Annotated in this window: 62 protein-coding genes (1 of these 62 only partly in view); 26 read left to right on the top strand and 36 right to left on the bottom strand. The window is 44.8% G+C overall.

The features are described 5' to 3' along the window. Nucleotides 1–1,195, top strand: partial view of an ATP-binding cassette domain-containing protein gene (locus tag J4760_RS12280; protein ID WP_237605911.1) — the 3' portion only. The gene continues 1,064 nt to the left of window position 1, outside the view; 1,195 of the gene's 2,259 nt are visible here — the last part of the coding sequence; the start codon falls outside the window, past its left edge; it ends in the stop codon at nt 1,193–1,195. A gap of 153 nt (nt 1,196–1,348) precedes the next feature. Here the strand turns inward: J4760_RS12280 and J4760_RS12275 are convergent, their stop codons facing one another. The 9 genes from J4760_RS12275 to J4760_RS12235 form a co-directional block, all read right to left on the bottom strand. Continuing rightward, nucleotides 1,349–2,644, bottom strand: coding sequence for a DUF5050 domain-containing protein (locus J4760_RS12275; protein ID WP_237605910.1), 1,296 nt, complete (start codon nt 2,642–2,644; stop codon nt 1,349–1,351). Between the two features lie 30 nt (nt 2,645–2,674). Beyond that, nucleotides 2,675–3,271, bottom strand: coding sequence for a class I SAM-dependent DNA methyltransferase (locus J4760_RS12270; RefSeq protein ID WP_237605909.1), 597 nt, complete (start codon nt 3,269–3,271; stop codon nt 2,675–2,677). A gap of 131 nt (nt 3,272–3,402) precedes the next feature. After that, nucleotides 3,403–4,851 carry a glycoside hydrolase family 32 protein gene (locus J4760_RS12265; protein WP_237605908.1) on the bottom strand — a complete coding sequence of 483 codons (1,449 nt, stop codon included), beginning with the start codon at nt 4,849–4,851 and terminating at the stop codon, nt 3,403–3,405. A 13-nt stretch (nt 4,852–4,864) separates the two neighbouring features. After that, a complete protein-coding gene (locus J4760_RS12260) occupies nt 4,865–6,271 on the bottom strand; it encodes a sucrose-specific PTS transporter subunit IIBC (protein ID WP_237605907.1) in 1,407 nt (468 codons plus the stop codon). A 101-nt stretch (nt 6,272–6,372) separates the two neighbouring features. Further along, on the bottom strand, nt 6,373–7,362 hold the full coding sequence (locus J4760_RS12255) for a LacI family DNA-binding transcriptional regulator (RefSeq protein WP_237605906.1): 990 nt from the start codon (nt 7,360–7,362) through the stop codon (nt 6,373–6,375). 99 nt (nt 7,363–7,461) lie between these two features. Next, nucleotides 7,462–7,665 (bottom strand): hypothetical protein, encoded by a 204-nt coding sequence (locus tag J4760_RS12250; protein WP_237605905.1) that lies wholly within the window; start codon nt 7,663–7,665, stop codon nt 7,462–7,464. Between the two features lie 14 nt (nt 7,666–7,679). Next, a complete protein-coding gene (locus J4760_RS12245; protein ID WP_237605904.1) occupies nt 7,680–8,657 on the bottom strand; it encodes an alpha/beta hydrolase fold domain-containing protein in 978 nt (325 codons plus the stop codon). Nucleotides 8,658–9,072: 415 nt separating this feature from the next. Beyond that, nucleotides 9,073–9,333 carry a DUF2188 domain-containing protein gene (locus J4760_RS12240; RefSeq protein ID WP_237605903.1) on the bottom strand — a complete coding sequence of 87 codons (261 nt, stop codon included), beginning with the start codon at nt 9,331–9,333 and terminating at the stop codon, nt 9,073–9,075. A gap of 59 nt (nt 9,334–9,392) precedes the next feature. Next, nucleotides 9,393–10,259 (bottom strand): putative RNA methyltransferase, encoded by an 867-nt coding sequence (locus J4760_RS12235; RefSeq protein WP_237605902.1) that lies wholly within the window; start codon nt 10,257–10,259, stop codon nt 9,393–9,395. A gap of 148 nt (nt 10,260–10,407) precedes the next feature. Between J4760_RS12235 and J4760_RS12230 the strand changes: the two genes are divergently transcribed. The 6 genes from J4760_RS12230 (at nt 10,408) to J4760_RS12210 (ending at nt 15,975) form a co-directional block, all read left to right on the top strand. Beyond that, nucleotides 10,408–10,869: a MarR family transcriptional regulator gene (locus tag J4760_RS12230; RefSeq protein WP_145289011.1), complete on the top strand. Its 462-nt coding sequence runs from the start codon at nt 10,408–10,410 to the stop codon at nt 10,867–10,869. A gap of 5 nt (nt 10,870–10,874) precedes the next feature. Beyond that, the gene (locus J4760_RS12225; RefSeq protein WP_237605901.1) at nt 10,875–12,221 is read left to right on the top strand and encodes a dihydrolipoyl dehydrogenase family protein; all 1,347 of its coding nucleotides are present in this window, start codon (nt 10,875–10,877) and stop codon (nt 12,219–12,221) included. Between the two features lie 56 nt (nt 12,222–12,277). Further along, nucleotides 12,278–13,126, top strand: coding sequence for an aldo/keto reductase (locus J4760_RS12220; protein ID WP_145288642.1), 849 nt, complete (start codon nt 12,278–12,280; stop codon nt 13,124–13,126). A gap of 86 nt (nt 13,127–13,212) precedes the next feature. Next, a complete protein-coding gene (locus J4760_RS13280; protein ID WP_255695451.1) occupies nt 13,213–13,341 on the top strand; it encodes a hypothetical protein in 129 nt (42 codons plus the stop codon). Nucleotides 13,342–13,407: 66 nt separating this feature from the next. Next, the gene (locus tag J4760_RS12215; protein WP_237605900.1) at nt 13,408–14,691 is read left to right on the top strand and encodes a CBS domain-containing protein; all 1,284 of its coding nucleotides are present in this window, start codon (nt 13,408–13,410) and stop codon (nt 14,689–14,691) included. 150 nt (nt 14,692–14,841) lie between these two features. Next, nucleotides 14,842–15,975 (top strand): trans-sulfuration enzyme family protein, encoded by a 1,134-nt coding sequence (locus J4760_RS12210; RefSeq protein WP_237605899.1) that lies wholly within the window; start codon nt 14,842–14,844, stop codon nt 15,973–15,975. A gap of 116 nt (nt 15,976–16,091) precedes the next feature. On the opposite strand, the gene J4760_RS12205 is transcribed toward J4760_RS12210, so the two are convergent. Beyond that, nucleotides 16,092–16,640, bottom strand: a complete 549-nt coding sequence (locus J4760_RS12205; RefSeq protein WP_237605898.1) for a GNAT family N-acetyltransferase — start codon at nt 16,638–16,640, stop codon at nt 16,092–16,094. Between the two features lie 188 nt (nt 16,641–16,828). Here J4760_RS12205 and J4760_RS12200 point away from each other — a divergent pair, with 188 nt between their 5' ends. Next, entirely contained in the window at nt 16,829–17,338 is a 510-nt protein-coding gene (locus J4760_RS12200) for a cupin domain-containing protein (RefSeq protein ID WP_237605897.1), read from the top strand. 104 nt (nt 17,339–17,442) lie between these two features. Continuing rightward, nucleotides 17,443–18,792, top strand: a complete 1,350-nt coding sequence (locus tag J4760_RS12195; RefSeq protein ID WP_237605896.1) for a dihydrolipoyl dehydrogenase family protein — start codon at nt 17,443–17,445, stop codon at nt 18,790–18,792. Nucleotides 18,793–18,883: 91 nt separating this feature from the next. Here the strand turns inward: J4760_RS12195 and abc-f are convergent, their stop codons facing one another. Next, nucleotides 18,884–20,365 (bottom strand): ribosomal protection-like ABC-F family protein, encoded by a 1,482-nt coding sequence (gene abc-f, locus J4760_RS12190; protein ID WP_237605895.1) that lies wholly within the window; start codon nt 20,363–20,365, stop codon nt 18,884–18,886. Nucleotides 20,366–20,789: 424 nt separating this feature from the next. On the opposite strand from abc-f, the gene J4760_RS12185 reads away from it, so the two are divergent. The 5 genes from J4760_RS12185 to J4760_RS12165 all read left to right on the top strand — a co-directional run bounded on the left by J4760_RS12185 (nt 20,790) and on the right by J4760_RS12165 (nt 25,608). Then, the gene (locus J4760_RS12185; protein ID WP_237605974.1) at nt 20,790–21,059 is read left to right on the top strand and encodes a metal-sensitive transcriptional regulator; all 270 of its coding nucleotides are present in this window, start codon (nt 20,790–20,792) and stop codon (nt 21,057–21,059) included. Between the two features lie 117 nt (nt 21,060–21,176). Continuing rightward, the gene (locus J4760_RS12180) at nt 21,177–22,277 is read left to right on the top strand and encodes a DsrE/DsrF/DrsH-like family protein (protein ID WP_237605894.1); all 1,101 of its coding nucleotides are present in this window, start codon (nt 21,177–21,179) and stop codon (nt 22,275–22,277) included. Between the two features lie 60 nt (nt 22,278–22,337). Then, on the top strand, nt 22,338–23,699 hold the full coding sequence (locus J4760_RS12175; protein WP_237605893.1) for an MBL fold metallo-hydrolase: 1,362 nt from the start codon (nt 22,338–22,340) through the stop codon (nt 23,697–23,699). After that, nucleotides 23,699–24,478 carry a sulfite exporter TauE/SafE family protein gene (locus J4760_RS12170; protein WP_237605892.1) on the top strand — a complete coding sequence of 260 codons (780 nt, stop codon included), beginning with the start codon at nt 23,699–23,701 and terminating at the stop codon, nt 24,476–24,478. Before J4760_RS12175 ends, J4760_RS12170 begins: the two co-directional genes overlap by 1 nt. Nucleotides 24,479–24,741: 263 nt before the next feature. Next, nucleotides 24,742–25,608, top strand: coding sequence for a DMT family transporter (locus J4760_RS12165; RefSeq protein WP_237605891.1), 867 nt, complete (start codon nt 24,742–24,744; stop codon nt 25,606–25,608). 137 nt (nt 25,609–25,745) lie between these two features. On the opposite strand, the gene J4760_RS12160 is transcribed toward J4760_RS12165, so the two are convergent. After that, nucleotides 25,746–26,156 (bottom strand): GNAT family N-acetyltransferase, encoded by a 411-nt coding sequence (locus J4760_RS12160; RefSeq protein WP_237605890.1) that lies wholly within the window; start codon nt 26,154–26,156, stop codon nt 25,746–25,748. Nucleotides 26,157–26,448: 292 nt separating this feature from the next. Between J4760_RS12160 and purU the strand changes: the two genes are divergently transcribed. Then, nucleotides 26,449–27,300, top strand: a complete 852-nt coding sequence (gene purU / locus J4760_RS12155; protein ID WP_237605889.1) for a formyltetrahydrofolate deformylase — start codon at nt 26,449–26,451, stop codon at nt 27,298–27,300. Between the two features lie 338 nt (nt 27,301–27,638). Here the strand turns inward: purU and J4760_RS12150 are convergent, their stop codons facing one another. Continuing rightward, nucleotides 27,639–29,132: a protein kinase domain-containing protein gene (locus J4760_RS12150; RefSeq protein WP_237605888.1), complete on the bottom strand. Its 1,494-nt coding sequence runs from the start codon at nt 29,130–29,132 to the stop codon at nt 27,639–27,641. A 191-nt stretch (nt 29,133–29,323) separates the two neighbouring features. Continuing rightward, nucleotides 29,324–30,829: an SIR2 family protein gene (locus J4760_RS12145; RefSeq protein ID WP_237605887.1), complete on the bottom strand. Its 1,506-nt coding sequence runs from the start codon at nt 30,827–30,829 to the stop codon at nt 29,324–29,326. 360 nt (nt 30,830–31,189) lie between these two features. Between J4760_RS12145 and J4760_RS12140 the strand changes: the two genes are divergently transcribed. Beyond that, complete coding sequence (locus tag J4760_RS12140) at nt 31,190–33,412, top strand: McrB family protein (protein WP_237605886.1); 2,223 nt, start codon at nt 31,190–31,192, stop codon at nt 33,410–33,412. Further along, nucleotides 33,402–34,715: an McrC family protein gene (locus J4760_RS12135; RefSeq protein ID WP_237605885.1), complete on the top strand. Its 1,314-nt coding sequence runs from the start codon at nt 33,402–33,404 to the stop codon at nt 34,713–34,715. Before J4760_RS12140 ends, J4760_RS12135 begins: the two co-directional genes overlap by 11 nt. A gap of 168 nt (nt 34,716–34,883) precedes the next feature. Here the strand turns inward: J4760_RS12135 and J4760_RS12130 are convergent, their stop codons facing one another. The 9 genes from J4760_RS12130 to J4760_RS12090 form a co-directional block, all read right to left on the bottom strand. Then, a complete protein-coding gene (locus tag J4760_RS12130) occupies nt 34,884–35,627 on the bottom strand; it encodes a glucose 1-dehydrogenase (RefSeq protein WP_237605884.1) in 744 nt (247 codons plus the stop codon). 264 nt (nt 35,628–35,891) lie between these two features. After that, a complete protein-coding gene (locus J4760_RS12125) occupies nt 35,892–36,338 on the bottom strand; it encodes a hypothetical protein (RefSeq protein WP_237605883.1) in 447 nt (148 codons plus the stop codon). Beyond that, on the bottom strand, nt 36,335–36,640 hold the full coding sequence (locus tag J4760_RS12120; RefSeq protein ID WP_237605882.1) for a PadR family transcriptional regulator: 306 nt from the start codon (nt 36,638–36,640) through the stop codon (nt 36,335–36,337). The genes J4760_RS12125 and J4760_RS12120 overlap by 4 nt, the downstream gene beginning before the upstream one ends. Nucleotides 36,641–36,786: 146 nt before the next feature. Continuing rightward, nucleotides 36,787–37,245: a GNAT family N-acetyltransferase gene (locus J4760_RS12115; RefSeq protein WP_237605881.1), complete on the bottom strand. Its 459-nt coding sequence runs from the start codon at nt 37,243–37,245 to the stop codon at nt 36,787–36,789. Between the two features lie 253 nt (nt 37,246–37,498). Next, on the bottom strand, nt 37,499–37,654 hold the full coding sequence (locus J4760_RS12110; RefSeq protein WP_237605880.1) for a hypothetical protein: 156 nt from the start codon (nt 37,652–37,654) through the stop codon (nt 37,499–37,501). Nucleotides 37,655–37,719: 65 nt separating this feature from the next. Next, nucleotides 37,720–38,202, bottom strand: coding sequence for a GNAT family N-acetyltransferase (locus J4760_RS12105; protein WP_237605879.1), 483 nt, complete (start codon nt 38,200–38,202; stop codon nt 37,720–37,722). After that, a complete protein-coding gene (locus J4760_RS12100) occupies nt 38,203–38,571 on the bottom strand; it encodes a GNAT family N-acetyltransferase (RefSeq protein ID WP_237605878.1) in 369 nt (122 codons plus the stop codon). It lies immediately after the preceding gene. A gap of 221 nt (nt 38,572–38,792) precedes the next feature. Then, a complete protein-coding gene (locus tag J4760_RS12095) occupies nt 38,793–39,287 on the bottom strand; it encodes a GNAT family N-acetyltransferase (protein ID WP_237605877.1) in 495 nt (164 codons plus the stop codon). A 68-nt stretch (nt 39,288–39,355) separates the two neighbouring features. Beyond that, nucleotides 39,356–39,754 (bottom strand): NUDIX domain-containing protein, encoded by a 399-nt coding sequence (locus J4760_RS12090; protein ID WP_237605876.1) that lies wholly within the window; start codon nt 39,752–39,754, stop codon nt 39,356–39,358. Between the two features lie 102 nt (nt 39,755–39,856). On the opposite strand from J4760_RS12090, the gene J4760_RS13275 reads away from it, so the two are divergent. The 3 genes from J4760_RS13275 to J4760_RS12075 are packed head-to-tail and all read left to right on the top strand — an operon-like array spanning nt 39,857 to nt 41,430. Further along, nucleotides 39,857–40,477 (top strand): DUF402 domain-containing protein, encoded by a 621-nt coding sequence (locus tag J4760_RS13275; RefSeq protein WP_255695450.1) that lies wholly within the window; start codon nt 39,857–39,859, stop codon nt 40,475–40,477. Beyond that, a complete protein-coding gene (locus tag J4760_RS12080) occupies nt 40,474–40,833 on the top strand; it encodes a cupin domain-containing protein (RefSeq protein ID WP_237605874.1) in 360 nt (119 codons plus the stop codon). Before J4760_RS13275 ends, J4760_RS12080 begins: the two co-directional genes overlap by 4 nt. Nucleotides 40,834–40,845: 12 nt before the next feature. Continuing rightward, entirely contained in the window at nt 40,846–41,430 is a 585-nt protein-coding gene (locus J4760_RS12075) for a nucleotidyltransferase domain-containing protein (RefSeq protein ID WP_237605873.1), read from the top strand. Between the two features lie 216 nt (nt 41,431–41,646). On the opposite strand, the gene J4760_RS12070 is transcribed toward J4760_RS12075, so the two are convergent. Then, the gene (locus J4760_RS12070) at nt 41,647–41,946 is read right to left on the bottom strand and encodes a hypothetical protein (RefSeq protein ID WP_237605872.1); all 300 of its coding nucleotides are present in this window, start codon (nt 41,944–41,946) and stop codon (nt 41,647–41,649) included. A 187-nt stretch (nt 41,947–42,133) separates the two neighbouring features. On the opposite strand from J4760_RS12070, the gene J4760_RS12065 reads away from it, so the two are divergent. Both J4760_RS12065 and J4760_RS12060 read left to right on the top strand, forming a co-directional pair. Then, on the top strand, nt 42,134–42,793 hold the full coding sequence (locus tag J4760_RS12065; protein WP_237605871.1) for an SDR family oxidoreductase: 660 nt from the start codon (nt 42,134–42,136) through the stop codon (nt 42,791–42,793). Nucleotides 42,794–43,013: 220 nt separating this feature from the next. Next, on the top strand, nt 43,014–44,063 hold the full coding sequence (locus J4760_RS12060; RefSeq protein ID WP_145288712.1) for a homocysteine S-methyltransferase family protein: 1,050 nt from the start codon (nt 43,014–43,016) through the stop codon (nt 44,061–44,063). A gap of 117 nt (nt 44,064–44,180) precedes the next feature. On the opposite strand, the gene J4760_RS12055 is transcribed toward J4760_RS12060, so the two are convergent. From J4760_RS12055 to J4760_RS12040, 4 genes are all read right to left on the bottom strand, one after another. After that, the gene (locus J4760_RS12055) at nt 44,181–44,687 is read right to left on the bottom strand and encodes a CueP family metal-binding protein (RefSeq protein ID WP_145288715.1); all 507 of its coding nucleotides are present in this window, start codon (nt 44,685–44,687) and stop codon (nt 44,181–44,183) included. Between the two features lie 73 nt (nt 44,688–44,760). Then, nucleotides 44,761–45,375 carry an FMN-binding negative transcriptional regulator gene (locus tag J4760_RS12050; protein WP_237605870.1) on the bottom strand — a complete coding sequence of 205 codons (615 nt, stop codon included), beginning with the start codon at nt 45,373–45,375 and terminating at the stop codon, nt 44,761–44,763. A 14-nt stretch (nt 45,376–45,389) separates the two neighbouring features. Beyond that, a complete protein-coding gene (locus J4760_RS12045; RefSeq protein WP_237605869.1) occupies nt 45,390–45,902 on the bottom strand; it encodes a GNAT family N-acetyltransferase in 513 nt (170 codons plus the stop codon). Between the two features lie 14 nt (nt 45,903–45,916). Next, the gene (locus J4760_RS12040; RefSeq protein WP_145288723.1) at nt 45,917–46,369 is read right to left on the bottom strand and encodes a MarR family winged helix-turn-helix transcriptional regulator; all 453 of its coding nucleotides are present in this window, start codon (nt 46,367–46,369) and stop codon (nt 45,917–45,919) included. 567 nt (nt 46,370–46,936) lie between these two features. On the opposite strand from J4760_RS12040, the gene J4760_RS12035 reads away from it, so the two are divergent. Beyond that, nucleotides 46,937–47,776 carry a YitT family protein gene (locus J4760_RS12035; protein ID WP_237605973.1) on the top strand — a complete coding sequence of 280 codons (840 nt, stop codon included), beginning with the start codon at nt 46,937–46,939 and terminating at the stop codon, nt 47,774–47,776. Nucleotides 47,777–47,833: 57 nt separating this feature from the next. Here the strand turns inward: J4760_RS12035 and J4760_RS12030 are convergent, their stop codons facing one another. Together J4760_RS12030 and J4760_RS12025 are read right to left on the bottom strand one after the other, a co-directional pair. Beyond that, on the bottom strand, nt 47,834–48,619 hold the full coding sequence (locus J4760_RS12030) for an SDR family oxidoreductase (protein WP_237605868.1): 786 nt from the start codon (nt 48,617–48,619) through the stop codon (nt 47,834–47,836). Nucleotides 48,620–48,711: 92 nt separating this feature from the next. Then, entirely contained in the window at nt 48,712–49,983 is a 1,272-nt protein-coding gene (locus J4760_RS12025) for an OFA family MFS transporter (protein ID WP_237605867.1), read from the bottom strand. Between the two features lie 222 nt (nt 49,984–50,205). On the opposite strand from J4760_RS12025, the gene J4760_RS12020 reads away from it, so the two are divergent. Beyond that, nucleotides 50,206–50,979 carry an acetoin reductase gene (locus J4760_RS12020; protein WP_145288736.1) on the top strand — a complete coding sequence of 258 codons (774 nt, stop codon included), beginning with the start codon at nt 50,206–50,208 and terminating at the stop codon, nt 50,977–50,979. 79 nt (nt 50,980–51,058) lie between these two features. Here J4760_RS12020 and J4760_RS12015 read toward each other — a convergent pair whose 3' ends face one another. Next, complete coding sequence (locus J4760_RS12015) at nt 51,059–51,766, bottom strand: DNA alkylation repair protein (RefSeq protein ID WP_237605866.1); 708 nt, start codon at nt 51,764–51,766, stop codon at nt 51,059–51,061. Nucleotides 51,767–51,969: 203 nt separating this feature from the next. Here J4760_RS12015 and J4760_RS12010 point away from each other — a divergent pair, with 203 nt between their 5' ends. Then, nucleotides 51,970–52,725: a hypothetical protein gene (locus J4760_RS12010; RefSeq protein ID WP_237605865.1), complete on the top strand. Its 756-nt coding sequence runs from the start codon at nt 51,970–51,972 to the stop codon at nt 52,723–52,725. Between the two features lie 38 nt (nt 52,726–52,763). Here the strand turns inward: J4760_RS12010 and J4760_RS12005 are convergent, their stop codons facing one another. The 5 genes from J4760_RS12005 to J4760_RS11985 form a co-directional block, all read right to left on the bottom strand. Further along, on the bottom strand, nt 52,764–53,480 hold the full coding sequence (locus tag J4760_RS12005; RefSeq protein ID WP_237605864.1) for a general stress protein: 717 nt from the start codon (nt 53,478–53,480) through the stop codon (nt 52,764–52,766). 217 nt (nt 53,481–53,697) lie between these two features. Beyond that, nucleotides 53,698–54,693, bottom strand: a complete 996-nt coding sequence (locus J4760_RS12000; protein ID WP_237605863.1) for a YsnF/AvaK domain-containing protein — start codon at nt 54,691–54,693, stop codon at nt 53,698–53,700. Between the two features lie 181 nt (nt 54,694–54,874). Continuing rightward, on the bottom strand, nt 54,875–55,312 hold the full coding sequence (locus J4760_RS11995; RefSeq protein ID WP_145288752.1) for a general stress protein: 438 nt from the start codon (nt 55,310–55,312) through the stop codon (nt 54,875–54,877). Between the two features lie 252 nt (nt 55,313–55,564). Then, nucleotides 55,565–55,777 (bottom strand): hypothetical protein, encoded by a 213-nt coding sequence (locus J4760_RS11990; protein ID WP_237605862.1) that lies wholly within the window; start codon nt 55,775–55,777, stop codon nt 55,565–55,567. 20 nt (nt 55,778–55,797) lie between these two features. Then, a complete protein-coding gene (locus J4760_RS11985; protein WP_237605861.1) occupies nt 55,798–56,031 on the bottom strand; it encodes a hypothetical protein in 234 nt (77 codons plus the stop codon). Nucleotides 56,032–56,187: 156 nt separating this feature from the next. Between J4760_RS11985 and J4760_RS11980 the strand changes: the two genes are divergently transcribed. Continuing rightward, nucleotides 56,188–57,057 carry a patatin-like phospholipase family protein gene (locus J4760_RS11980; protein WP_237605860.1) on the top strand — a complete coding sequence of 290 codons (870 nt, stop codon included), beginning with the start codon at nt 56,188–56,190 and terminating at the stop codon, nt 57,055–57,057. The last annotated feature ends 47 nt before the right edge of the window (nt 57,058–57,104 follow it).

Raw genomic sequence — 57,104 nt, 5'->3', positions numbered from 1 at the left:
CGTCTATATTATCGACGAGCCGAGTGTCGGACTGCACCCCGAAGATATCGAGAAGATTAATGAAATCATGTGCTCGATCCGGGATAAGGGCAATACGGTGCTTGTCGTAGAACATGACCCGGATGTCATCGATATTGCCGACCATGTCATCGACATCGGCCCCGGCGCCGGCCAGCATGGCGGTGAAGTGATTTTCACAGGCACGTACCAGGAACTGATAGCGTCCGATACACCAACCGGCACGGCACTGAAACGGTCGCATCAGTTGAAGCAGGATCCAAGGAAACCGGAAAACTTCATCAGCCTGGAAAATATAACAAAGAACAACCTGCATGACGTTTCTGTCGATATACCAAAATCAGCACTGTCCATCATCACCGGCGTCGCCGGCTCCGGCAAGAGTACGCTCATCCGTACCGGCTTCAAGAAGGACAGGGATGCCATCTTCATCGACCAGAAGCCGGTCCGTGCATCCAACCGCTCGAACCTGCTGACCTATATGGATCTGTTCGACGAGATACGCACTTTCTTCAGCAAGGCGACCGGGCTCAGAAAAGGCATGTTCAGCTACAACTCTGAAGGCGCCTGTCCGGAATGCAACGGCAAAGGCGTCATCAAGACCGAGCTCGCCTTCATGCCGGACTTCTCCCAAGTATGTGAAGTATGCCACGGTACGAGATATCGGCCGGAAGTGCTCGAAGCCAAAGTCGATGGCTATTCCATCGCAGATATTCTGGCATTGACCGTCGAAGAGGCACTAGAAATCTTTACGACCAATACCCGCGTCACCGACCGTCTCAGAACGGTCAAAGATACCGGACTGCATTATATGACACTCGGCCAGTCGCTCGATACACTCTCAGGCGGAGAAATCCAGCGCGTCAAACTGAGCCGCCATCTTGATAGTGACGCAACCGGCAGGACATTCATCTTCGATGAACCGACGACCGGCCTGCATGAAGATGACATACCGACACTGCTCGAGTGCTTCCAGCAGCTGATCAGCCAGGGCAACACCGTCGTCATCATCGAGCATAACCTGACCATGATGACCCATGCCGACTGGATCATCGATGTCGGCCCCGGTGCCGGTGCAAAAGGTGGACGCATCCTCTACAGCGGTGCACCGCAAGGACTGCTTGAAGTCGAGAATTCAGTAACAGCCAGCCATCTGGAAAAATATGTGGAAGCATGAAAATAAGTGAGGCTCGTTTATGAAACAAACTTCAATGTGGCACTCAAATGCATGATGATAGAAAACAAAAAAGGAACAATGAGATTAATGAAAAAATCCAAATAAGGGAGCAGACATCTGTCTGCTCCCTTGCTTGTATATTTCGGCATTCCCCTATATTGCTTCCCCTGCCATCCTCCGATATGCAAATGCAAATATCCAGAGTATCAACGTAAAACCGCCCAGCCATATGGCCAGCGTCGTCAGGCCGATGGCCATCCACGGGTTGCTGGCTACTGCGATGATGGCACCGACGATAGTGAGACCTGCGACTACTGCACTGATGATGACCGGCAGGTAGGTCCTGCTCCGCATATGCATGTACGCAATGGACAGACCGAACATCAGCAGGTAGAGTACCGACAGGGTCACTGCATTGACCATCCGGTCGATAAACGCCCAGAACCCAATGCCGTTTCCATCTTGAGGCAGCGCCAGATCGATGCTGGTGAGATCGCCTCCATTTTCGGACACGGTCATCAGCTCGAATTCCGACGGTTCACTCGGCCAATCTTCCTCAGCCAGCAGTGCCAGACGATTGGTATGGGTGAAAAATGCAGGTGAAGCGACTGAAGCGCCATAGTCCGTCAGCTGCTCTGTCTCTCCACTCTCGGTGTTCATGAGGAACAGCTCATAGATGAATGTGCCATTTTCGTTTTCCCCATCCTGGGCGACGTAGGCCAGCTGCGCCCCATTCTGTGACAGCGTCGGTTGTGAAACATAGTCAGGCAGATCGGAAACATGGTACTCCGCCTCCTCACCTGTTTCGATATCATAGCTGGTCATGACCTCACCAGCATCAGAACCGGCATAATAAAGCGTCTCGCCATCTTGTGACATATTCAGTCCCCGCATATCGTAAGCATCTTTATCAGTCAGCTTCTCATGCGAGTCACTGTCGATGTCGACACGGTGGATATCACTGCCATTGTCCTGCTTTCCAGGCGGCTGATTGAAGTCCGCTGACGGCATGGCGATGTAATACACGGTATTGCCATCCGGTGAAATGATTGCCTCAAACACATGCATATCATCAGAAGTCAGCTGGATCGGTTCCTCCCCCGGTGCGGGCAGATAGTGGAGTATGTTCACCCCATCCTCCTGCGAAGCAAAATAGATCATGCCTTTTCCATCCGGTGAAAATTCAGGGTGGCTATTCTGGGCTGTACCGGACGGCACCACTTCCTCCGTACTGCCGTTTTCAAGGTTTCCGAGATAGATGGACTGTTCACCATCCTTATAATAGGAAAACGCCAGATGCTCATCATCCGGAGATATATCAATCGATTCGCCGAGACCTGTATGGTGCTGGTATGCATTATTGGGAGTGAGGATGCCGTAGCTGACTGTCCCGATGAACAGAAGTGCTACGATGCCGATCAGTATCAGCAGCGCGCTTCTCTTTTTCATGATATCTCCTCCTTGGTGTATGGCGCTGTGCTACTTGCTGCCGGTTGTGATGAACATGGAGGCATCCTGCTTCATGAAAAGCTGCTGACCTTCATGGAACGTTCTGACAGCACTCGGCGTAAAGCCTGCTTCCAAAAGCAGACCGCGCATTTCTTCGTGTGCAAATCCGTTATGCAGTTTTGGGTGGTAGACATTATGGTTCTTATCAAAATCGATGATCAGAAGTCTGCCGCCCGGATTCAAAGTTTTATACAGTGCTGACAACAGCACCTCAACTTCCGGTACATGGATCAGGACGAGTGAGATGATGATGACATCCACTTCAATATCCGCCTGTTCCCGAGTCAGATCCAGATGGATTGCCTCCACATGTTCAAGCCCCTCATCAGTGATCTTGGTCTTCACAATCTGCACCATCTGGTCCGATGCATCAGCAAGCGTCGTCCGGTCGAACATATCTGTGAGCTGCAGGCCGACAAGCCCGGTGCCGCAGCCGTAATCGAGCATCGAGTGATACTCGTGTCCTGCGAGCTCCCGCCTGAATTCATTCGCAATGACATCGGCGAGCGCCTTCCGATCTTCTGTATCATAGCGCTTTGCCATGCTGTCGAATATATTGTCCGTCATTTTTGCACATCCCCTTCCGTATAGCTTCCTTTATATAGAATGTACCATAGACGCCCCACTTTATAACATTGATACAATTGATTGGACTTCAAATAAAAAGAGCCGGGCAGCTGCCCGGCTCGATCTTATGCTCAGAACATATTTATTGCACTGCCTTCAAGTGTCCATAAGGAAAGATCGAAATACATATGTCCTCTGATTTCAATCGTGTCATCATTTTCTGCAGGAAAGTATCTGCTCGTCGCGACCGCTTCTCCGCCATTGATGAAGATTTCCACAGATGAACGATCCAGGAAAATCTGCAGCCCGGAAAGTGTATCAAGAGCGAAAGTACGCTGCTCGGAAGACGCGCCGTCAAAAGTTTTCCTCTGGACAGTGAACCGTCCATCCATATAGGAGATCTTCAGGTCGTTCCTGATCTCCATTTCGAACCTGCCATCGACCGGACGGTTGAATTTCAGAAGTATTTCACTCGATGGTGCAGCGACTTCACGGAATGCCACGTCTTTCTCCAACGCCAGCTGGGAGTAGTGCTTTCTTTTTCCGCGCAGCTGCCTGAGCTCGGCAACCGGTTGCTGCACCAGTACACCATCTCTCATTTCGAGTGTGCGTGGAATGGTCAATGCATGGATCCAGTTGTTCCGGATTGTCGGCTGGTCCTGTTCCTGGTCATCCGTCATTCCCATCCAGCCGATCAGAATTCTGCGTCCGTCATCATCCGTAAATGTCTGTGGTGCGTAGAAATCGAATCCCCTGTCCAGTTCCACAAAATCACCATGTGTATACGTGTTGGCCACTGAGTCGAAATCTCCCACGAAGTAGCCGGCCTGGAACAGGTTGGGATAGTCATCTCCCTCTGCTTCCAGCCCTTGCGGACAGACGATCAGAATGTCTTTGCTATCAAGCGTGAAGAGGTCCGGGCACTCCCACATATAGCCGAAGTCCGGAAGTCCATTCATCCCACTGCCTGCAATTGGCCCAATAAATTCCCAGTCCGTGAGGTCGTTTGAGCTTGCGAGGACCGCTTCCCCTCTGCCCTGCATATTCTGGGCTCCGAGGATCATCAGCCAGCGGTCGCCTTCTTTCCACACTTTCGGATCCCTGAAATGGGGGGTGTAGCCATCCGGCAGATGCAGTACCGGACCTTTCTTCTCAAAGTCCACACCGTCCTCTGAGACTGCCAGACACTGATACGTGGATCTTCTATCGCCTTCATCCTTCACATTGCCGGTGTAGAAAAGATGCATCCTGCCATCGTGCATGACGGCGCTGCCGGAATAGCAGCCATTCTTGTCATACCACGCATCCGGAATGAGGGCCGCAGGCTCAAGTGTCCAATTGATCAGATCTGCCGACACATAGTGCCCCCAGGCCTTCTTTCCATGGGCTGTTTCAAAAGGATTCCACTGGAAGAAGACATGGTATATGCCCTGGTGATGGATCAGTCCATTGGGATCATTCAGAAGGCCTGCAGGCGGCATCAGATGATAGTCCAGCCGATGCGGATCCGCTTCAACCAAGCGCCTGTTATCCTCAACCTTTTCATCAATATGCTTCTGGAACGCGCTTTTTTGAAACATTTCAAAACTCCCTCTACTCTTCTGTGATTTTTTCGGCTTCTTTATCACTATACCCGAACATCCATGTCAGAACGAATGCCACAGCAATCGCCACCAGATTGACCAGGATGTACATGAAGATCTGTTCATTCAGATAGAGCAGCGTACCCGGGATGACGGTGATCGCCATGCCGGTGCCAGCGAGCCCTGATATGGAGGCGACGAAACCACCAGCTGCACCGCCGATGAGACCGGCAATGAACGGTTTGACGTAGCGCAGATTGACACCGAATATTGCCGGTTCGGTAATACCGAGGAATGCTGAAAATGAAGATGGCAGCGCCAGTGCTTTCAGCTTCTTCGATTTCGTCTTCAGACCGACCGCAAGTGTTGCCCCACCCTGTGCCGCAACAGCGGCGGTAACGATTGCGTTGTAAGGGTTCGCCCCGAGTTCATCAAGCAGCTGTATTTCAAGCAGGTTGAAGATATGATGGACGCCCGTGATGACGATGATCTGGTTCAGTCCACCGATCAGAATGCCACTGAGCCCGAACGGCCATGCGAGTATGGCTAATGTCGCTTCCAGTATGACCCCTTCCAGCGCATGGAAGATCGGGCCGATCAGGAAGAGTGCCAGCGTGATCATGACCAGCAGTGTCAGAAATGGCGTCACAATCAGGTCAAGCGCCTCCGGCGTCCGCTTCCGGATGAAGCGTTCCACTTTGGCACCGATGATACCGGCGATGAAGGCCGGCAGCACGGAGGCCTGATAGCCGACGACCGGAATGAAGCCTGCGAACATGATCGGCTCCACGCCACCTCCAGCCACATCCCATGCATTCGGCAGTGCAGGACTGACGAGCATCAGACCGAGCACCAGACCGATGATCGGTGTGCCGCCGAAGACGCGGAATGTCGACCAGGCGACCAGTGCCGGCAGGAAGATGAACGCCGTATCCGTCAGTATCTGGGTGAACAGCAGGAAATTCTCGGAAATATCTTCCGGTGCCAGGCCGAAAATTTCCAGGATCTGCTCCTGAACGACGAGTCCACGCAGACCCATGAACAGACCTGTAGCGACGAGAATCGGAATGATCGGCACGAAGACATCACCGAACGAGCGGATGGCACGCTGGATGACATTGCCCTTCTTGACGCCTTCCTTTTTCGCTTCGCTTTTGGTTGATCCTTCAAAACCGAATTTGAGCATCTCTTCGTGGATCCGGTTGACCGTACCCGTTCCAAGAATGACCTGGTACTGGCCGGAATTGTAGAATGCCCCCTTCACCTTATCAATATTCTCGATACCTTCCTGATCGATCTTGCTTCTATCATCTATGATCAGACGCAACCGTGTGGCGCAATGTGCGACGGAGGAAATGTTCTCTTCTCCCCCTACTGCCTCGATGATCTCCTTGGCAATCCTTTTGTTCTCCGACATTTTCAACACTCCTTTTACTAAATAGTCTGAATTAGGGAATCGATTCCACATTTGTGCAGAAAAAAATGAAAACGAATGATTACGCTTTCATCCTCACCTTACTATAAACTATCTCTCTCAACGAGGTTAAAGTCAAGTACTTTTTTATCAGAAAACTCTTTTTCATCCTGCAGCACCTGCAGCATGACAAGGGCCGATTCCCGCCCCGCCTGTGCATGCGCGTACTCGATCGTCGTCAGTGCGGGGTCTATGAAATGCGAAGTTTCAGACGCGCCGATGCCGACTACAGCAATATCACCCGGAATATCAAACCCATGACGCTTCAAGTACTTCCAGGCACCGAGCCCCATCCGGTCCGTCGCTGCAAACACTGCGTCGAGACGTTCATATGATGCAAGCATCATGCGTTCCATCGCTGCATAGCCGGAATCGATCGAGAAGTCGCCTTTTTGTACCCATGCGTCCTCCATATGAAGTCCATGCGCTGCCATCGCATCAGTGTAGCCCTGTTTCCTCAAAATCCCGACTGAACGGTCCTCTTCATCCACTCCGATGTAGCCGATATGCCTGCGCCCTTTCTCGATCATCAGCTGTGTCATATGGCGCGCGGCAGCATAATCATCGAAGATGATGGACGGCACATCATGAATCTCCTGACCGACCACGACAACCGGTACTTTGGAATCTTTGATCTCATCCACCAGTTCCTGGCTCGTATTCGTCGCAATCAGAATGATGCCGTCCACCTGCCGGTTCTGCAGCAGCCTCAAGTGCTCGATCTCCTTCTCCCTGTCGAGGTTCGTACTCGTCAGGAGAATCTGGTAGCCCTGTGCCTCGAAGACTTCCGTCATGCCATCTACTGTTCTCGATGACGTATCCGTGCTGATCTTCGGCAGGATGACACCGATGATTTTCGTCTGCTTTGTCCTCAGCGACTTGGCATGCTGGCTTGGCACGAAACCAGTTTCAGCGATGGCATCCATCACCCTTTTTCTGGCCTTTTCACTGATGTACCCTGAATTATTGATCACCCTGGACACAGTGGTTCTTGAAACACCTGCCAGCTTCGCTATATCGTTGATGGTTATCATCGGACCTCACCTGCGCTTCTATTTACTAATATCTATGATGCTTTGACTATATCAGATTTGGAGGCATTATAGTATACGCCGGCGCTGTCTTGTGAGTGATCATTCTGCTATTTCTTCGGCCAATTCCCTCCTGTCTCTTCTCCTCCTTCCATCCCGTGCCGATACAATGGCATTGGGAATCACTGCAACGATACCCGTCACAACCCCAGAGACCAGGCGATGGGATTCGTGCACCATGGAAGTGGTGTAGCCGCCGATGAAGATGAAAATGAATGTTGTGATCATAGCAATCAGTCTGTACATGATATCACTCCTTTCTATTCCATCTCATCCAGCAACTTTACGATCTGCTGTCTTGCTGCATGCCCTTCCTTGATCGGGTATAAGGGAAAAATGTGGTTCATCCATGGATACTCATAGTATACATGTTCAGCGTGTGCCTCTTTGAGCAGGGATGCAAACTTTCTTGCATCCGGCAGACAGATCTCCCGTGTGCCTGCAAACAGGCCGATCTTCGGCAGCCCTGTCAGATCTCCATACATCGGCGAAAGCCTGTAGTCCAATGGATCTGCATCACCTGACCACGCTCGTCCGACATCCTTTAGACTCGACACATCAAGCATCGGATCAAGCGCATCATAAACGTTGACTTCCGGGTTATCGACTGTAATATCGAGCCAAGGAGAGATCAGGACCAGTAGTTTCGGCAATGGATGTCCATTTGATCTGAGCCACTGGCTAAGGCCGAGCGCCAGACCACCACCCGCAGAATCTCCCATGAGCGCCAGACCTTCGGGATGGTCTTCAATGAGATCCAAGTACAAGTCGGACACCGCCTGATAGGCATCTTTGAATGTATACTCAGGCGTTTTCGGGTAGATCGGCACGATGAACGCCATACCGGTATCCTGGACCATGCGGTCTACGAAGAGCCAGTGAAACAGTGAGGGTTGGTTGATATATCCACCGCCATGCAAGTAAAATACACTGCGTTCCGACATCTCTCCCTCTGGACGAACCTTGAACACTTTCATCCCGTCCTTATAGAATGCTTCCACCTCAGAATTCATAAGTCCCGCTGCAACTTTATGTTCTTTTCGATTCTCTCCAATCTTACTATTTGTCCGCTTCTGATCCAATGGTTCAGCACCGGAATTGACGATTCTGATGAGATCCTCTGCCACCCTGCTGCCGATACTTCCATTATGTAGACGGATGACATGCAAGGCATAGAGCATCGCGCCGGCACCGGCTGCCGAAACGAGGACTGCTGATGCTTTTAGAATTCTGTTCATGTCACCCACCCCTTTCTTTCTCATACCTTCTTATCATAAAAATAAAACTAAATATGGATCTGGCCAGCCAGGAAGTCGAGCTGATACTTCCTGAATTTTCAATCATCATATATGGAAGCGGCGTCCGAGCTGCCCGGTCACTTCTTTGATGATATCATCAAGTGTCACATCCTCATTCATATGCGCGCCGATGTTTGCGACGGAAAAGAAATCCCTCAAGGTCATGGACGGGAATTGCTGCCGCAGACTGATCGGTAGTGCGATCGCAACTTTTCCTTCCTTCTACCCTATGAATGATGACTTTAAATAGAGAAAACGATGGAAGCATCTCATAGGGTCATCAAAAGTGCCATAAAAATAAAAAAGACATCCAATGCCTTGAATGTCTTTCCACCTTGAAGTTGAGGACAATCGTTTACTGATCGTATTCAATCTGTTCCTCGATTGTCCCTTCATCATCATGAATGATTGCTTTGGAGCCCGCTTCCTCTGCTCTCTTCTTCGCCTCATCCACAGCTTCATTCTTATTATCCGTTGTATAGACCGGATCGTCCTTACCTTCTTCTTTCACTGCCCATCTCTTATCCTCACCTGGCACCACGTGGTAGCGTGCATCACTCGTGCCTTCTCTTTTTTCGAAGTAGTTCCCACGATTATCATTATTCTGATCTGCCATTCTACCCCTCCTAAGCATTATCTTGAATACGATTATACTTTACCTCAAGGGGTGTGAAGCTAAACACTGATGACAGACCTGCCGACAAGTATCTCAAGATCGATGGTCACCGGTCTTTCTTCTGAAATGAAATCATCCAGCTCGCCCGCTTCATGGTTCCACGCGAGCGGCGACATATGGATCAGATTCGCGAGGGCCGCACGATCAAGCATCACCTTTTCTTTTACTTGAACACGTTCCAGCACTTCGAAGTTCTCATCGAACAGCGAGACTGTACCCGCATTATCATATTCGGCCTTATCCGTATCCCGGTACAGTGCTTCACGCAGTTCTCCCAAGTAGCCGGACTGTGGTACAACTTTGATGACGACACCGTCCGGTTTGATCACCCGGCTGAATTCACTGTAGTTGGCAGGTGACAGGATGTTCAGGATGACATCACAGCTACTGTCTTTCAGCGGAAGGTTCGCCAGATCCCCAACAAACCAGATTGAGTCGGGATAGTTTTTAGCTGCCATCAGAATGCCTTCCTTGGCAATGTCGATACCGAAGCCGAGGTGTTTCCCCTCAACTCCTGCCAGTATCCGTTCCATATGAGATCCTTCCCCACTGCCTGCATCGAGTACGGTCATATCATCGGTGCCGAGGTGATGTATGATATCCACAACCACTCCATGCATCCTACTATAAAAGCCGCTCTCCAGAATGAAGTCCCGTCGGTTCTTAAACAGTGTCTGATCGTACTGCGTAGTCACCCGCTTATTCAGCATATTGACATAGCCCTGCTTGGCAAAGTCGAATGCATGACTATTACTGCACACGAGGCTTGCCAACGTTTCGACATGCATCTCCCCGCCACATATAGGACAGCGGATCAGTGCTGCATGCTCACTGACCTGCGCGGCACTCTTTTCTTTCTTCTTCATCATATTCCTCCAGTTGCGTCACTCATCTTTTCTTAATAATAGAGGATGTGATACCTTCCATCAATTCTTTGAAGCAGAATGTTTGAAACTGTGTCCGTGCTGCTCTACACTTCAATTAATCGTGCACGATTGAAAGTGGGTGAATGATTTGCAGACAGATCATATCAGACTGGCCAACCAGCTCTGCTTTTCGGTCTACAATACGAGTCGGCTCTTTACGAAATTCTACCAGCGCGCACTTTCGGATTTCGGATTGACCTATTCGCAATATCTGGTGCTGATGGCACTGTGGGAGGAAGATGGGCAGACGCTGCACCAGATTGGAGATGCCCTTTATTTGGAAAGCAATACGCTGACACCCCTGCTCCGCCGGATGGAGGACGCCGGCTGGCTGACGCGTGAAAAATCCGCTCATGACAGACGGCAGCTGACGGTCCATCTGACTGCTGAAGGTCAGGAATCGCAAGGACCGATCCAGCAGGCGATTGCCGAATGCATCGGCAAGGAACACCTCGATATCGACCAGTACAACGACACACAGGAAACGATCAGCCAGCTTGAGACGGCACTCAGAACTTTATTGACGGATGAATCAAAAATGGAGGAATGACAGCAATGGCAAATTATGATTATGATGTTACATTCATCGGAAGTGGCCATGCGGCATGGCATGCAGCATTGACACTCAGACAGGCAGGAAAAAGTGTTGCAATCATCGAGAAAGATACAATCGCAGGCACATGTACGAATTACGGCTGCAACCCGAAGATTCTCCTCGAAGGACCATTTGAAGTACTTGAGGAACTGGGACACTATAAAGGCATTCTCAGTCAGGATGTCACGGTCGACTGGCCGTCACTCATGGAGTATAAGAAGCAGGTCATCAATCCGATGTCTGACGGCATGCAGCAGATGATGGAACATGCCGGCATCGACATCCATATGGGATACGGCAAGCTGCAGGATGCCCATACGATTGAAGTCGATGGCAAGACATTGACTTCAGATAATATCGTCGTCGCAACCGGCCAGCACAGTAATGTACTGGATATTACAGGCAAGGAATACACGCATACGAGCCGTGAGTTCATGGATCTTGAAGAGATGCCTAAGCGCATTACATTCATCGGTGGCGGCATCATTACGTTCGAATTTGCTTCCATCGCCATCAAGACAGGTGCCGAGGTACACATCATCAACCACTCGGACGAATATCTGGAAGGCTTCCACACAGGACACGTCGACAAACTGATGAACAAGCTGAAAGTGGAAGGTGTCCAGTTCCATTCCAATGAAAGTACAACTGAGATTGTCAAAAATGAAACGGACTATACGCTCAAGACCGAATCCGGGTTGAATATGGGTACGGACTATATCGTCGATGCGACAGGTCGCGTGCCGAATGTGGCTGGCATTGGGCTTGAGAATGCGGGGGTCCGCTATTCCAAGAAGGGTGTCGAAGTCGACAGCTTCCTGCGCACTGCGCAAACGAATATTTATGCCAGTGGTGATGTGCTCGATAAGGACATCCCGAAACTGACACCGACAGCGACGTTCGAATCGGATTATATCGCAGCACATATCCTCGGTATGAATCCGGACCCGATCGAGTACCCTGCCATCCCGATGGTACTCTATACGCTCCCACGACTTTCTTCCATTGGTGTCACCGTAGCTGAGGCGGAAGAAGATGACAACTACACTGTGAAGACGGTGAAGTTCGGTGAACGCATGGTGTTCGAATATAAGAATGAGACAGAAGCGGAAATGGACATCGTCCTCAATCAGAACAAGCAGCTCGTTGGCGTTGAAATCTACGGCAATGATGCAGCAGACCTCGTCAATGTGTTGACATTCGCTGTCAACCAGCAGATTACAGTGCAAAATCTTTCCAGCATGATTTTTGCTTTCCCGAGCCCATCCAGCGGCGTTCTCGATCTTCTTAAGTTTGAGATGCTCTAGGAATGGTATATAATTCATATGTATCAAATACTAAATGACAAAGCGAGGCAACAGATATGCAGAAATTGACAGACACATTCACATTAACCAATGGTGTTGAAATTCCATGTGTCGGTTTTGGAACTTGGCAGACACCAGATGGAGAGACGGCAGTAAACTCGGTAAAGAAAGCCATCGAATCCGGCTATCGCCATATCGATACAGCCGCAGCATATAAAAATGAAGGCAGCGTCGGCAAAGCGATCAAGGAATCCGGCGTCGCCCGTGAGGATCTTTTCATCACAAGCAAACTGTGGAATTCAGAGCGTGGCTATGACAAGACGAAAGCCGCTTTCGAACAGACGTTGAAAGAACTCGATACAGACTATCTCGACCTCTACCTCATCCACTGGCCGGCGAACCAGAAGCAGTTCGACAACTGGGAAGAGATCAACAATGAAACGTGGAAAGCCATGACCGAGCTCTACGAAGCAGGCAAAGTCAAAGCCATCGGTGTATCCAACTTCATGACAAACCACCTGGAGCCACTTCTTGAAACTGAAGTGAAACCGATGGTCAACCAGATTGAATACCACCCAGGCCACACCCAGAACGGTGTCGTCGACCTGTGCAAACAGTATGACATCCTTGTTGAAGCATGGAGTCCGATCGGATCCGGCCGCCTGCTTGAAGATGAGTCACTTAAAGAAATTGCTCAGAAATACGACAAATCAGTCGCACAGCTGTGCATCAGATATGTACTGCAGAACGGCGCACTGCCATTGCCGAAATCCGTCACACCGGAAAGAATCGAAGAAAATACGCACGTGTTCGACTTCGAAATCTCCGATGAAGACATGAAGCAGATGGATGCAATGGAGAATGTCGGCTTCTCCGGCATGAATCCGAACGAAGTGGATTTCTAAAGCTGGACGAAAATGAAAAGAGTCTTTGAAGAGATACTGCACCCCGAAGGTTAGAGTTGAAACTCTAACTTTCAGGGTGTTTTTTAATGAGAAAGTACAGTGGTGGGTTCAAGCTCGAGATCGTGGGCGGGGATGGGAAATTTATGAAGAGAACACAGGGCAGACGGCTCAAAGCACACAGCAGTTTCATTATATTTTCGGCAAGTGTCAATTGAGTATTTTTACATCTGGCGGAAATGATATACTTGTATAAACAAACGTTCGACACGGAGGTGATTGTCATGCAGATCATCATTTCACATGTGAATACCGACTTCGACGCGCTTGCTTCCCTGATAGCGGCAAATAAGCTCTATCCGAAGGCGAAGATTGTCATACCCAATGAGCAGACGGCACCTGTAAGACAGTTCCTGGCGATCTACCGGGATAGTTTCGACTGGATTGAAGATACGCTTGTCGACTGGTCTGAAGTGACTGACCTCATTCTGGTGGATGTCGCCTCTTTATCAAGACTCGGCAACTACACGGATCAGCTCGATGCAGAGCAGATGACCATCACCGTCTACGACCACCACACTCCGAGCGGAAACAATGTGAAAAGCGACTACGAAGTCATCGAGCCGGTAGGTGCAACAGTGACACTGCTGCTGGAAGAAATCATAAAAAGAAAAATACCAATATCTCCACTTGAAGCCACACTTTTCGGTCTGGGCATCTATACAGATACAGGCGCTTTTACATTCCCGAACACCACCCACCGGGAGTTTATGGTGGCCGGTTTTCTGCTGGAGCAGAATATGAATCTGGAAGTGATCCAGCGATTCTCCGATTATAAATTGAATCCCGAACAGCAGCATCTGCTGACCCGATTGTTCAGCGGGGCGAAAACATATGAGAAGGATGGACTGATAGTAATCGTCAGTGCGCATCAGATTGATGAGTTTTTGATAGAACTCGCAACAATCACCGACAAACTGCTGGAGATCAGCGGTGCAGATGCTGTGCTCACAGTGGTAAAGATGGAGAAACATGTCCACATCGTCGGACGCGGGCGTTCCAACAGGATCGACCTGCGTCCGATATTGGAGCAGTTTGACGGCGGCGGTCATCCGCGGGCAGGCTCTGCAACAGTAAGAAGAAGTGAACTGGATGATGTATTGGCAGAGGTGGACAGCCGCCTTGACCTTATTTTGAAAACGGCGGTCACTGCCCGGGATATCATGTCGAGCCCAGTGGCAACGCTTGCGCCTGAAAGCAAGATCGAAGCGGCCGGCCACTTGATGGACCGCGGGGGCTACTCGGGCTGTCCTGTAGTTGAAGATGGCAGGCTTATCGGGATCATTGCAAGACGGGATCTCGAGAAGGCGAATCAGCATGGTTTAGGCCATGCCCCCATCAAAGCCTTTATGAGCCACGATCCGATTACAGTCGAGCCCGGGACGACCATCGAGGAAGTGGAGGAATTGATCATCACCCATAACATCGGCCGGCTGCCTGTGATGGCAGACGGACAGCTGATCGGTATTGTGACACGGACGGATATTATAGAAGTCCTGCACAGTTGAATCATACTTCATCTTTTTATACCATCGGCATATGCTGCTGGTGCCGCCGACACCTCCGCGATAAAACCGGGAGGCATTCGACTGAATGATTATTCAGCCGATAAGTTATATAATGGAGCATGTATACATTTTAGGAAGAGAGGGATATTTATGCGTTTTGAGACAAAAGCCGTCCATGCCGGACGCCAGGTCGATCCGGTCACAGGGGCGGTCACGACCCCGATTCACCTTTCCACTACATACGAGAGGGCCGAGGATGGCACCTATACGGACGGCTTCATGTACAGCCGCGGGGACAATCCGAACCGTCGCTCACTGGAAGCGTGCCTCACCGAATTGGAAGATGGTCATGACTGTGTGACATACGCTTCTGGAATGGCAGCGATCGCCTCGGTGATCGAAGCCCTCCCCCCTGAGAAACCCCAGCGCATCGTCATGGCGGATGATATGTATTTCGGCGTCCGTACACTGCTCGCCGAGACGGACATCGGCCGACGGTATGACATCGTCACGGTGGATATGACCGATCTCGAGGCTCTCAGGGAAATGGTCGAAAGTGCAGATACCGGCCTGATCTGGATGGAGAGCCCGTCCAATCCCCAGATCAAGATCACCGATATTGAAGCCGTCGTGGACATCGCCGCTGCAGCAGGCGCCTACACTGTCATCGACAACACGGCCGCAACACCGATGCTGCAGAGCCCGCTTGCACTCGGCGTCGACTTTTCGCTGCATTCAGTGACCAAATATATCGGCGGCCACAGCGACCTGCTCCTCGGTGCCGTCGTCGCAAAGGACGATACGCAGATGCTGAACAACTTGAGGAACTGGCAGCATGCCAAAGGGGCCGTGCCGTCATCATTCGACTGCTGGCTTGCCTTAAGGGGCGTACAGAGCCTGTCCGCAAGAATGCGGGTGCACTGTGCCAACGCAAAAGCCATTGCAGAATTTCTGGCACAGCATGACAGGGTCGAAGCCGTCCATTATCCAGGACTGCCGAGCCATCCAAGCCATGACATCGCCAAAAGGCAGATGAGCGACTTCGGCGGACTGCTGTCGTTCCAGGTCAAAGGCGGAGAAAAAGAGGCACTGAAAGTCGCCAATACAGTGGAGATCCTGACACAGGCAACCAGTCTCGGAGGCACACACAGCTACATCGAACACCGTGCCTCTGTAGAAAAGGAACTGACACGGGCACCAGAGAACCTGCTCCGCGTCTCCGTCGGCATCGAAAATGTGGACGATCTGAAGGAGGACCTGGACCAGGCCCTGTCGAGGATATAACCAAAAACGATGCCGACGAAGTATCAATAGAAAATGCCGCATGGAATTCATCTTCCGTGCGGCATTTCCACTTACTGATGGGGCTCGTCCATCAAGTTGTACCCCGCAATCCCCCGTCAGCGCCACTCTTCTCTAATATTCTCATTAGTCACGAAAGAATTGTCCTTCATATCCAAAGCCATCTTATTTTCATCATAATATTTCTTGCCATCGAACATGGCTTTTGGTTCTGTCCCATATATCTCGAACCCGAATGATTCGTAGAATGCCGTGGCTCTCGTATTTTCCGTCACGACTGCAAGATTTATAACCTCTATTCCTTTCAATTCTCTTACCCTGTCCAATAAGTGGCGCACTACCTCTTTTGCGATTCCTGTTCCCCTGTAGCTGCTTTTGCAGTACATCGCCACCAGCGACCCTTTATGCTTCGACTTCGGTTCTTGTGATCTGATGAAGGAAGCAGTGCATACAAGCCGCGTCTCATCAAAACCGCCTACAGTCAACTGGTTCTCTGAAGGCGCAATACGCTGTTCGAAATCCTCCAGTAACAATTCCGTTTCCCGCTCATATGTGGAACCGAAGGCACTTGGATCCGTCTTCAGTCCTTCCAGCCTCAACAACTGGTACTGCCCGGCGTCCTCTGCATCCAGTATTCTTATATTCATGATGATTCCTCCCCGCTTCTTTTTTCTATATATAGTGGATCAGCACTATTCGAATGGGTTTCAATCATACCATTTTAGGTAAACACAGTGTTGTTGCTGATCGTCTGAACTCTGTCCGCAGTCTGCATGATGATTATTTTCAGAACAGAGAGGTAAAAGATTGATAAGCATCATAAAGGAGGATAAAAATGAAACGTATTGAAGATATTGAAATCATTCCATTGAAAATGGAAGATGACGGCAGCATACCGAATAATCCGGATCTTCCGCTTCTGCTTTATAAGAATGTGTTTGAGGAAAGCGATGATATCCCAAATATCCTGAATACGAACGACTGGTCCGGAGATTGGCTCGGTTCCGTCCATCCTTTCCACCACTACCACAGCAACACCCATGAAGTGCTCGCAGTGAAAGCAGGCAGTGCCACGCTGCTGCTCGGTGGTGAACAGGGGGAAACGGTCGAAGCAGAGAAAGGGGATGTCATCATCCTCCCTGCCGGCTATGGGCATAAGCGGATTGATGCCAGCGACGATTATGCGAACTACGGCGCCTATCCGGGAGGTGTCGATTTTGATATGAACTATGGTAAAGCGGAAGAAAGACCTGAAAAGATTGAAAACATCAGACAGGTCCCTCTGCCCCAGTACGATCCGGTATTCGGTGAAAATGGACCGCTCTTCGACCACTGGAAGGGCTGATTCCATGAAAAACAACCGTACATCGATCGCGTGCGTGTTTAACTCTTTGAATATAAGAGAAGATATGGAAGAAGGTATTTAAATCAAAGAGGAGCTGTCTAAAAATGAAATATGATTTTGATCTGATTGTCGTCGGTACAGGGTCTGCTGCGACGACTGCTGCGATGAAGTGCAGGGATGCAGGATGGGAAGTGGCCATGATAGATTCACGTCCTTACGGCGGCACTTGTCCACTGAGAGGTTGCGACCCTAAAAAAGTACTTGTAGGGGCAGCAGAAATGATTGATGATACAGAAAGAATGAACGGCAAAGGCATCACTTCCGGCACGGCCATCAACTGGTCCGAACTGATGGATTTCAAACGCACCTTTACAGAACCCGTACCTGAAGGGAAAATAGAAAGTTTGAAAAAGGCAGGGATCCATACTTTTCATGGCCGGGCATCATTCATGGATGAAGAAACGATCCAAGTTGAGGATGATCAGCTCAAAGGAAAACACATTCTCATTGCGACTGGCGCAAAGCCGGTCGAGCTGCCCATTGAAGGAACCGAGCATCTGACATATAGTGACGAATTTCTGGAACTGGATGAGCTGCCCTCAAAACTGATCTTTGTAGGGGGCGGGTATATCTCGTTCGAGTTTGCGCATATCGCAGCCCGTGCGGGTGCCGAAGTGCACATCATCCAACGCGGTGAACGGCCACTGAAAAACTTTGAACCGGAGCTGGTCGACCTGCTGGTGAAAAGTTCTGAAGAGAACGGCATTCAGGTCCACTTGAATACAGAAGTGAAGTCCATTCGGAAGGCCGATGATTCCTTTACGGTCGAAGGCGAGAAAAATGGAGAACCCTTTGAACTGGAAGGTGACTGCGTCGTCCATGGTGCAGGCCGGGTCCCTGAAATCGATGACCTGGACCTTGAAAAAGGAAATGTGGACAGCGAGAAGAATGGCGTCTCCGTGAACGAGTATCTGCAAAGCGTCAGCAACCCGCGTGTATATGCAGCAGGAGATGCCGCAGCAACAAAAGGGCTGCCGCTAACCCCGATTGCCTCGATGGAATCCCAGGTCGTGGCTGCCAATCTACTGGATGGAAATCAGCAGAAACCAGACTATGAAGTGATGCCGAGTGTCGTATTTACACTACCAAAACTGTCTGCTGTCGGACTTTCGGAAGAAGCAGCCAGAGAACAAGGCTACAACATCAGGGTCAATAAAATTGATACTGCGGAATGGTATACGTACAAGCGGACGAATGAAAAGTACGCAATGGTTAAAATCATCATTGATGAAGATACCGATCAGGTGCTCGGCGCCCACCTGCTCAGTCGGGAAGCAGATGAACTGATCAACCACTTTGCCACTACGATCCACTTCAAATTAAAGACAGCGGATCTTAAACAGGTGACCTATGCGTACCCCACTGCCGCTTCTGATATTGGATCCATGCTCTAAAATAATTGAACCCGATCACTATATAGACCGCTGAACAATGAAGCTCCCCCGACCTGCTTTCTGCAGATTGGGGGAGCTTTGTCTTCCAATTCTATTTCCGCTCGCTTACCAGCCGCTTCTTCTCGGCGATCAACTCCTGGAATTTCATATCCAAAGCCTCTGTCGAACCGTCGGCCATATCACCGAGCACCTGTGATATCTTATTTTCAACTACCATCAGTGCTTCTTCCGTCTCGTCTTTCGTCCGTACCGTGACGTTCTCTTTCAATGTCCGGTCTTTGATGACATATTCCTTGTCCGAGATGTTCTCCTTGAAGCGCCTGTCATGGCTGATGGTGAGGACAGTGTTCGGATAGTTCACAATCATGGATTCCAGTGCTTCGACCGAATGGATGTCGAGATAGTTGGTCGGTTCATCTAAGATAAGAATATCCGCATCCATGACCAGTATCTTCACTAGCTGAACTTTGATGCGCTCGCCCCCACTGATCAGCTTGACCGGCTTATGGACATCGTCTCGTCTGATATTGAGCCGCCCCAGCATGATCCGGACGGTCGTTTCATCGTAGGTGGCCGTATCCATCACATTCTCGAGAATCGTCCGATCCGCATCCAGCCCTTCCAGGTTCTGATGGAAGTAGCCGATGTTGAGCTGGCCATCATACTTGGTGACAATACGATTGATGAGTGTTGTCTTGCCACTGCCGTTCGGACCGCTGATGGCAATCTTTTCCCCGTTGCGGACATACAGACCGGGATTTTGTATGAGCAGCTTGTCGTCGATAGACACACCAGCATCGAAGCGGATGATCATCTTGTTGCCGTATTTATTCTCAGTATCACTATGGAAGATGATTTCCTTCTTCTCCACCGGCTTCTCCTTCTCTTCCAGATGATCGAGCCGGGACGCCATCGCTTTCGATGTACTGTGCAGCTTCTTCTGGAGCCTGTTGAAGTACGGACTCGAGCCACTGTCCCCATGATCCACACCTTCCGCAACATTCGACCGTGCCGCCTGGTCATTCTTGCGTCTGATCTTATCTTCAATGGCTTTCTTCTCATTCACATACTGGCGGTACTCTTCCTGCTGCCGCCTGAGCTTCTCCTCCTGGACCTGCTTGAACTTCGTATAGTTGCCGGGATATTTGCACAGCGCCTTCTGCTCGATCGACCAGATTTCACGCGCCACCTGATCGAGGAAATGCCGGTCATGCGAAATGACTACAACGATGCCATCATACCGCTTCAGCTTACCTGTCAGCCATCTGATGTTGTTCTCATCCAGATGGGTCGTCGGTTCGTCGAGCAGCAGGATCTGGCTGTACTCTTTCAGCCCATCCAGCAGATACTGCTTCGTCGTTTCTCCCCCGCTCTTCATCCCCTCTGTCTCCTTGATCTGTGGGATGTAGGTGACGTTGTCGTGCGTCTCTACAATGTGCCGGAGCAGCGTCGTCTTCCCTGTGCCGTTATCCCCAATCAGCCCGATGATCGTCGGCTTCACAACCCGCACCTGATCGACATGCAGCAACTGTTCCCCTTCCACTTCCAATGTTAAGCTATTTATTTCCAACATAAAAAAGCACCTCTTTCCCTGTCGGAATAAGGCGCATATATCCAAAAATAGGTGCAGCAAATACACATACCTGCCCACTTTATCCGATATAACCCTTATTCCAACATAAATTAGCATCACGAAATAAACCATGACGTATTATGTTGTCGTTTAGAATAAGGATTATATTCTCATCGGCCTAAAGTTCACCCCTTTTACTTGTTGGTGCAATTTTATCATTCTATTCAGTTTTCGGCAATGACTGTTAAACTTTCCGCCCTTTTCCAAACTTCTTTAATACGACGTTAAGATACTTGGTGACTGTAAACACAGTGATCCATCCTAACCCTTTATACCTGTGGGGGTATTTGACTTATTGTGCCAGCAGATTTATAATGAAGACAATAAACCATACAGGAAGGTGAGTTTGATGACCGAACTTGAAATGCAGGCTACTTACGACAAAGCCATTGTCAACAGGATCAACCGGTTGCAAGGTCAGATTAATGGCGCCCTGAAAATGATTGAAGAAGGTAAAAGCTGCAAAGATGTCGTCACTCAATTAAGCGCAGCCAAAAGTGCACTCAATCGGACGATGAATGTTATTGTTAGCGAAAATCTTGTACAATGTGTCAAAGAGACCATGAACAATCCGGACGAAGATACGGATGAATTGGTGAAAGAAGCAGTTGAACTACTCAATAAGAGCAGATGATGAGATCATCTGTTTTTATTTAAATCAAAATATACCCCATTGGGTATTTAACAAAGGATAAAGATGATGCTAATATACCCCTATAGGTATTTAAAAATAGGAGGATGATTCACTACTATGAGTAGGACACAAACAAATTATCACATCAGCGAGGCCGACCAACTGGTCGAAGAAAACGAATATCTGCTGGATGTCAGAGAACCTTTTGAATACGAGATGGGGCACATTGCTGGGGCAGACAATGTATCCGTAAATGAAATTGAAGAACGCCTCGAAGAACTTCCAAAAGACAGGAAAATCCATGTATACTGCCAGCGCGGAAAACGCGGTGCAAATGCAGTGGAGATACTGAAACGCAATGGTTTCGACGCAGTGAACCTTGAAGAAGGCTACTCTGCATACACTGGTAAATACAACAGTGCAGACGAAGCAGCAGACGAAACTGCAGAGGCATCAACTGAGAATGTTGAAATTGATCCAAACCGGGTAAAAGTCGAAGCAAGCGGGCTCCAATGTCCAGGCCCTCTCCTTAAGGTCAATGAAGTGATGGGAGAACTGGAGCCGGGACAGCAGATGGAAATCACGGTCACAGACTTTGGATTCTGCACGGATGTCGAAGCATGGGCACGCAAGACTGGAAATTCCATTCTTAAAAATGAAAAATCAGAAGATAATGTTGTAGTAGTGATGCAGAAGAATGCACCACAGGCCAAGGCTGCCGGCGAAGGCCATCAGATGGTCGAAACAAAAGATGGTGCAACAATGGTCGTATTCAGTGGAGATATGGATAAGGCACTGGCTTCATTCATCATCGCGACCGGCGCAAAAAGTATGGGCAAAGATGTCACCATGTTCTTCACTTTCTGGGGACTCAATGTCATCAAGGATCCAAATGCACCGAAAAAGAATAAATCCGGTCTGGACAAGGCATTCAGCATGATGATGCCGAAATCCGCTGCCAAACTGCCGATCTCCAGCATGAACATGTTCGGTCTGGGATCGAAAATGATCCAATATGTAATGAAAAGGAAAAAAGTCGACGCGCTTACTGAAATGATTGACAAGGCGGATAAGCTCGGCGTCAAAATGGTCGCCTGCACGATGAGTATGGATATCATGGCCATTGACAAAGATGAACTGCTGCCAAACGTCAATTTCGGCGGCGTAGGCACCTACCTCGGCGATGCGGAAAACGGCAACCTGAACCTGTTCATATAATTGAACAGACTGCCCTGCGCGTTCCTCACAATCAATTAAAATTTCAAGGAGTGTATACCAATGTTCTTTAAACAATTCTTCGATAAAAAACTGGCACAGACATCCTATATGGTCGCTTGCCAGAAGACAAAGGAAGCAATCATCATCGATCCAAAGCGTGTGATTGATGAATATGAGGCAGTCGCAAAAGATGAAGGCTTCAACATTACCCAGGTGACGGAAACACACATCCACGCGGACTTCGCTTCCGGACTGCGTGATGCTGCAAAACGCTTCAATGCAACAGCTTATGTATCTGACGAAGGCGACGAGAACTGGAAATACGAAAATATGCCGGAAGCTACCGTCTACCTGAAAGACGGCGACACCATCCATGTCGGCAATGTCGAATTGAAAGTCATCCACACACCCGGTCATACACCTGAGAGTATTTCTTTCGTTCTGACCGACCGTGGAGGCGGCAGTGATGAACCGATGGGCATCTTCACTGGGGACTTCATATTCGTTGGCGATATCGGCCGCCCAGATCTGCTTGAAGAGGCGGCAAAAATGGAAGGCACAACTGAAGAAGGTGCCAACGCAATGTTCGATTCCCTCAAGAAAATGAATGACTACCCTGACTTCATGCAAGTATGGCCGGGACATGGCGCCGGCAGTGCATGCGGTAAATCCCTCGGTGCAGTGCCACTGTCCACTCTTGGGTACGAACGCAAAAACAACTGGGTGTTCGAATACGAAGACAAAGATGCCTTCATCAAAGAACTGACCAGTGACCAGCCAGAGCCGCCAAGCTACTTTGCACAGATGAAGAAGGTCAATAAGGAAGGGCTGCCCGAATTCAAGGTGAAGACAGTCGAAGTGGGAACATTTGATACGCTTCCAGGGCAGCTGTTCGACCTCAGAAGCAAGGAAGCATTCAAAAAAGGGTTCAAAAAAGGCGCCATCAACATCCCATACAATGATAAATTCCTTCAGTTTGCCGGATGGTATGTGGATTATGATCAACCGATGACAGTCATTGCAGACCCTGAAGATAGCAGAACACTCCAGGAAGACCTTGCGTCCATCGGTTTCGACAACCTTGAATTGATCGTTCCTGAAGACAAAGCAGACAAGTACTTCGATGATTCCTATGAAAATGTCATTCCTGAAGACTTCGTCAAGAACTACGAAGACAAGCATGTTCTGGACGTCCGCTCCACTGCCGAGTACAAGGAAGGCAACCTTGATAATGCGCATCATGTCCACTTTGGACATCTCGATGAAAAAGAAGTGCCATTCAGCACAGACGATACAATCTATGTCCACTGCCAGTCCGGTGTGCGCTCAGCCATCGCAATGAGTGCACTTAAAGCACGCGGCTTCGATAATGTCGTCAATATAGAAAAAGGCTATGGCGGCATTAAAGAAGCGATGAAGTAATGGACACTTCATTTATAATCGTCATATTTCTGATCGGATTCATCGGTTCCTTCATCTCGGGGATGGTAGGTATCGGTGGCTCCATCATCAAGTATCCGATGCTGCTCTATATTCCTTCCATGCTCGGTATTGCCGCATTCACCTCTCATGAAGTCGCCGGTATCAGCGCCGTCCAGGTCGTTTTTGCCACCATCGCTGGCGTATGGGCATATAAAAGCAGCGGCTACTTGAATATGAGGTTGATCCTGTATATGGGGAGCGCCATCCTGATCGGCAGTCTTCTCGGGGGATATGGTTCAGAATTCCTTACAGAGACCCAGATAGACATCATCTATGCGGTACTTGCCACCATTGCTGTCGTCATGATGTTTCTGCCAAAAAAGGAAGTGCCATTCAATCCCGATGATACCCTTGATTTCAATGGACTTCTGGCAGCAGCACTTTCGTTCATAACTGGTGCAGCGGCCGGCATCGTCGGTGCTGCGGGTGCATTCATCCTCGTACCGATCATGCTTGTCGTGCTTAAAATACCCACCCGGGTAACCATCGCCACAAGTCTCGCCGTCACTTTCATTTCCTCCGTCGGTACTACGATTGGTAAAGTTGTCACCGATCAGGTGCTCTATGGGCCTGCAGCCATCATGATAGTTGCGAGCCTCATCGCAGCACCGATCGGTGCAAAAGTGGGGCAGAAGATGAATGTTAAAATACTTCAATGGATTCTGGCCCTGCTCATTCTCGGAACTTCCTTGAAGATATGGGTGGAAATCTTTTTCTAAATTTAACTTTCATCAATTAAAAAGTGCCTGTCGATCTTCGATTGAAGTTTGTTACAGCGATCAGGGCAAAGATACGCAAAGTCTTAAGAATCGTCACACAAGTGGCGGTTCTCTCTTTTATATGCAGAAAGAGTGTAATACGTCGCCCACTCGGGAACAATGTAACGAGAGCGTCAGTCAGAGGATATTTCCAGACAAGCTAAAGTTGTCGCTCAGATCATCCACCATCCTGCCCTATATTGGATCTAGGAGGAAGTAATATCATGAAATCCACTGGAATCTTGCTTGTCATACTGGCTGCCATTTTCTGGGGGATCAGCGGTGGCATTGCAGATATATTGATGGGCAAAGGGTGGGATCCGCTTATCATTTCATTCTATCGCGGGGCAGTCGGATTCGTATTCTTCTTCGTATGGTTCATCACCCGCTTCAAACAGAACTGGAGCACTTCACCACGCTTTTATCTCTGGTCGCTGCTTGGCGGCATTGGGGTGGCGGGAAACTTCACCTTCTATTTTCTGAGCATACAGGAATCGAGCGTTGCTGTTGCAGCGACTCTGATGTATACGGCGCCGATATTCGTTCTCCTGATTTCGTTTCTATTCAGAATAGAACAATCAACATGGTTTAAATGGTTATGCGTATGCTCTGTAATTATCGGTATCGTCCTACTTACAGGTGCCTATGACCCGGAAGCCCTATCGACCGGCATATTCGGTGTGATTGCAGGTCTCGCTGCAGGCCTGTCATATGCACTGTTCATTTTCGGTTTCAAGAATGCTTCCGACATCGGTAGACCACAGATGATACTGACTGTCGCTTTCCTGGTATTATGTCTCATTCTTATATGGTTCATCGATATGGATGAAGCATTCAGTGTGCTGACATCTGAAGACATATGGTGGTTCCTGCTGCTCGGAGCAGTAGGTGCAGGTGTATCATTCATCATCTATGTCATTGGTGTCCGCCGGACCCGCCCAACGACCGCTTCCATGGTCGCAATGGTGGAACCGGTGACCGCATCCCTTTTTGGGGTGGTTATTCTTGGTGATGGCCTCGGTTTCGTTCAGATTCTCGGCATGGGAATCATACTTGTGACCATCACGGTGCTGAGTGCTAAACAGGCTTGATGGCTGTTGGATAATGGCATAAGGAAATCCTATCTATTCGTAGCGAATTCGAAAAGGACCATTCAATCAGACAGATTTCTAAAAAGCATGTTTCCTGTCATTCTACAGAAAACATGCTTTTAAATTTGTCTTATAAGTTAACCAGAAGCCTTCAGATCCAATGTCATCAGATGCTCATCGTAATACCTGTCACCATCGAACATCGCTTTCGGCTCTGTGCCATACACTTTAAAGTCGAATGACTCGAAGAATGCAGCAGCTCTGATGTTTTCAGTGACTACTGAGAGATTGATAACCTTTACCCCATCCATTCCTTTCACCCGATCGATCAGATGGCGCACCACCTCTTTGGCAATACCCGTGCCTCTGTAATCACTTTTACAGTACATCGCGACCAGACTGCCTTTATGCTTCGACTTTGCCCCTTGTGATTGGATGAAAGCAGCAGTGCATACAAGCGCAGCCTCATCGAAGCCGCTTACAGTGAACTGAGTGTCGGAAGCATCAATAGGCTGTTCAAAGTCCGCCAATGTAGCAATCAAAATCATAGAATTAAAAGCCAAGGAGATGTAGCGATTCTGCCATCCTCCCGGGCTTTATTTTCTTCCTGCACCGAAGGTGATAGACCAGCAAATCTCTATAACTCCATTGAATGTCATCCCGCACTAACTTTCCTAACCCTACTTTCACATTTTGCTTGCATAGTTATTTGAATTTTTAGTATGCTACTCATTATATACATTTATCGAATACGCCATATCAATGGATGAGATAATCGCAATTTATGAATCAAAAGAAATGAAACTAGCTGCAAGTATACATAGACAAGGAGACAGGCATATGAAAGATAAGTATATTCTATTGGCAAGCTGCAAGGACCAGGTTGGCATCACCAACCTGATTACCGGAATCATCTCAAAGCACGGTTCCAATATATTGCACCTCGATCATTTCACGGAGTATGATTACGACCACTCTGATGAAGGTCAATTGTATTTGAGGTTCGAGTTTGAGAAAGTGGATGGCCTGAAGGCTGCTCTGGAGAGTGAACTTGAACAGAAGAATATCGATTTCGAACTGTTTGATAGTGCTGTAAATACAAAGATTGCACTGTTTGTTTCAAAAGAAGACCATGCGTTCAATGAAATACTGCTCAGAGTCGAACGTGGCGAGATCCCAGCAGAAATCGTCTGTGCTATAGGGAACCATGAGGACAATCGTCACTTTGCTGAAAGTCTCGGTGTGCCGTTCTATTACCTGCCAAGCAATGAACCTAAGGAAAAAGTCGAAGAGAAAATGCTCGCAATCTGTGACGACCATGAAGTCGACCTGATTGTTCTGGCCAAGTATATGCAGATTCTATCTGATAACTTTGTCAATCACTACAAAGATAGAATCATCAATATACACCATTCGTTCCTGCCCTCATTCATCGGCGCAAACCCATATAAGCAAGCATGGAAACGCGGCGTCAAGTTCGTCGGTGCAACCAGCCACTACGTCACTGCAGACCTTGATGAAGGACCCATCATCGAACAGAATGTCATCCGCGTCAACCACAGGTATGACGTAAAGAGCCTGAAGAAGATTGGCCGTCATGTAGAAGCTACTGTATTGGCACAAGCAGTTGAGTATCATGTACTTCATAAAGTCATTGTGAACCATGGTGATAAAACGATTGTTTTTGATTGATGAAAAATAACCCGAATAATAGATAATGGTATGTTCCCTTCAAAGTAGACACTTGAAAAGGAAAAAACTTTGAAGGGGTCTTTCTATGGTCAAAGAAATAAATCTGCAGAGGATTGCTTAGAGCATTTAAACTGTACAATTCTGCTACTTCGTTCCACTAAGTCATAATTTTTACCTTTGCTATTTGATGAAAGGAGCTATACACACAAGCTGAATATAATCAAAAACTTTTACAATAAACTGATTGTCTGAACGCAATATAAGCTGTTAAAAATTGACCTGATATTATAGAGTTGTATATCTCTATCTTTATGGCGTATCTATTTAATTCTATATGCTTATAAAAAGTGTTCAATACTAGAAGAGTGATTAGTACTAATGTTTTTCAGAAAATGATATATTTTCTCCTGAGTGATAGTTTCTTGTTGAAGTTGATCGATAATCATGTCGCTCTTACTATGCATAACGTTTGAATGTAATAATGAAATAAAATAATATTTCCCTCTACTAAATCTATCCACGTGTATATAAGAGTAATCGTTTAAATTATACACTTCCCCCTTATATCTAAACCTTCCAGATTTTTCTTTACTTGCATCAATTATAGTTCTTTCATCTATTATATATGCGTCATAAAACTCTTCTCCTTCGACTTGAAAAGGTATGATATCATCTAAGTTATTTTCAACCTCTAATATAAATAAGTCTAAATAATGCCGGTGATCTGTATATACCCAAGCAGATTTGAAAAATAACTCATAATGGTTGATTAGTATTTGTCGTTCGCCTTGGTAACTTAGCTTTTCTATATCAGAATTGCTTATGCCTAGAGTATACCAAAGAGAATTTGTAGAGAATTTTTTTTTGTTAACTTCGTCAATAATTGCTGTGACCACTTCAAATTCATCTACTTGTATAACTTGTCCATAAGATTCGGGAACTACGTCTAAAATAGAATCATGTAGTTTTCCCATTTCTTCAAACGGATCCGGGTCTTTTTGATTTTGATACCAATCATCTATAAAGTCCCTTATTTCACTGATGGTTTGAAATCTTTTCTTAGGATTGTTGATGATACATTTATCAATTACTGAATCTAATAGATTCATATAGTTATAGTCATAATTCCCTAGCTTAGTGTCAGAAACTCTTTCCCTGTTAGTCCCTTTATGCGTTGCCCCTGTCAAAATATACTGTAAAATTTGTCCTACAGAGTATATATCCATTGATTTTGAAGGAATCACTTCTTTTCTATAACATTCAGGAGCTGAAAAATCATAGTTAGCTAAGCGTTCTCCTTTTCTAGTTTTATGAAAGTTAACGTAATTTACACTATTATTATAATGTGATATACCAAAATCACTAATATAAAAATTGCTATCCTTGACTAATATATTTTCTGGCTTCAGATCTCTATGTAAGATTTCATTATCATGTAAAAATTCTACACTATCTAACAAAAAAGAAAAAAAATATTTTAATTCTTCCAAGTCAGAAATACTGTGATGTTTCAACGATTTATCATACTTTTTCATCAATATTACAGGATATAATTCACCGTCGATGTCTAATAAATCATAATCCAAGTAATCGATTAGATAAGAATTTGAACCTACCAATTTAATATTAAGATACTCAGCTTTAAACCTATTCTTTTTACTTGTCTCATTTAAATTTCCAAGTATCCTTATAGCTACTTCTACACCTTCTAACTTTCCTGAGTAGACTAGTGCGTTACCACCTTCTCCAAGAGATTTATCAATTTCAAAACTTCCTAACTGAAGATTTAGTACTTTATTATCTTTTACATACTTTTGTATTTTTTGTTTCATAACTACTCCTATATCTAAATATTTTTATTGATTTTCAATGCTTTTTGGTCAACACTCTCTAAGCAAACATGTTAACTTCATTTACTACCATGATGTTTAAGTCTACTTTAACTTATACATTTCGCAATGTAATAGTGATAATCTCAATCCAGAATTTCATTATAATTAGCTAATTTCAATTTCAATATTTTTTACGATAGTTTACTATCTCTATATTTCTTATAATCATATAGACATAATATTTTCCTGTAATCAGTAGTCTTTTTATCCCCAAAATTTCTAAGATATTCTTCAGTTTCATCTAAAGATATTCTGTCCATTTTTAAAGCTAGAGCGATAGCTAGTATTTTTTTTGTCCTAGGTATTGATATATCATCTTCTATTGCTTTAATAGAGTGATGTTCCTTACCAAAGTCTGATAATCCACTAAATATACTATCTATTTTCTCATTTTGTATTTCTTTAAGCTTATCAATCTTATCTAAATTAGGCTGAATTTTATTAAAACCATATATGGGAAAATATTGGTTTTTTTGTATTCTATGTTTATCAATTAACTTCAATAACTGGTCATTAGATTCGTCTATAATGCTAAAGTAATTTTCCATCATTTCAGATGATGTTTGAAATTCGTATTTAATCGTCCTATAAGAACCTATAGCTAACACTTTTTCGTCATTTTCTAATGAATCTATATCTTCAGTAATACTGACCTGAAGATTACCACCTGAATAAATTTCTCTGACTACATTTTGTACTTTTCTTACGTCCATAGCGGAAACCGGCAAAGACAGTTTCGATAAATTTTTGTATAGTTCCATAAAATTATCTGTCTTTATTTTATTTATTCTAATTGTTGAAAAACCTTGCATATCTATATCATGATCGGTGACCTCAGTACTAGAGGAGTCTTGATTGTACTCTACTAACAGAAAATTCCTTCGAATTTTTTCAGCTTCTTCTGTATTGGGATCTACATAAGTAAATATTGTCTGCAGTATTTCTTTGATATTCTCATCATTTATACTATAACCCAAGAATATTATGGGGTTATGTATAAACAAAGATAACAGTTGAGCTCTAATCAATTCATATTTGTCATAGAACTTTTTATAATCCTGTTGAGTAATAATAATTTTGTCAGCCTCTGTAATACAGCCGTGTATTTTATAGGTTGATCCATAAGGATTACTTAAAAGGATTTCATTACCAATTAACGGAGCAAACTCAAATACGTCTTCTAAAAACGTATCATAGTTTGTAGTAATTATTGATCCAATATTTTTTCTGACTTTTTTAAGCTCTGCTATTTCTTTTTGTTTCTCATCTTTAATTTTGTATTCTGATAAGATCTTTGAGATATACAGTTTGAATCGGCTAATTTGCTTCCCATTCTTCAGATTGTCGTAAAACTCATCATTTATATCTTTAAATTTCCCTACTCTATCTTTTTTTAAAGCTTCTTGAAAATCACTTTCTAAACTACTGGCAATTTTATCAAAATTTACTTTCCCATTCTTAGTGCTATTGTATTTTAAATCTAAATAATACTCCTCTGATCCTTTAATCTCTTGTGCAATATGAGAAAGCAAACCGTCCCATGTAAATGAATTTTCTAAATATCTTAAACTAAATCCTGTTCCTACAAACATTACAGGATGATTATTAAAACCTTTAACAAAATCTTTAATTTGCAATAGTATCCCTCTTTCTGAAATAGATTAACGTTTTCTAATTAAATCAAGTTATATTCTTAATATAAAGATACTCCTTTATAAGAACAGATTTAGTAATCGCTCATCCCTTTTTATAGGTCCTGTTATTATTAGCTAATCAAATGCTTGAGTCATTACAATTAGTAAATAAAGCTTTATTCATTCTTAATCTATTGGAAGTTGCTTCCATTATACTACAGACACCCTTTAAATAAGAACATGCTGAATGAATTTAATACAGCCAGATAAAAGAATAGCGGCCCGTAATAGGATTGTATAGAATAATTCACGATATGATATTATGAATTAAATGATAATTTGGCAAAGGGGCTTTGAATTTCAATGAGCAACTATAAAGATAAAAAGTTTTTCTTCGTAGGAACAACGATTGAAGGAATGGATTATACCAATGATTTTATGGATGGCAATGAGTGGCGTCTTGGATGGGAAGGCAAGGAAGATGATGAACAGTATCAGTTGATGCGCTTATACTATGATCAAATGAGTGAGGGAGACTATATTGTTCTCAAGTCCACTTACACTCGTAAAAATAACCTGCCGTTTTCAAACCCTAACAATAAATCTGCATCTGTCATGAGGATAAAAGCAGTTGGAGTGATTAAACAGAACCCTGGAGACGGACATACCATCAAGGTTGACTGGATCAATGACTACCGGACAAGAATGAAGGAATGGTATTTCTATACTTCAAGAGTTGCTATGTGGATGCTGGATTACGAAGGTGACTTCAGCAGTCGCCTCATTGAATTTGCTCTCAATGATAATGAACAGGACTACAGCTTTTTCTTAAGTGATGACTATTGGAAGAAGCAATTCTATAATGAAAAACAATTTCAGGAATATGAATTGTCGCAACAAGAAAAGAAGAACGAACTGCATTTTGACTGGGTCGATTTTTATAAAGAGTTTGCTGATAAATTGCGCCCCTACTCTAATGACAGAAGTGCACTGATTGAAAAGGTTAAGAATACATATAACGCCATTGGGATGGAACTTCCAAAACTTGAAAGCGACCGCAATGTGATCGATATCGACCCTTTTACCATCTTTGCCCTGTTCAATAAAGGCATCACAGATGAGAACCGGATCAAAATCATCAGGGGATTGAAAGAGGAGTTTTCCGTGATTGCAGCCGTGCCTGAAACCTTTGACGGGATTCCTGTCGTCAATAACATGGCAGCGACATTCTACTACTTCATAGGTGACAGAGAAGAACATGACATAGACAACTTGTGGGCCATTTTCAACGCAGCACTGGACTTTGAACAGTTGCATTCTGAGGAGAGCAGAAAAGATTTCATCGAAAACTTTAATACTGTCATTCTGCAAAGAGGTATCAAGTGGAATCTGACCATGGGACTCTACTGGATCCGCCCTGAGGCGTTCATCAACCTGGATACGAAAAACAGAGCATTTATTTCAACCGACAAGAATATGACTTCAGAATTTGTTGATCAGTTTGGTGTGATCAATAAATTGCCTGGAGGCGAGGCGTACCTGGATATTATAGAAGCTGCACATGCATCATTGGAGAGTAGAAACTTTAAGTACAGTACCTTCCCTGAATTATCTTTTCACGCTTGGCATTCAACCAATAGGATGGATGAAACGAATAGTAGTTTGGAAGAGATGATTGAAGTTAGTCTGGAAGATGCTGAGCTGTCTGAGTATGCGAGCAAACTTGTCTCTTCAAAAAATGTCATTCTCAGAGGTGCTCCGGGTACAGGGAAAACTTATCTGGCAAGAAATATTGCTGCTGAAGTTGCCAGTGGCGGAAGAATTAGATCTTTTGATGATCTGGATGAGCAGTATCAGGATAATATCGAATTCATCCAGTTCCACCCGAGCTACGACTATACGGATTTTGTGGAAGGGTTCAGACCAACAATCGATGAAGAAACCAATGAGATGCGTTACGAGATTGTGCCGGGCATCTTTAAGAAATTCGTATCCAGAGCGATAGCCGCTCAAAGCGAAGGAGGCGCTTTTGTCTTCATTATCGATGAAATCAACCGCGGGGAGATCTCCAAAATTTTCGGGGAGTTGTTCTTTGCCATTGATCCCGGCTATCGAGGTCATCTCGGGGCCGTCAAGACACAGTACGCTTCCATAGATGATGAAAACGATGTCTTCTATGTACCAGAGAATGTATATATTTTTGGAACCATGAATGATATCGACCGCAGCGTTGAGAGTTTCGACTTTGCAATGCGTCGTCGATTCAGATTCATAGAAGTGACTGCCGAGAGTCAAATCGGTATGCTCAAATCGTCTGTTGATGATTATGAGGATGCTGTCAATCACATGCTGAGATTGAACAATGCGATATCGGAAGTGGAAGGTTTGAATAGTCATTACCATATCGGTCCGAGCTATTTCCTGAAACTGAGCGACATCGATAATGATTATGAACTGCTATGGCAGGATTACCTGGAACCACTACTCGAGGAATATGTCCGCGGGTTCTTCGATGAGGTGACGATACTTTCAGACCTTAAAGTTGCTTATGACGGTAAGCACCGGGAGTATGAGGATGAAAACTAGAGATAATACTGTGACCGGCGCTCCTGAAGTAACCATCAGCCAGAATTTCATAGATAGAATAGCAAATAAGAATCTTGAAGATCTGGAGGCCACCAACCTGTTCTTGTTTCCACCTAGAGTAAGCGATGTGGACGCTTTGGATGCTCCACATTTTGTAATGATGGCAAACAGTGATGGAATCAGAACCACCAATGTGATGGGTGTGATTGGTTATAAAGACGAACGGCTCTTCATAGGCTCAAGATTTGATGCAGGTAATGACTATTTCTTCTATTATATGCTGAAGAAAGTATTGAATATCAACGTAATTGATACTGAAGTGAACATGGAACATCAGACCAGCTTCCTGGAGCTATTGATTCCGTTGTTCCCAAAATTCTTGAATAATGCAATGAAGAAAGGTCTGTATAAAGAATATAGAGTACAGAAATATAATGATACCAATATCAAAGGTGCCATCGACTTCAAGAGACATATTAAAAAGAATGTACCCTTTCTTGGCAAGGTCGCATATAACACACGGGAGTTCAGCTATGAGAACCACGTGATCCATCTGATCAGATACACTATAGAGTTTATAAAGAGAAGAAAGAACCTGAGAAGAATCCTTTATATGAATGATATTACAAAGGAAAACATCCATGTCATAGAAGAAAACTCATTGGACTTTGATTCTATTAATGTAGCAAAGACAATCCATAGGAACATCCGAAAACCAATCAGACATGGATACTACTTTGAATACCAGGCATTACAAAGACTGTGCATCGCAATACTAAGAGCAGAATCGAACTATTTCAATAAAGACTCGAACACGGAAGTTTACGGCATTCTATTTGATGGTGCCTGGTTGTTTGAGGAATATATCAATACTCTCATTGGAGATCAGTTCCTACACCCACAAAATGCAAAAGGGATTGGCCGGCACTATTTATTTAATGGTGCCAATGGATTGATCTATCCGGATTTTATCAGCAGAGCACGGTTGAACCGAAAAATTGCAGATGCCAAGTATAAACCCATAAATAATATACGTGGCCGTGATTATCTGCAGCTTGTCGCCTATATGCATCGCTTTGAAGCTGCTGAAGGATATTTCATATATCCTTTCCAAAAGAGCATGGGTAAAGAAGGAAACAAAAAATTATCATTATTAAGCGGCGTAGATAAAACAAGTGTAAGAGACCCGAATGTTAATGTAATTAAGCTCGGTATCGGTATTCCCAGCCAGGAGAGTGATTTTACTGCATTCGAAAAGCTGATGCTTGAGGAAAAGGTAGAATTAAAGAGGAGAATGATATGACCATCTAGAAAATATAATTATTGATGATGTAACGACATTTCAATGCTTTTCTAAATGAAAAAGAAGACGGTGACCTTATTGACAGAATCATCGTCTTCATCGTTCTCTATTTACTTTAATTTCTATCATCTCGATTGTCTTTCTGAGAATAATAAATTCGATGCAAACCTAAGCCTGCTGTATTAAACCACCATCTGCTACGAATTCTGTACCTGTAGAATAGCTCGACTCGTCAGAAGCAAGATATAATACAAGGTTTGATATTTCTTTCGGTTCGGCGATACGTTTGAGAGGAATCTGCTTCTCCATCTCTCTTACTATCTCCTGCACATCTTCTTGTTCTGTCATTGGCGTGCGGATTGTTCCAGGATGCACCGAGTTTACGCGTATATTATGAGGTGCAAACTCTACTGCAGCAGCTTTTGTCAAACCTCTGACCGCAAACTTTGATGCAACATACGCACTGTTATTATTGTTTCCTACCATGCCTGAAATGGAAGAGATATTAACAATCGATCCACTCTCTGCTTTTTTCATCGATGAGAATACATGCTTCATGCCTAGAAATACGCCGTCCTGATTGATCATCGTCGTTTTGCGGAAATCTTCTAAAGATGTATTTTCAATCGATTTAGATACTACTATCCCCGCATTATTGACCAGTATATTGATCGGTCCGAATGTACTCTCCGTTTCTTCAACCAATCTCGTCCAATTTTTTTCATCTGTAACATCCAATTCAACAAAAGTCGCCTGGTCCCCTAGTTCCTCAGCAGTCTTTTTCCCTTCAGACGAACCTAAATCCGCAATGACAACTTTGGCCCCTTCGTTAATAAACAGCTTTGCGTGTACTTTCCCCATACCTCCGGCTCCACCTGTAATGACTGCAACTTTACCTTCTAACCTTGACATTAAAACATCCCCTTTAAATAGTCGATTGGCATACTAACTTACATTTTTAGTATAACTAAGTAAAAGTACACATTCAATGTAACCGCATTCATTCTTAAAATATTTGTATACCTGATGCTATTAAATAGTATTTTTCATGTTAGAAGCGACGATTAAACAAAACTGAAACCTTTCTTTTTTCCAAAGAAATACTCCCTCCTAAGTTTTCACTTTTCCAGTGTCTACTTTGAAGAGAGCATATTAGAACGTATGGCTAGGAATGGTTTATGAATTTGTCAGCACTAGAAACACTATAAAGAACACTGCATAAGATCCCATTAAACCAACTGACATTTTAGCTAGTCTGTTTTTCATTGAAAAGGCTGGTATGATTCCAACTTTAAACATGTTCGCAACTAAGAGAATCATCGCTAATAAAAAGGATAACATGGCAATTATCAACGCAATCTGTCCCAATATAAAAACCCCCACTAATGATATCAATCTCGTAATAACCAAAACATTAAACAAGCTGATTAAAACCAGTACTTGGCTCATGCGAAATCCAAGTATCTTTCTCTCACTCAGCTCGATGTGCCAAGCATCGATTATGCCTAAAAGTAGATCAAACATTATTCTTGATGACATGCCCGTTTGCTTTAATACTGTAATCAATTCATTGCCGTATCTTTCCCTCCACCTTTTTGGGTACAAGTATATATACCACTTCATATCAAACCAAGCCTCGTCATACCAAGTGAAGTAACTTTCTGCATTTCTCTAATTTGCTCAGTCAGATATACTTGCCCTGCTTCTGTCATTTTGTAAGGTTTTTTGCGGTCTTCTGATTCAAGAACACTTATATATCCTGCTTTTTCTAAACGTGAAATTGCTCCGTATAATGTGCCTGGTCCTATTTTAAAATCATAATTTTCTTCGATATCCTCCATGATTGCATAACCATGACGATTTTTTTCGGCAAGGCTAATTAATATCAATAACGAAGGTTCGGAAAATCTACTTTTCTTACCCATCTTTTCACTCCTTCCTTTCATTTATTACTTTTAGTGATATATCGTATAACGTAATAATAAAGTATGCTAGAAGTCATGTCAAACAAATACTAATGATAGTACTCATCGTAAGCACATCAATGCTTGATGTATCAAGTTTTATCCTGCTATATATTCTCTGCCGTAGCTTCGTATCTATATATTAATTCTCCCGCTGGATCATATTCTTCTGTGAATCTGAAACCCAACTTTTCATATATTTTCTGAGCAACATGGTTACCTGATGTAAAGCTGAGATAAACTGTTCGCACACTGTATTTATCCATGACAATTTCCATCAGTTGTTGCATGGCCGCTGTTCCATACCCCTTCCCTTGATGGCTTGCATCTATAATAATTCTATCTATCCATACATCTGGATTTTTACCAAAAGCGCCATACATGGCAAAACCGACTATACCTTCCCCTGCATAAATTGACACTGGACACCATTCTTTATGAATCTCCGCCTCTGCCAGACACTCATCTACTGTTTCTATGAAATTCTCCTGATTCTCCTTTATTCGTATTCTTTTCACACGAGCAAGGTTATCCGTGTTTATGTCTCTAATCGATATTTCAATCATCTTTTATCTCCTGTTTGAATTTCTAAATATTTGCGTAGAAATAGTAGTTTTTTTGAAACTTGATTCGATGCTGTTACTTCAAGTGATATATTTTGAGTTCTTCATGTACATATACATAATATTACTTCTCAGGCGTCAAAATTGTTCTTTGCACAATCCCTGGACCTATGGAGACATTATGCTCCATCAAAACAAAAGTGTGTCTATCGATTAGAAACCTCCCATCTCCTTGATACTGCACTTGTCTTCCTTCTTAAGTAAGTTCACGCTGCACTGCTTCCACATATTTGGTCTGGTCACTATATCGGTCATCCATTTCTAGAATAATCTGTCCCTGTCTATAACCCCTCAACCGTCTGTAAATAAAGAATCCGAGTCCAATTGCAATCAGTATTATAACGAGCTCCATACTCTTTCTCCCCTTTGAAGTCTAATCATTATTGTGTAATATTACTTGATATTGTCAAGGCAAATTTACAACTGAAGCTCCATCATCAACTGCTGGCCGTATTCTGTTGTTTCTTCATCTATTGTTTCAAATCCCTGCTTTTCCCACATCTTTATAGCGGGTTCATTATCTTTAATAACACTGAGCCGAATTTTCTGTATGCCTCTGTCTTTTACATAAGCAACAGCTTGGTCATATACTTGCTGTCCGATACCTTGCTTCCTATAATCCTGATCGACAACCAGATAGCCTATCATACAAGTGGAAGTATCCGGGTAATTGAATAGGATATCCAGAAACCCGATGAGGTTCTGTTCTTTATGGATGCCATACACTTCTTTATTTTCGATATTTACACCCGGTGGTACATCCAATAGGAACTCCTCTTCAACTTCACTGAGGGACGGAATCCTGTTTACATAGTCGCTGAAGTGATCTGTATTCCTCATTATAAGATTGTAAAAGAGATCAGAACCCTTCTCCCTGTTCAATTGTTTTAAAAGTAACACTCAAACTCCTCCTGATAACGTTAATTCGTATTGTATTATTCGATCATTGGTTCCAATATGATTTTCTATGACTACGCTTTGTATCTCTTTAAAACCAAGTTTTTTCAGCATACCTCTTGAACGGACATTTTCCTCCTGTGTTTCAGCTTGGAAAGTCGTTATTCCTAGACTTCTAGAGACATTTTCTATTGTATGTAGCAGAGCTTTCGTTCCAATCCCTTTTCCCCACAGATCGCTCTCACCTATCGCAATTCCTAATTCAACTGTATCTTTCTCTATGGCTGTCATATCGACATATCCCACTAGTTTGCCTTCAAATTCTATACCTTTTCTGGTGAAGTCCTTGGACTTATTATTTATTTGACCCATCTACCATTCATGCATCTCTTCTTCACTTCTACTTAAATTTCATTCATTTGCCAAGCAGAACTTCTGATCTTTACTCCACTCGATCACATACCTGAAATCTGAAAGCCGTATTGACCTAAGTGATATCTTGCAGGAAGAAATTTGATCATTCATAGACCCACCCCCCTTTGTAGTGCTAGATAACAATGTAATTCAACCTAGCATGATGATGATTCTTAACCTTACATCAACTTGTACATATAGTATTCGTTGACAGGTTCTCCTTCTATCATTAGCGAATGTATCTTCTCCCCTTCCAAGATGAACCCCATTTTGCTGTAAAGATTGAAAGCGGGTTGATTGTGTTTGATTACAGTCAGCTCCAACCTAGTAATTCCATGATTCCTGGACCAGAAGAATATTTCTTCAAAAAGCATGGAAGCAATCCCTCGGCCTCTATAATTCTTATCTACACCTAGCACTAGATAGGCAGAATGCTTATTTCTGTTAAGATTACCTCTGAAAGCGGCAATGAATCCTATTAATGATTCGTTTTCAACAGCTACAAGAAAATGATTGGACGGATTGTCAATCATGCGAGCAATTCCCTTACGCTGGTTTTCTACACTCGTTTGCCTTTCTCCCGGATCATAGAGCATGTAGCCTGTATCATCGAGCTGCTTATTCAATTCGAGAAACTGCTCTGCATCTTCCTCTTTCAACTTTCTGATATGCATTATATCTGCTCCTCTCAATCGTCTGCCTTCAATTCATTAAGTCGCTTTACTTCTTTAAAAATATTCTTCTACTTAAATAGGCTTTTAACCTCTAATGCGACTTCTCTAGGTATTACATTAATGGAAGATAGTCTATCGATATCCATCCATACTGGTATGTATATTCCTCTATCTCTTTCTTCGTCTATATACTCTTCTCCTTGTCCTGAACCAAATGTTCCACTAATGATATGGGCTAGGAAAAAGAACTGGGTTCCGTCAAAATCTATTTCTGATATACATTTATCGACCTTTACATCTACGCCCAACTCTTCAAATGCTTCTCTTTTTGCCGCTTCTTCCGGTTCCTCTCCGGCCTCTATTCCACCGCCAGGAAAAACGTAATAAACAGATTGATCTCTTATTCTTTTAATCAGTGCAACCTTATTCTCGTCTTTCACTATTATTACTGAGCCCCTATTTCGCATTGTTTGGACCTCTTTCTCATCAGCGCTGATTATCCAGCATTATTATTTCTGAAAATTGAGTTTTATTTTGATATAATTGTATCATACTAAAAACTTACATAAATGATAGATTGGATCTTTCTTATTAGTTTCTATGTAATTTCATATACTTCAAAGAAAGGAGTGCTTATCATAGTCAACTCACCGCCAAAACCCATAACCATATCGGCTTTTAAATATGATAATCGACTCCACTACTCGTGGGATACTCAACTTATTGAAGAGACGGAGAGGTATGTACTAGTCAATGGCCAAGCTGGCAGACAACTGGCTCATCATACGAAGAATAAAATCTTCGTATGTTCTACGCCGTCCTTAGAGTATTTTTCACTGAAAGATGCATTCACGGTGAATATAGATATTCATCCTAATGGGAACCTGGAATACTACTGCAACATTGCATTGCCCCCTGAATATGAGGATGGTAATGTCAGCTTTATCGATCTGGATGTCGACATTGTTAAAATCCCGGGTGAAGATTGGAAGATGGTCGACTACGATGAATTTATTGTGAACAGTCGTCTTCTAAACTACCCAGAGGATATCTTTCAATTTGTGGAGCATTCCGTAGATAAATTGAAAAGCAGAATTGAAAAGCAATCTTTCCCATTTGATGGTTTTTTTGATGCTTATATTGATGAAATCATAATCAACCAAAGTACATCAGAAGGGAGACAGCTATGAAAATATATAGTTTCAGAAAGTCAGAGGGAGAGAAAATCACTCATTTAAATTCGAACTTCATTCTCAATAGAATTTTAAAGACTGAAGAGATGGCGCAGATCGGTTGTTTCTATTTGGAAGCGAATGGAGTAATCGGTTCTCATGAGGCTGCAGTACCTCAAGTACTGCTTGTTGTTTCGGGGGAAGGTTTTGTCCGGAGTGGAGTGCAGGGAAGTGTAACTGTCGAGGCAGGTGATGCTGTTTTCTGGAGCAAGGGAGAGGAACATGAGACGTCTACAGAGACTGGCATGACCGCGATAGTAGTCGAATCACCGGAAATTGACCCGGATGCCTATATGTCTTTGAAGGAAATATAAGGAGAAAATCATATGTGCTTTGAGGTATGTCATTCTGTTAATGAGTGGATGCGAGGGTTCGAAGGATGCTGGTGCATTGCGGGTGGCTGGGCGATTGATCTGTATTTAGATAAACAAACAAGAGCACATGATGATATAGAAATCATGATATTTCGTGAGGATCAGCAAATACTGAAGCATCACTTGAATGATTGGGAGATCTGTAAAGTGGAAGAAGGAGAACTATCAACATGGGGACATGAACATTTGAAACTTCCCATCCACGAATTGCATGCCACTCATAAAGCTACCGGTCAAAAGCTTGAAATACTACTTAATGAGAAAGATGAAGAGAATTGGATATTCAGAAGGGACTCCCGGGTTACAAAGCCTCTGAACGAAATCATTAATTTCTCAATAAACAGCCTTCCCTATTTAAAACCTGAGATTGTTCTTCTGTATAAAGCAAAATCAATTGGTTCAAAAGATGTTCATGACTTCAATGAAGCTGTCTCTGTTATGGATGATGATCAAAAGAAATGGTTGAAAGAAGCACTAAAGATTCATTTGCCCCAATTACTAGACGGGGCGGCTTGCCCCGGAAATTGCTGTCTATAGCATTCACAAGGGCCCTTGAGAAGGGAAAAGATGTCTCCCGAACAACCATGGCTTTGGCTATTCTGAAGACATCCCTTAAATTTGAGGTGCACAGTGGCTTTGTCCTTCGCAAAAGATGGGTATAAGTCCCGGAAAAAGTCGCTCAATGTCAGTGTTAAAAATCAGAACGAGCATTAAAATAATTTCCATACGTTTCATGTCTATCATAGTCAATTACTATTTGCCCTGCAGAAATAAGCTTGAAAACCATAATCCAGCAGGGATGGTCATCCAGAGTAGTAAGCTGATCAGTATGATCACTACATATGAGGTGTTCTTTAAATCACTCCGATAAAAGTAAGACGATGCTGACAGTGCTCCAATCGCCCAGACCGGCACGACCAAAAAGAACTCTGGTGCTACAAACCTTTTATTCGTATAGTTTTCGGCAATGGTCCCTTCTGCAAAGAAAAATGCAATAAAGATGGCGATGATTCCACAAAGAATGATGTTTCCCCAGACGATCGTCGCTTTCAACTCGATTCCCCCTATTTCTTAATTTTACCATACAGTTTTCAGATAATTTAAGTACACCAATCAATTCCCTGCTCAATAGCAAGCGAGAATATCGTATTTGTCCAAATCCAATTACTTGGTGTCGGACGTGTTCCAAGTGCTATGCTATGAATAGTAGAAAATAAATAAAAGAGAAAGGAAGATGAGCATGAAGGTAGCAATTATTGGAGCAAACGGCAAAGTGGGAAGTCGTCTAGGACAACTGCTGGCTGAACGGGGTGATGAGCCTGTTGGCTATATCCGCAAAAAGGAACAGGCGCCTGACCTGGAAGCACTGGGAATGAAGACGAATGTTGCTGATCTGGTTGAAACTGATGTCGCGGAATATGCTTCCATGCTGGAAGGGACGGACGTGCTGGTATTTGCTGCAGGTGCTGGTGGCGCTGGTGTGGATGCAACCAAAGCTGTAGATGGTGAGGGTGTGAGTAAGATGATCACTGCAGCTGAAAATGCGGGAGTAAAACGGTTCCTGCTCGTTTCAGCGTTCCCGGATGCTTGGAGGGACAAGGACATGCCGGATAGTTTCGAGTTCTACATGAAAATGAAGCGTAAGGCTGATGCGGGGTTGGCGAAGTCTTCATTGGATTGGACCATTCTACGTCCAGGTACACTGACAGATGATCCTGGTACAGGGAAAGTCAAACTTGGACCCGTCATTCCTTATGGCCAGGTCTCAAGGGATGATGTGGCCGCTGTACTTGCCGAGTTGATAAACAATGATGAAACAGCCAGGCTTGTGCTTGAATTGACTGAAGGAGCAACGCCCATCCAGGAAGCTGTAGCAGACCAGAACCGTCCATTGCAGTAATCAAATATAGGATTAGAATCTGCCGTCTAATGAACAACTTTCTGATGCGTGCTATGCCTTCATCTGATTTATGGGCTTTCGATATAGCCTCACACTATATCGAACCATGAATTATCAGTATTATTTTACAACGGCATATCATGATAAACTTGCCTTAATCACAAAGACGAGGTTATTAAACATTTTAAACCTTCTCTTTGAATTAAAGGAGGAAGTTCATATGAAGCGCAGTTTGGAAGAAAGACTGAAGGACGGTCCGGTAATTGCAGGCGAAGGGTATCTATTCGAGTTGGAACGGAGAGGGTATTTGCAGGCAGGATCTTTTGTACCGGAAGTGGCATTGGATAATCCGGAGGCACTCAAGCAGACGTACCGCGACTATATGAATGCCGGCTCCGATGTCGTACTGGCTTTCACCTACAACGCCCACAGGGAGAAAATGCGGATCATCGGCAAGGAAGACCTTCTGGAACCTTTGAATCGAAATGCCATCCGGTTGGCTAAAGAGGTGGCGAAGGAGCATCCAGTGGAAGAAGCATTGGTCGCCGGCAATATCTCCAATACGAACATATTCGATCCCGACAACCCTGAATCCAAAGACCAGGTCAGGGCGATGTTTGCAGAGATGGTCCAATGGTGCAAGGAAGAGGATGTTGATTATATCAACGGGGAAACATTCTATTACCATGAAGAAGCAGTCATTGCTCTGGAAGAGATTCAAAGGCTGGAAATTCCAGCTGTCATCACGATGGGACTCATGGGTGAGAATATATTGAGAGATGGCTTTACGGTAGAGGAATCCTGCAGGATACTCGCTGAAAAAGGCGCGCTGGTGGTCGGGATGAACTGTTTCCGCGGTCCAGACACTATGCAGCCCTATCTTGAGAAGATACGTGAAAAGGTGGATGGCTACGTCGGCGGACTGCCGATTCCCTACCGTACTACAGAAGCACATCCGACCTTTTTCAATCTGCCGGATGGTGGATGCAGTTGTCATCTGCCGCTTGAAACGACCTTCCCGACTTCGCTCGATCCGCTCTACCATAACCGCTATGAACTTGCAGAGTGGGCAAAGAAGGCGCATGCTATCGGTGTGAACTATATCGGATTGTGCTGTGGTGCCTCCCCTGCCATGCTTCGGTCTGTTGCGGAAGCTGTCGGAGTGGAAGCAGTCAATTCAAAGTATTCTCCTGACATGGAGAAACACTTCCTGTTTGGTAAAGATGAAACACTGCAGAAACATAATCTTGACTACCGTACAAAAGCTTAAGCAGAAAATAGGACATCCAGTCGTACGTATAGAATGAAAATGAAGCAATAGGCATGTTTCCTGTAGCCGCAGGAAACATGCCTTTTAATTTTGTTCTGATTATTTCATTCAAATATATCACTTCAGCTGCAGATCTGTTAAACACGTACCATCTCCGTCGAAAGTGGAGAAATCATGCTCGACATGTTTGTCTTCATAGCTGATTTCTATAGTATATTCCCGGTCTCTCGGCAACCAGAAGTCCATAAAACCGTTCTCGAGTGTCGTCAGTGTCTGATCGATATGAACCTCGCCTTGATCATCTATAATCTTTACATCCATTTCTTTATCTGCCAGTTCACCCTGGCATCCAATCAGATTATGATGTTCGCACGGATGTGTATATGTAAGATAAGGGGCGATCGATACAAAGAATTCATCTTCGGGAAGATCATGGATCTCCTCTTCTCCGCCGTCCTGAACGACAAGGGTTCGATCGTTTATCGAAGCAGATTCTACAACATTACTGGCGCTCAGCTGTGATACGAACTCTTTTATACTTGTTTCATCTGAAGCTGAATCGTTGCTGCATCCTGTCGATACAATCATTAAGATTGTTAAAACCGACATCAGATATTTTTTCATTTATATCCCTCCTCAATTCAATTATACCAAGCAGATTCAACTACGTTTCTAGGGACTGTAACAATTATATGAATTATGAGCGTAGAGACGTATTCATAACAATAGCCAACTCATTCTCCAATTTTTTTTCGGAAGACCTTAATTCTTTAATAATATTCTCATAGTCTTCTTCATTTCGATTTTGACTTAACTTATACGCTGCCTGGACTTCATCGACTTTAACTCTGAAGCCGACGATACCTTTAACTTGCTGACGAGTAGTTTCAGATAAATTATCCCATGTTGCGCCCTTTTCACGATGACCTTCATAACTGTTTAACAAAATTATTAAATCTTCAATCAATTCTTCTTCGCTAAGAATCTTACCAGTTCCATATAAGTGTACACTTTGATAGTTCCAGGTAGGCACATTTTCATCTTTATACCATGTTGAAGAGACATAGCCGTGTGGACCTTGAAACATGACTAGAACATTTTCTTTATCATTCATTGTTTTCCATTGCTGATTCCCTTTTGCAAAATGACCGGAAACATATAAATCCCCTTCTGTTTCCTTAATATTGACAGGTACATGTGTTGCAATGGGTCTAGTCCCGTCATATGAGACAATTGTTGCAAATGAGTTTTCTCGGATGAAGCTTTTGATCTCATTGAAATCATGTACTTGATAGTATTTTGGAATGTACATAGTAGCTCCTCTCTTCAACCCTTTAAAGATTTACTCATAATTATATCAATCTGACGATCATCACCCATATAAAAAGCGTGTTCATCTATTTGCAGAAATCCTAATTTCTCATAAAAACGAATTGCATTAGTATTCTTCTCCCAGACACCCAGCCATATTTTTTCACGGTTTAACTCTTGAGCAAGATCCAGCACTTGATTGAACAGTTGCTTTCCCAATCCTTGCTTTTGAAACTTATCTAATACATAGATACGCTCTATTTCCAGGCTATTACCTTTCATCTTCTCTGTCTGTGCGTCTTCAATATTTACTTTTAAATACCCTGCCAAACTGTTCTGATAGTAAATGAAATAGAAGTATGAATGCGGATTTTCCAATTCCTTGAGCAGTTTTCCTGATGTAAATGCCGTACTTAAATAGGCGTCGATATTTTCTTTTTTATTTTGTGGCCTGAAAGTTTCATCAAATGTGGCATAGCTTATTTCCTTTAATTCAGATAGATCTTCAATTGTACATTGTCTGATCATTATTTATCCCCCTTTTAATACTCTCTTTTATATCCTTTTTTCACACGTAGCCAGTCGTGTGAAATATTATCTTTAACTCTTTCTAATAATCCTACTAAGACATCAATTTCCTCTTCGGTTAATCCTTGTAGAGCCACAGCATTGGAATGTTCATTTTCGCGGATTATAAATGGATAGATCGCTTGCCCTTCTGCAGTAGGAAACAGTAACTTGTTTTTCTGATTATTTGGATCTGTTTTTTTGATGATTAATCCATTCTTCTCTAGATTTTTAATAGCTCGCGCAGTAGTTGTTCTATCAATTTTTAAAATCTCCGCCAATTTTTCTTGAATCATTCCAGGGTTTTCACAAATTCTTACGAGATAGACAAACTGCCCTTTTGCCAGATCAAGTTCTTTGAACTCTATGTTGCTGATTGAATCGAGTGCTCTGGATATTATGCCGATATTCCTTAGTATATCTTTCATAGCCTCTCCTTTTTGTTGCAAATGCAACATAATTTATAAGACTACTATATCATATTTTATTGCATTTACTATAAAAAATATTTCCAATTCTATCATTTCTGATGATTATAGTTGGTAAAGTTGGAAGGCGCTTCTCTGGGATCATAGACCCCCTCCTAGAAGAATTACAAACAGCTTAATATGTTGGATATCTGCGAGTCCCCTACCGAACACGTCCCTGATTTTCTGAGCTTCCTCTTCAAACATATCGATCCGCTCTTCTCTATAGTCTTGAACCTCAAATCTCATCACAACTCACTTCTTTGCTCGTTTTCTTGTATTAATATCTTTGCATTCTATCCTTTATTCATTCAAGAGAACGCTTACTTCCAAAGAGGATCAAATCCCTTGAGCCTCAAGGGCTCCAGGCCGAATTATCTTTCTATTAGGACTATGAGTAAATGAGTTGAAATTTGTTACCACTCCCTTTATTATGAATCAGCGGCATTCAAACGAATTATAAGGAGGGTTATTGAAATGATAAAAAAAGGGCTTAACAAAATCAATTTTGAAAATATAAAAATACTCATGACGCCGAGAATTACGCTTCAGACGCTGCTCAACATCGCAGCTGTCATCCTGGGGGCTTTCCTGTTCTCTATCGGAGTCAATCAATTCATGATTCCAGGAAACTTGGGGGACGGTGGTGTATCGGGACTGGCGATCATCATCCTGTATGCATTTAATATATCACCTGCCATCTCCACGTTGGTACTGAACGGCATCCTGCTTATCATCGGTTTTAAATTTCTGTCCAGACGTGGCATGTACTATACGATATTTGCGGTCATCATGATGTCAGTATTCCTCGGAATCACAGATTCATTTGTCATACAGACGGATGAAATCATGCTCAATGTCATTTTCGGTGGCCTTTTCCTTGGTCTCGGTAATGGTCTTGTCATCCGCATCGGTGCAACGACGGCTGGTTCGGCCATACTGGGACGAATCGTCAACAAGTATACGGATATAAAAATTGCGAATGCCATCCTGGCATTCGACCTGATGGTCATTACAATCGGCCTGACGGTACTGACGATCGAGCAGGTGCTGCTCACTGTCGTCGCAATGTATATCAATGTAAAAGTCATGGACTTCATGATAGAAGGTATGAATCCGAAGAAAGCTATCACCATCGTTTCCCAGAAACCGGAAGTACTAGGTAAGCTGATCAACAGTGAAATCGGCCGCGGTGTAACGATGATGAACGGTAAAGGATTCTATTCCAGAGAAGAGAACGACATTCTGTATGTCGTCATCAATAAATCCAAATTGACCCGGCTGAAACGTCTGATCAAGCACTACGATGAAAATGCATTTGTCGTCGTCAACGATGTAAACAGCGTACTCGGCAATTCCATCGCATAAATATGTAAAATAAAAACAGGGTGCAGCATCTCTCAAGAGATTTTGCACCCTGTTTTTTTATATTTCGATATCCCAGTTCTCTTTCTCTTCCTGGCGCATGTTCTCGGCCGTATCTTCAGGAAATGCAGTACGGAACTTGTGGTGGTCCTTCGGAATGATTTCCACCATCTTATCAATCATCAGCTGCGGATCATTCTGCTGATCGAGCCCCTGCTCGCTTTCCTTGAGATTTTCGACGGAAGTGTAATGCTTGTCGGGATCGAACCATTCCCATTTCTCCTCCACTGCACGCTTGTTGAAGCCCGTCTCGAATGGGCCCGGGTTGATTGTAGCAACCTGTACATTGAATTCTTCAAGTTCCTGGCGCATCGACTTGGCGATGGCTTCCAGAGCATGCTTGGAAGATGCATAGAGCCCTTTGTAGGCAGCTGCCATGGAACCGGCCATGGAAGACATGAATACGATCTTGCCCTGGCGTTTCTCCACGAAGTGTTCTGCAGCAATGCGGGCCGTTTCGAGTGTACTGAACACGTTGACCTCGAACAGTTCACGCAGTGCAGACATCGGCACTTCCCAGATGGGTCCGCCCTCATTGACCGCTGCATCAGCGACGAATATATCATAGTCATAGTGCTTCATACGCTCACGGTCTTTCGCATTCGTAATATCCATCTTGAAGATTTCAATATCCACACCAGCCGCTTCCGCCGCTTCCATCAGCCCAGTCTTCTGCGGCAGATTTTCAACACTGGCAATGACCTTATGGCCTTCCTTTGCCAGCCCGATCGCCGTGCCCTTCCCGAGACCTGAACCGGCGCCTGTGATCATGATTGTTTTACTCATTTTATAACTGTCCCCTTTTTCGTTAATGATACTCTACTCTTCCCATATAGAGTGGTCATAAACGTAAAAGGATGATGCAGGGCAACTTGAAATCAACCGGTAACGAGTTCTTTTTCCGTGTTCACTTCTTCAGTCGGCAGATCCACTTTTCCAGGTCGGACAACGAACGCACTGATCAGCGTCGCAATGACGAAGAGTCCCATGATGACATAGAGCAGTACGTTATAGGATCCTGTCTGAGCGAGTACGAATGTCGCCAGCTGGTTGCCGGTCAGTCCGGCAATTGCCCAGGCAGAGAGTGCCAGTCCGTGTACTGTGGAGATCGCATGCAGACCGAAACGATCGGCCAGAAGCGGCGGCAGGGATGAGAATCCACCTCCATATCCCGCATTGACGATGCACAGCAGTGCGATGATGAAGAATATTGTGATTGTACTGCTGACGCCATTGAACACGAGCGGCAGTACAATCGCTGTAATGGATGAAATGAAGATGATCTTATAGATTGAGTTGCGGTCCCTAAGCTGGTCACCGAGCGCCGAAAACATGAGTCTACCCCCTGCATTGAAGATTGCCGTCAATGCACTGACAAGGCCGATGGCGCCGAAACCGATGAATACAAGAATGCCCTTCTCCTGGGAAATGAGTGCGAGCCCGCAAGTAATATTCAGATAGAACATCAGCCAGATGCCGATGAATGTTTTATTTTTCAACACTTCCATGTAGCTGAAGCTTTGGCTCTGTGCGACTGCTTCCGTATAGCCCGCCGGCTTCCGGATCAAAAGGTGTCCAATCAGCATCATCACCATATATGTACCTGCCAGAATAAAGAACATCGTATAGATGTTCGCTGGATTCAAAAGCACGCCTTCACTGTTGCGTGCGCCAAGCAGCTGCTCGATCCATGGGCTCGCAATTACTTTCGCCAGACCGAATCCCAGCACCGCAAGACCCGTCGCCAAGCCCTTCTGTTCCCTGAACCAGAGCATCAAAGTCTTCACCGGTGTCAGATAGCCGATCCCAAGACCGATACCCATGACCACACCGTAGGAAAGATAGATGCCCATCAACGACTTCTGATAGATGAAGAACCCTGTACCCGCCATGCCGGCAACAAAGAACACCGCCGCAAGTAGGGAAGATTTCCGAATATCCTTTTCAACAAACCTGCCACCAAACGCTGCAGACATGCCCAGTACGAAGATGGCGATACTGAACGCCCACTCCACATCACCCACACTGCTTCCGATGTAGGCGGCAATGTCCCCCTTGAACAAGGACCAGCAGTATACCGTACCGATGCTGCAGTGGATCAGGAGTGCAGGCAGCACAGCCCGTATCCATTTATTATTCAACCTATCCATATGACAATTCCTCCAATACACATTAAAATACGAACAATAAATACAATAGTAACATAAATGTCCGTATATATTATTATTATTTTAGAAAAATTATATTTTTTTCGTCTCTTCTAGCATTATAAACGAATGTTAGTAATAATTATGTCTATTCCTTTAGTTTAACAGTTGATTGCCGCAATTAAGGGTAAAGAGAGAGTGAATTAAATTTGAGAGGATGAGTAGATGAATAAAGTTGCAGTTGTTACAGGTTCTGCCGCTGGTCTAGGTAAAGGTATCGCATTACAGCTCGCGAAAGATGGATTCAAAGTTGTCCTGCAGGATATCAACGAAGATGCGCTGAAATCGACTGAGAAAGAGTTCAAGAACGAGGGGTATGAAGTCGTATCCGTTGCTGGAGATGTATCGAAGCGAGACAAGCATACCGATTTTGTCAAAGCAGCAGTGGATAATTTCGGCCAACTGGACGTCTACGTCAACAACGCAGGCATCGATATCGTTGCCCCATTCATCGAGACCACGGAAGAGCAGATGAACAAGATCTTTGCCATCAACGTCAATGGCGTCATGTTCGGCACACAGGCAGCTGCCAGACAGTTCATGGATCAGGGCAGCAAAGGTAAAATCCTCAATGCATGCAGCATCGCAGGGCATGAGTCATATGAAATGCTCGGCGCCTACTCCGCAACGAAGCATGCCGTCAAATCTCTGACGCATTCCGCTTCAAAAGAATTCGCCAAAGAAAACATTACAGTGAACGCCTACTGCCCGGGTGTAGCGAAGACCGAGATGTGGGATCGCATCGATGCAGAAATGGTCAGATACAATGACGATATGGAACCAGGAGATGCATTCAAGGAATTCTCCGGAGCCATCTCACTGGGCCGCTATCAGGAACCCCAGGACGTCGCCAATCTCGTCAGCTTCCTCGCATCCGACAAAGCCGACTATATTACCGGTCAAGCCATCGTGACAGATGGCGGACTTGTGTATAGATAAATCGCTTTTATAGCCAATACTCCCTGGAGTCGACTTTCTGACTGCAGGGAGTATTTTATAATCTATTCAATTATATATCTCAACACCTTACATACTTCCGTTTGAATCCGATTCTGCCCTTCTCCACCTGCTTCATGATGTTTTCCTTGGCATCAAGCTTGGCGGGCTTCCTATTCTCCCGATGCATTTCCACTATGCCTACTTTTTCCGATGTCTCCACGGCTTTCTCATGAAGTGGCTTGAATGAGGTGGCGACGGTGTAGATGAAGTTGTTCATCGACGCCTTCATTCTATCAGGGGCACTGTGGATTTCATTTTCCACGCGTTCCAGCATGACGGCAATCTTCTCTTCGGAAAACTCATGGTCCTTGCGGCTGCCGAGCAGCCAGCAGTAGCAGCTCCATCCGGCTGACATTCTGAGGTCCTCCCCGCTGTCGATCCACTTGTCGGCGACTTCCTGTGCAATATCCGCTTCCGCCAGTGTCACTGCGACGACGTAGTCGGACAGCATATAGAAGTATGCCTGATCCATCCAGCGATCATAATCGGCCTCTTTCATGCCATTCGGCTCTGCAATGATCCCTGCGAAGTACATGGCATCATAGTTGCCCGTGTCGTACAGCTGATCCGCAAGTGTCTGGTCCGTCCTGATCTCTTTTGCCATCGGCTTCATAGCCCCCGTAGCGACACCGTAAAGCGGTTCCTTTGCACCATTCGACATATACATCTTCTTTGTCCGTTCCTTGCCCAGATGCTCAAGGTTCTCCATTACCGTTTGAAAATCCATATCCATCACCCCTCTGCTGTATTCCTTTCAATTTTATCATTTTAAATGCAAAACAACTCATTTTGCCATTGAAACTTTTATATATCAATTCTCAAACGTTCGTATTTAATCGAACATATGTTCGTGTTATAATATGAATACGTTCGGGTGACACTGTAAGATAGGATGCACACCAGGCATCCTATGACATTGGAGGTCAGATCATGTTCTATAACCTGATTTATTTTAATGAAAACCTATACGACACCTACTACGCATTCGCCAGTGCGGGCCAGGCTGTCGAGTTCAAAGAGATCGAATCCCAGACGGATAAAGGGGCGCAGCTGGGGTTCGACAGTACGCAGATTGGTCTTGGCAAGTCTTCTGTCATCAAGGGGGAAATCATCAGCAATGCGCCGTCGAAACTGATCAGTCTCGAGCGGAGCCTTGTGCATAATGACTATTTTGTGGATTTCGAAGCGGGAGATGCGTTCAGGGAGATCGAGGATCTGAGCAGAAGAATGATCTTCCGGGCGACACTGCCGCTTAAAATACATGAAGCGTTCGATATGTATGAAGTAACCCGCCTCATGAAGTCAAAGCTGCTTGATGCAGGACTGATGGGATCGACTTCAGACGATGCGGATCTGTTCAATATGGTCTTCGACTTCGATAAGGTGAAGCTGCCCGTCTACAACAATGACATGGATACGCTGATCTTCAGCAAGCTCCATCGTGACTGTCTGCTGATCGAGGAAAATGAATTCGATGAGCTTGAGGAGGATAATATCGTGCTCGCCAAGGTGAAGAAGACCTATGACGGTGCGGTCACCCTGTTCGACCCGCTGAAGGATTTCATGAATCTCGACAGCAACACGCGGAAGATCATGGAGAGTGATATCGGAGGCCACAAGCAACTGCAGCCGATCTACCATGATACCAATGCGATAGAGGTCGAGATTATTGCCATCTACACATAGAAAAGCCTGGCTTACGAGCCAGGCTTCACTGTTGCATATTATATTTTATCGTACTTTCTATCCGTTTTTGGTGCCTCTTCTGCGTCCACATCTTCATGACCCAATTCTTCATCAGCAATATTGTGCTCGTGATCGGTGTGAGCATCTCCACTAGCCAGATTCGCCCTTGAACCTTCTGCCATGCCGGTCGCGTCACCGTAGGAATTGTCTATCACACCTTGATTACGGTCACGATCTGTCGCTGCATAATCATCTGTCGCGCGTGTTTCGGCACCTTCCTCAACACCGGTGGCGTCACCATAGGAGCTATCAATCACGCCTCGATTGCGATCACGTTCCGTGACAGCAGTGTCATCTGTTATACGTGTTTTGGCACCTTGCTCAACAACCGTTGCATCATCGTGGGCAGTGCCAGGCGCATCTGTATCGCGACCTGACGCACTATCAACATACAGAATGATTTTATTTTCATCCAGTGCCTGTCTGAACTCTTCCTCTTCCCCTTCGGTCAGAGCGTTGTCATTCACTGGCTGATCGCGTGTGTTTTCTCCTGTGAAGAACGAAACGACTTTATCCCATGGACTGCCTTCGGAACTTCTGAGATTGACGTCTGAATAGTCTCCGAATGCACCGCCTACATCAAGATCTCTATTGGCTATGATTGTGATATCACTTTCGTCTACACCTTGTGATTTCAGCTGATCGATTCTTTCTTTGACTTCTCTTTCATCAACAAATGTTTCCATTTTTCTCATGACAAGTCCTCCAGTCAGATTTGCTGATTATTCATGATACCGAATCAGAATGTTTCAGCCTGTTTTTTGTATATTAGATTATTCCCTTGTAGCAGCTTGACAAACATATGCAGGTCTCATCCATCAGAACTCCGCAGATAGGAAAGCGAGCGAGGGCACTGCCAGCTGTATCAGAAAAGAAATCCCGGCTCGAATGAGCCGGGATTCCCGTCATATATTATATTCTGCCGTCTCTTCTCTGGTTGTCCCGAAATCCATCACTGAGAGTTTCGTCTTCATCCCTCAGTCCATCTCTGTCTTTTCCAGATGTCTCATCGATGTCCACCTCTTCGTGTCGTACTTCTTCTGAGACATGCGCCTTATCTTTGACTTTGTCTTTCTTGATGACGACCTCTTCGGAAACGACGCTTTCCTTATCCACATTAACACGCTCTTCATTTACCGGGATTCTGATGGAATCTTCACCTTCGATGAAAGCCGAGTCGTCTGCTGGCCTTTTGTCATCTACCGGACGCCGCTCGACTGTGACTTCGTCACGTTCTACAGGGACATCGAACTCCTGACGCTCTGTTTCGACGTGCTTATCGACATCCACCTCACCCGTCTGGACGTTTTCCTTTTCAAATCTCAGACGTTCTTCACGCAGTGCCATCGTCTCTTCATCGGATGCAGTATTGCGATCACGCCCAGTGGCTGCATAGTCATCGTTTGTCCTTGTATCTGCAACACCTGATACACCGCCAGCGTCGGCATAGGAATCATCCGTAAGACTTGTGTCGCGGTCGCGCCCAGTGGCTGCGAAAGCACCGACTGTACCTGCTGTAGCGCCTTCTGAAACGCCGGTGACGTCGCCATAGGAATTATCTACAACACCTGTGTTGCGTCCGTCCGATGGTTCATCATCGACGTAAAGGACGATTTTATTTTCATTCAGTGCCTGTCTGAATGATTCTTCTTCCTCGGCCGTCAGCCTCGCATCATTCACCCGCTGGTCCTGCGTGTCTTCTCCTGTGAAGAATGATACCACTTTGTCCCAAGGGCTGCCTTCGGAACTTTTGATATTCACATCGGAATACGCGCCAAACGCACCACCTACATTAAGATCACGGTTGGCAATGAGTGTCATATCGTTTTCATCTACACCTTGTGATTTCAGCTGATCGATTCTATCTGTGACTTCTCTTTCATCAATAAATGTTTCCATTTTTCTCATGATTAGTCCTCCAATTGATTTCATTGATCAATCACTTTCAATTACCGAATCAGGATGTCCCTCTACTGGTGTCTCGGTTAGTAGATATGTACCCCGACCACAACGTAACAAACATATGCATTTCTCATTCTTTATATAAGAATAGCCTGGCTTCCCAGAGCCAGGCTGTTATCACGTCATCCTATATTCCGTCGCCTCTTCTGTCGACTTTTCCCTTTTCATTCGATTCGTCAATCGAATCGTAGGACGTTCTCTCAACAAAGTCGCTGCCGGTGTCTACAAACATATCATCTGTCACTCTGTTGCCGAGGACGTGGAGCAGAATCTTATCGTTGTCCAGTGCCTCCCTGTATTCCCTTTCCTCGTCCTGTGAAAGTTCCAAGTCATGGATGACGTGTTCTTCGTTGTCTTCTCTCGAGAAGAATGATACCACTTTATCCCACGTTGTCCCTTCGGAATTCTTGAACCTTACATCGGAGTAGTCGCCTAGCGATCCACCAGCGTCTAATTTTTTCCGGGACACGACTGTAATTTCATTTTCATCCACACCATGACTTCTCAACTCATCTATTCTGGCTATGACTTCTTCCTGGCTATTATAGGTCTCTATATTATTCATAATCAGCCCTCCAGTAAAATGTGTGTCATTTTAATCGTGACCTGCGCAGGGCCATCGATATGCTGCGTCTCATCTACTATTTACTGATTGTTTACCCTTGGCATAATACAGCAAACATATGCAGACCCCATCCGAATCAAGAGAGCTCGGTATGGCTGAACTGGCAGACAAAGTCTTCGTCGACGGTGGCTGGACTGCAGCATTCTGATCCTGAACATGAGGAGAACCGGCATCCTTCGATTGGATGCCGGTTCATTTTTCGTCATTTTCATACTCCTTGTCGAAGTAGTCGTATTTGAGTATATACTCAAAAATGAAATGAATGAGAAACATGCCTGCCGGAATAATGAAAAGAATCGGAGAATAGGTCTCGAACCAGTCTTCAAAGAAGATCATGACGATGATCAAAGATGTGATCATCCATATGAACGCAAGCAGCGCGGAAGTTGCATTGATTTTCGACATTTTCATCCTCCTTTGCAGTGTCATCTGTTCGGTCCCTGTCTACCGCTCTTCTTATAATCCTTATTGAAGAAGTCATATTTGAGTATGTAGTCGAACAGAATTCTGATCAGAATCACCGGTGTAATGATGATGAGTGGAATCACGGCCGGACTGACTGTATAGAGCCATTCTTCAAGTACAGTTCGCACGAGTGTAAATGAAATTACCACCCACAGCAGTCCGAGCAGCATGGATGTCTTATTCAGTTCCCGCATGTCCGCTCCCCCTTTTTAGATGCTATTTATCTACAGTCTACACGAATATGACCGACTACTTCAATCCATCATGGATCCAGTGGCTTACATGCATTCTGATCATCTGTTAGAATTCTATGTATAGAAACCATCCCAAAAGGAATCGAAGGTGTAATTATGACAGACGCAGGACTGGTGCTTGAAGGTGGCGGCATGCGCGGTCTATATACGGCGGGTGTGCTGGAATATTTCATGAGCAGGGACATCTACTTCCCCTATGTCATCGGTGTATCGGCGGGAGCCTGCATGGGGGCTTCCTACCTTGCACGGCAGCGGGGCCGCAACAAGAAGGTGAATCTGGATTTTATTAAGGATAAACGCTATCTCTCCTTCTCGAACTATATCAGAAAACGGGAAGTATTCGGCATGGACTTCATTTTTGATGAGATACCGAACAGGCTTGTGCCTTTCGATGTGAAAACGCTGATGCAAGGCTCTGAGGAGTTTGTCATCGGTGCGACGGACTGTGAGTCCGGAGAACCTGTCTACTTCAAGAAAAGCGACTACGATGAAACGACGATTGCCAGGCTGCTCCGAGCATCAAGTTCCCTGCCCTTTGTGGCTACAAGTGTCGAGCACAATGGCCAGCTGCTGCTGGATGGCGGCATTGCCGACCCGATTCCCATCCGCAAGGCCGAAGCTGACGGCTTCGAACTGAACATCGTCATCCTGACCAAGCCGCGTGGCTACTTCAAGAAGCCGGGCAAAATATCGAAGATCATCAAATACAAGGACCACCCCATCATCAATGACAAACTCGGCGTCCGCTATCAGCACTATAATGAAACGCTTCATTACATTAGGAAACAGGAGAAAGCCCGCAAGGCATTCGTCATCAGCCCGAGCCAGGATATTAAAGTCGGCCGTACCGAAAAGAACAGGGAACGACTGGAAAGCCTGTACGAACTCGGCTGGAAAGATGCGAAAAACCAGTATGCAGCGATGCAGGCGTTTCTTGGTGCTGCTGGAAAGCAGTACAACCACTGATAGACCTGGCAGGAATTTCTGCCAGGTCAATTTTTTATTCGTCTCTT

Origin of the sequence: Salinicoccus sp. ID82-1 (assembly GCF_021991715.1) — a bacterium.
Classification (GTDB): Bacteria; Bacillota; Bacilli; order Staphylococcales; family Salinicoccaceae; genus Salinicoccus; species Salinicoccus cyprini.
Note: the sequence above shows the minus strand (reverse complement) of the source record. Positions and strands in the feature narration are given on the sequence as shown.

Excerpts from the sequence above, each read along its gene's own strand:
- J4760_RS11990 (WP_237605862.1), bottom strand. The coding sequence starts at position 55,777 with ATGTCGAAAATCAATGCAACTTCCGCGCTGCTTGCGTTCATATGGATG.
- J4760_RS12235 (WP_237605902.1), bottom strand. The coding sequence starts at position 10,259 with ATGAAGAAGAAAGAAAAGAGTGCCGCGCAGGTCAGTGAGCATGCAGCA.
- J4760_RS12125 (WP_237605883.1), bottom strand. The coding sequence starts at position 36,338 with ATGAAGTGGTATATATACTTGTACCCAAAAAGGTGGAGGGAAAGATAC.
- J4760_RS12010 (WP_237605865.1), top strand. The coding sequence starts at position 51,970 with ATGTTCTATAACCTGATTTATTTTAATGAAAACCTATACGACACCTAC.
- J4760_RS12130 (WP_237605884.1), bottom strand. The coding sequence starts at position 35,627 with ATGTCAAGGTTAGAAGGTAAAGTTGCAGTCATTACAGGTGGAGCCGGA.
- J4760_RS12020 (WP_145288736.1), top strand. The coding sequence starts at position 50,206 with ATGAATAAAGTTGCAGTTGTTACAGGTTCTGCCGCTGGTCTAGGTAAA.
- J4760_RS12035 (WP_237605973.1), top strand. The coding sequence starts at position 46,937 with ATGACGCCGAGAATTACGCTTCAGACGCTGCTCAACATCGCAGCTGTC.
- J4760_RS12250 (WP_237605905.1), bottom strand. The coding sequence starts at position 7,665 with ATGTACAGACTGATTGCTATGATCACAACATTCATTTTCATCTTCATC.
- J4760_RS12060 (WP_145288712.1), top strand. The coding sequence starts at position 43,014 with ATGAAGCGCAGTTTGGAAGAAAGACTGAAGGACGGTCCGGTAATTGCA.
- J4760_RS12220 (WP_145288642.1), top strand. The coding sequence starts at position 12,278 with ATGCAGAAATTGACAGACACATTCACATTAACCAATGGTGTTGAAATT.
- J4760_RS12205 (WP_237605898.1), bottom strand. The coding sequence starts at position 16,640 with ATGAATATAAGAATACTGGATGCAGAGGACGCCGGGCAGTACCAGTTG.
- J4760_RS11980 (WP_237605860.1), top strand. The coding sequence starts at position 56,188 with ATGACAGACGCAGGACTGGTGCTTGAAGGTGGCGGCATGCGCGGTCTA.
- J4760_RS12185 (WP_237605974.1), top strand. The coding sequence starts at position 20,790 with ATGCAGGCTACTTACGACAAAGCCATTGTCAACAGGATCAACCGGTTG.
- J4760_RS12040 (WP_145288723.1), bottom strand. The coding sequence starts at position 46,369 with ATGAAAGATATACTAAGGAATATCGGCATAATATCCAGAGCACTCGAT.
- J4760_RS12215 (WP_237605900.1), top strand. The coding sequence starts at position 13,408 with ATGCAGATCATCATTTCACATGTGAATACCGACTTCGACGCGCTTGCT.
- J4760_RS12180 (WP_237605894.1), top strand. The coding sequence starts at position 21,177 with ATGAGTAGGACACAAACAAATTATCACATCAGCGAGGCCGACCAACTG.
- J4760_RS12030 (WP_237605868.1), bottom strand. The coding sequence starts at position 48,619 with ATGAGTAAAACAATCATGATCACAGGCGCCGGTTCAGGTCTCGGGAAG.
- J4760_RS12080 (WP_237605874.1), top strand. The coding sequence starts at position 40,474 with ATGAAAATATATAGTTTCAGAAAGTCAGAGGGAGAGAAAATCACTCAT.
- J4760_RS12045 (WP_237605869.1), bottom strand. The coding sequence starts at position 45,902 with ATGATCAGACAATGTACAATTGAAGATCTATCTGAATTAAAGGAAATA.
- J4760_RS12265 (WP_237605908.1), bottom strand. The coding sequence starts at position 4,851 with ATGTTTCAAAAAAGCGCGTTCCAGAAGCATATTGATGAAAAGGTTGAG.
- J4760_RS12270 (WP_237605909.1), bottom strand. The coding sequence starts at position 3,271 with ATGACGGACAATATATTCGACAGCATGGCAAAGCGCTATGATACAGAA.
- J4760_RS12175 (WP_237605893.1), top strand. The coding sequence starts at position 22,338 with ATGTTCTTTAAACAATTCTTCGATAAAAAACTGGCACAGACATCCTAT.
- purU (WP_237605889.1), top strand. The coding sequence starts at position 26,449 with ATGAAAGATAAGTATATTCTATTGGCAAGCTGCAAGGACCAGGTTGGC.
- J4760_RS13275 (WP_255695450.1), top strand. The coding sequence starts at position 39,857 with ATGATAGATTGGATCTTTCTTATTAGTTTCTATGTAATTTCATATACT.
- J4760_RS12260 (WP_237605907.1), bottom strand. The coding sequence starts at position 6,271 with ATGTCGGAGAACAAAAGGATTGCCAAGGAGATCATCGAGGCAGTAGGG.
- J4760_RS12160 (WP_237605890.1), bottom strand. The coding sequence starts at position 26,156 with ATGATTTTGATTGCTACATTGGCGGACTTTGAACAGCCTATTGATGCT.
- J4760_RS12100 (WP_237605878.1), bottom strand. The coding sequence starts at position 38,571 with ATGGGTCAAATAAATAATAAGTCCAAGGACTTCACCAGAAAAGGTATA.
- J4760_RS12150 (WP_237605888.1), bottom strand. The coding sequence starts at position 29,132 with ATGAAACAAAAAATACAAAAGTATGTAAAAGATAATAAAGTACTAAAT.
- J4760_RS11985 (WP_237605861.1), bottom strand. The coding sequence starts at position 56,031 with ATGCGGGAACTGAATAAGACATCCATGCTGCTCGGACTGCTGTGGGTG.
- J4760_RS12210 (WP_237605899.1), top strand. The coding sequence starts at position 14,842 with ATGCGTTTTGAGACAAAAGCCGTCCATGCCGGACGCCAGGTCGATCCG.
- J4760_RS12055 (WP_145288715.1), bottom strand. The coding sequence starts at position 44,687 with ATGAAAAAATATCTGATGTCGGTTTTAACAATCTTAATGATTGTATCG.
- J4760_RS12120 (WP_237605882.1), bottom strand. The coding sequence starts at position 36,640 with ATGGGTAAGAAAAGTAGATTTTCCGAACCTTCGTTATTGATATTAATT.
- J4760_RS12065 (WP_237605871.1), top strand. The coding sequence starts at position 42,134 with ATGAAGGTAGCAATTATTGGAGCAAACGGCAAAGTGGGAAGTCGTCTA.
- J4760_RS12075 (WP_237605873.1), top strand. The coding sequence starts at position 40,846 with ATGTGCTTTGAGGTATGTCATTCTGTTAATGAGTGGATGCGAGGGTTC.
- J4760_RS12135 (WP_237605885.1), top strand. The coding sequence starts at position 33,402 with ATGAAAACTAGAGATAATACTGTGACCGGCGCTCCTGAAGTAACCATC.
- J4760_RS12050 (WP_237605870.1), bottom strand. The coding sequence starts at position 45,375 with ATGTACATTCCAAAATACTATCAAGTACATGATTTCAATGAGATCAAA.
- J4760_RS12110 (WP_237605880.1), bottom strand. The coding sequence starts at position 37,654 with ATGGAGCTCGTTATAATACTGATTGCAATTGGACTCGGATTCTTTATT.
- J4760_RS12015 (WP_237605866.1), bottom strand. The coding sequence starts at position 51,766 with ATGGATTTTCAAACGGTAATGGAGAACCTTGAGCATCTGGGCAAGGAA.
- J4760_RS12025 (WP_237605867.1), bottom strand. The coding sequence starts at position 49,983 with ATGGATAGGTTGAATAATAAATGGATACGGGCTGTGCTGCCTGCACTC.
- J4760_RS12090 (WP_237605876.1), bottom strand. The coding sequence starts at position 39,754 with ATGCGAAATAGGGGCTCAGTAATAATAGTGAAAGACGAGAATAAGGTT.
- J4760_RS12255 (WP_237605906.1), bottom strand. The coding sequence starts at position 7,362 with ATGATAACCATCAACGATATAGCGAAGCTGGCAGGTGTTTCAAGAACC.
- J4760_RS12275 (WP_237605910.1), bottom strand. The coding sequence starts at position 2,644 with ATGAAAAAGAGAAGCGCGCTGCTGATACTGATCGGCATCGTAGCACTT.
- J4760_RS12140 (WP_237605886.1), top strand. The coding sequence starts at position 31,190 with ATGAGCAACTATAAAGATAAAAAGTTTTTCTTCGTAGGAACAACGATT.
- J4760_RS12245 (WP_237605904.1), bottom strand. The coding sequence starts at position 8,657 with ATGAACAGAATTCTAAAAGCATCAGCAGTCCTCGTTTCGGCAGCCGGT.
- J4760_RS11995 (WP_145288752.1), bottom strand. The coding sequence starts at position 55,312 with ATGAATAATATAGAGACCTATAATAGCCAGGAAGAAGTCATAGCCAGA.
- J4760_RS12165 (WP_237605891.1), top strand. The coding sequence starts at position 24,742 with ATGAAATCCACTGGAATCTTGCTTGTCATACTGGCTGCCATTTTCTGG.
- J4760_RS12000 (WP_237605863.1), bottom strand. The coding sequence starts at position 54,693 with ATGAGAAAAATGGAAACATTTATTGATGAAAGAGAAGTCACAGATAGA.
- J4760_RS12005 (WP_237605864.1), bottom strand. The coding sequence starts at position 53,480 with ATGAGAAAAATGGAAACATTTGTTGATGAAAGAGAAGTCAAAGAAAGA.
- J4760_RS12195 (WP_237605896.1), top strand. The coding sequence starts at position 17,443 with ATGAAATATGATTTTGATCTGATTGTCGTCGGTACAGGGTCTGCTGCG.
- J4760_RS12095 (WP_237605877.1), bottom strand. The coding sequence starts at position 39,287 with ATGCATATCAGAAAGTTGAAAGAGGAAGATGCAGAGCAGTTTCTCGAA.
- J4760_RS12200 (WP_237605897.1), top strand. The coding sequence starts at position 16,829 with ATGAAACGTATTGAAGATATTGAAATCATTCCATTGAAAATGGAAGAT.
- J4760_RS12240 (WP_237605903.1), bottom strand. The coding sequence starts at position 9,333 with ATGGCAGATCAGAATAATGATAATCGTGGGAACTACTTCGAAAAAAGA.
- J4760_RS12225 (WP_237605901.1), top strand. The coding sequence starts at position 10,875 with ATGGCAAATTATGATTATGATGTTACATTCATCGGAAGTGGCCATGCG.
- abc-f (WP_237605895.1), bottom strand. The coding sequence starts at position 20,365 with ATGTTGGAAATAAATAGCTTAACATTGGAAGTGGAAGGGGAACAGTTG.
- J4760_RS12170 (WP_237605892.1), top strand. The coding sequence starts at position 23,699 with ATGGACACTTCATTTATAATCGTCATATTTCTGATCGGATTCATCGGT.
- J4760_RS12115 (WP_237605881.1), bottom strand. The coding sequence starts at position 37,245 with ATGATTGAAATATCGATTAGAGACATAAACACGGATAACCTTGCTCGT.
- J4760_RS13280 (WP_255695451.1), top strand. The coding sequence starts at position 13,213 with ATGAGAAAGTACAGTGGTGGGTTCAAGCTCGAGATCGTGGGCGGGGAT.